Genomic DNA, 43913 nt, shown 5'->3' on the forward strand with positions numbered 1-43913 from the left:
TACAACCACCGTCGGCTGCACAGTGCCAACGGCCTTGTGCCACCTGCGCTCCACGAAGCGCAGGTGGCCTGAACGCCCCTTGAGAGTGTCCAGAAGTACTTGACCACCACAGGTTCACGGCGTCCCCTGCAACCGGACCCACCCCGCCATCCCACGGAATGCCCGCTGTTGCTTTGGCCGTTGCAGTTGCCGTTGCCCTGGCATCGGCAGGTGCAGGGCGCAGCCCTGCCGGCTCACCCACCCACCCTATACTTGCCGCCGTGACCGCCTTCCCGACCCTCGTTCCGCTGGATGCACCGCTGCTGGTCGGCTACAGCGGTGGGCTGGATTCGACCGTGCTGCTGCACTGGCTGTGGCAATCGGCGCAGGCCGCCGGCACGCCCTTGCGTGCCATCCATGTCCACCACGGTCTGCAACCCGCTGCCGATGATTGGGTGCGCCACTGCCAGCAGCAATGTGCTGCGCTGGGCATCGAACTGGCCGTGCACCGCGTGCAGGTCACGCGTGATGGCGGCCATGGCCTCGAAGGTGCCGCCCGGCTGGCACGCCGCGCTGCATTCGCCGCCGAGTTGCAGCCTGCGGAAACCCTCGCGCTGGCCCAGCACCAGGATGACCAGGCCGAGACCTTCCTGCTGCGCGCGTTGCGCGGCTCGGGCATTGATGGGCTGGCGGCGATGACCGCTGACAGCCGCCTTGATGGCCATCGCCTGTGGCGGCCGTTGCTCGCTGTGCCTCGCAGCAGCCTGCAGACCTACGCCACGACTCACGGCCTGCACTGGATCGAAGACCCCAGCAACGGCGAAGACGACGCTGACCGCAATTTCCTGCGTCTGCGGGTGTTGCCACTGCTGCGCCAGCGCTGGCCACATGCCACCGCCGCATTGGCTGGCAGCGCCGCGCATAGCGCGCAGACGCGGGCGCTGCTCGACGAAGAAGATGCCGAGCTGCTCGCTCACCTGGAAGTAGCACCCCGGGTGCTGTCGCTGGAGCTGCTGCGCCAGGTCGCACCGGAACGTGCTGCGCGCGTGCTGCGTGCGTGGGTACGCCAGCACAACGCAGCACCGCTGCCGGCGCACGTACTGCGGCAGGCGCAGAACGAACTGATGGTCGCCGGCGCCGATCGGCAATCGCAGGTGCGTTGGCAACAGCACGCCATCCGCCAGTGGCGCCAGCACGCCTACCTGCTGCCGGCAGAGCTGCCGTCACTGCCGAAGGACTGGCAGGCGGCGTGGGATGGCCGCAAGCCGCTGCAGCTGCCCGACGGCGGCCAGCTGCGCCTGCTCGGCACGGACGGCTTCGAACACCCGCTGCAACTGCGCGCCCGTCAGGGCGGCGAACGCATTGTGCTGCCCGGGCGTACGCATTCATCCGCGTTGAAGGACTGCCTGCAGCGCGAGCACCTGGCGCCCTGGCGACGCGCTCAGCTGCCCCTGTTGTTCGACCAAGAGCAGCTGCTGGCGGCCGCCGACGTGGTTGTTTCCGCACCGCTGCAGGCGTGGCTGCAGGCACGTAATGCACAGTTGCAGTGGCATCCGGGCGGCTGGTGAATTGACCCTCGCGCGCGCGCCGTCCACACTTGTCGCATGGCCAAGAAGTCCCCCGAAAACGCCTCCCCGGTCGCCCAGTTCGAGCAGTCGCTCGAATCGCTGGAACAACTGGTGGAACAGATGGAAACCGGCGAGCTGAGCCTGGAAGCGTCGCTCAGTGCTTACGAACGTGGCGTCGGTCTGTACCGCCAGTGCCAGCAGGCGCTGGAGCAGGCCGAGCTGCGCGTGCGCCTGCTCAGCGATCCGGCCCAGCCCGAAACCGCCGAACCCTTCGATCCGCCCAGCCATGACGGCTGAGGCGTTGTTCGCGCGCTGGCGCGACCGTATCGAAAGCCAGCTCGACGCCGCCCTGCCCTCGCCGGCCGAGGCCCCGCAACGCCTGCACCAGGCGATGCGCTATTCCGTGCTCGGTGGTGGCAAGCGCATGCGCCCCTTGCTGGTCTATGCCGCCGGCCAGGTGTTCGGCGCACCGCTGGACAAGCTTGATGCCGCAGCGATGGCGGTGGAGCTGATCCACGCCTATTCGCTGGTGCACGACGACCTGCCGGCCATGGACGACGACGCTCTGCGCCGTGGCAAGCCCACCACCCACATTGCCTTCGACGAAGCCACCGCGATCCTCGCCGGTGACGCATTGCAGACCCGTGCGTTCGGCCTGCTGGCCGATGCGCCCCTGCCGGCGGCATTGCGTGTGGCATGCCTGCAGACCCTGGCCCATGCCTCCGGCGCGGCCGGCATGTGCGGCGGCCAGGCGCTGGATATTGATGCCACCGGCCAGCAGCAGTCGCTGGCAGCCCTCACCCGCATGCATGCGCTGAAGACCGGTGCGCTGATCCGCGCTGCGGTACGCATGGGCGCGCTGTGCGGTGATGCGCCCGAACCCGTGCTGGCCCAGCTCGACGGTTTCGCCGATGCGCTCGGCCTGGCCTTCCAGGTCCGCGATGACATCCTCGATGTCGAAGCCAGTTCCGAGCAGCTGGGCAAGACCGCCGGCAAGGACCAGGCCCAGGACAAGAGCACCTTCCCTGCCCTGCTCGGCATGGACGGCGCCAAGGCGCAGCTGCGCGAACTGTCCGCGCACATGCAGCAGGCGCTGGCGGGCTATCACGAAGAAGCCGATGCGCTGCGCGCGCTGGCCACGCTGGCGGTGGAACGCGACCACTGAGGCAGCGTGCCGCCACCAACAAAAAACGCCCGGCAGTGCCGGGCGTTTTCGTATCCGCGTACAGCCTGTCTTACTTGATCAGGCGCAGCGCGAACGGGTAACGGTAGGTCTCGCCGTTGTTCGCCTTCACCGCAGCGATGATGCTGAAGACCAGGCTGAGCAGGCCGACGATCGGCGCCAGGAACGCACCGATGACCACGAAGGTCAGGATGATGCAGGCGAACATCGCGATGGCGACGGTGATCTGGAAGTTCAGCGCTTCCTTCGACTGGTCGGTGACGAAGGCCTTGCTGGCGTCATCCTTGTTGATCAGCCAGATGACCAGGGCGCCGATGAAACCGGTGAAGATGCCCAGCAGATGCGCCGCCAGGGCCATGGTGCGCTGGTCGGCCGGTACGCTGCTCGCCGCCGGGACGTTCTCGAATTCGCTCACGACAAAACTCCTTTTTATTGGGTGGTCTTGACCGACCGGCGGCAAGCCGGTCGCGTCAGGCGGGCCTAGCTTACGCCATCAATGGCATCAATCATTGCCGGCGATCGTCATCCGCCCCACCAGGATCGAGCCGGTGCGGATGTGCGAGCGCGGATCGACGTCGCTGCCGACCGCCTCGATGGCCATGAACATGTCCCGCAGGTTGCCGGCGATGGTGATGCCGTCCACCGGATACTGGATCTGGCCGTTCTCCACGCGGAAGCCGCCGGCGCCGCGAGAGTAGTCGCCGGTCACCCCGTTCACCCCCTGCCCCATCAGCTCGGTCACCAGCAGGCCGTCGCCCATCTGCGCGGCGATGTCCTGCAGCGAACCGGCATTGGCCGCCAGCTGCAGGTTGTGCACGCCGCCGGCATTGGCGGTGGTCTGCAGGCCCAGCTTGCGTGCCGAATAGCTGCCCAGCACGTAGCGCTGCAGCACGCCGTCGCGGACCAGGGCCGACGCGCGCGTGGCCACGCCGTCGCCGTCGAAGGCGGCCGAGCGCAGGCCGCGGCGCAGGTGCGGCAGCTCCTCGATCTGCATCCAGTCGGGGAACAGCTGCTGGTCGACACTGTCCAGCAGGAAGCTGGCCTGACGGTACAGTGCGCCGCCGGACACCGCCGACAGCAGATGGCCCACCAGGCTGCGCGCCACTTCCGGCGCGTACAGCACCGGCATGCTGCCGGTCGGCAGCGAACGTGGCTGCAGGCGGGCAACCGTGCGCTCGGCGGCGCGGCGACCGACGCTGGCCGGATCTTCCAGGTCCTCGCGGGCCAGTGCGCCGGTGTACCAGCCGTCGCGCTGCATGCCGTCGCCGGTGCCGGCGATCAGCGCACAGCCGATCGAATGGTGGGTACCGCGCTCGCGGCCGATGAAGCCGTGCGAATTGGCATAGACCGACACGCTCTGCATGCTCGACACCGAGGCGCCATCGGAATTGCGGATCTGCGCATCGGCTTCGCGGCCCGCTGCCTCGCAGGCCAGTGCCAGGTCCACAGCCTCGTCAGCCTGCAGCTCCCAGGGGTGCCAGCCGTCCAGATCGGGGAAGTCGCGGGCCATCAATCCGGCCTCGGCCAGGCCGGCGGCCGGGTCGTTCTCGGTATGGCGGGCGATCGCGCAGGCCTGCTCGACGGTGGCCAGCAGGCTGGCCTCATGCAGGTCGGCGGTGCTGGCACTGCCCTTGCGCTGGCCGAAGTAGACGGTCACGGCAATGCCGCGGTCACGGGTGGACTGCACGGTCTCGACCTCGCCGAGACGGACATTGACCTCCAGCCCGCGGTCTTCGCTGCAGCTGACTTCGGCCTGGCTGGCGCCCAGCGCGCGGGCACGCTGCAGCAGCTGCTGGGAGATGTCGGCCAGCCGTTCCAGCCGGGCCGGGCTGTCGTCGCCGACGGCAACTTCAGGGGCGATCACGTTCAATGCTTTATCCTGTGCGGGTTGGGCCCGGCATCACGCCGGGCGACTTTTTTTGAAATCAGGTATGGACGATGCGCGGACGAGACGAAGAAACCGGTGAATTCCACGACAAGAGCCGCAGCCAGAACCGGCGCGATGCGCTCGACGTCCTGGCCCTGGGCGAGAAGCTGGTGTCGCTGACCCCGGCCCAGCTGGCGCGCCTGCCGATCCCGGAAGACCTGCTGCCGCACATCGCCGAGTGCAAGCGGATCACCGCCCATATCGCGCACAAGCGGCAGCTGGCGTTCCTGGCCAAGCACATGCGCCGCGAGGACGATGCCGCGCTGGACGCGATCCGCGATGCGCTGGACGCCAACAGCGACACCGGTCGCCGCGAAGTGGCGATGATGCACCGTGCCGAAGACTGGCGCGAACGCCTGATGAACGAGGGCGACACCGCGCTGGCCGCACTGCTCAACGATTACCCGCAGGCCGACCGCCAGCAGCTGCGCACGCTGGTGCGCAACGCCCAGGCCGAAAAGGCCAAGAACAAGCCGCCGCGCGCCTACCGCGAAATCTTCCAGGTGCTGCGCGCGCTGATGTTGCCGGCCGCGCTGGGCCTGAAGGCATCCGGTGAGGATGTCGAGGCGGACGCGCCGGTCGACGACGCCGACGAGGACTGAGTCCCCGTCGGGCATGGCGGTGGCTGTGGCCATCGCCGTGCTCAGGCCTGGGTACCGCCGACGGTGATGCCCTCGATCAGCAGCGAAGGCTGGCCGACACCGACCGGCACGCTCTGCCCGTCCTTGCCGCAGATGCCCACGCCCTCGTCCAGGGCCAGGTCGTTGCCGACCATGCGCACCTTCTGCATGGTTTCCGGGCCGTTGCCGATCAGGGTCGCGCCCTTCACCGGCGCGGTGATCCGGCCATCCTCGATCAGGTAGGCCTCGGTGGCCGAGAACACGTACTTGCCGCTGGTGATGTCGACCTGGCCGCCGCCGAAATTGACTGCGTACAGGCCCTTCTTCACCGAACGGATCATTTCCTGCGGATCGTGCTGGCCGGCGCGCATGTAGGTGTTGGTCATGCGCGGCATGGTCATGTGCGCGAACGATTCACGACGCCCGTTGCCGGTCGGGGCCACGCCCATCAGCCGCGCGTTGAGGCTGTCCTGCATGTAGCCGACCAGGATGCCGTCCTCGATCAGCGTGGTGCACTGGGTCGGATGGCCTTCGTCATCGATGTTGAGTGAACCACGGCGCCCATCCAGGGTGCCGTCGTCGACGATGGTCACGCCCGGGGCGGCCACGCGCTCTCCGATCCTGCCGGCGTAGACACTGGTGCCCTTGCGGTTGAAGTCACCTTCCAGGCCATGGCCGACCGCCTCGTGCAGCAGCACGCCCGGCCAGCCCGGCCCCAGCACCACCGGCATCACCCCGGCCGGTGCCGGCACCGCCTCCAGGTTCACCAATGCCTGCCGCAGCGCCTCGCGGGCGAAGGCTTCCGGGCGGCCATCGGCAAACAGGGTTTCATAGCCGTAGCGCCCACCGCCGCCGGAGTAACCCGACTCACGGCGACCGTTCTGTTCAACGATAACCTGCACGTTCAAGCGCACCAACGGGCGCACGTCGGCGCCCAGCACACCATCGGTGCGGGCAACCAGCACGGTATCGACGCCACCTGACAGGCTGACCATCACCTGCTTCACGCGCGGGTCGGCCGCGCGCAGGTAGCCGTCCAGGCGCTTGAGCACCTCGACCTTGGCTTCGTTGCCGATGCCGTCGATCGGGTCCAGTGCCGGATACAGCACGCGCGCATCGCCGCGCAGCAGCGAGCGTCCGGTCTGTGCGCCACCTTCGCGCGAGATCGCACGTGCCGACTGCGCCGCCGCCAGCAGTGCACCGGCGTGGATGTCATCGGAATAGGCAAAGCCGGTCTTCTCGCCGGCAATCGCGCGCACACCTACGCCCTGCTCGATGGAATGGGCGCCGTCCTTGACGATGCCGTCTTCCACGCTCCAGCTTTCGCGCCGGGCGTGCTGGAAATACAGGTCGCCGAAGTCCACACCGGGGCCGAGCAGTTGGCCGAAGGTGCGCTCCAGGCCAGCGGTATCCAGGCCACCGGGGCGCAACAGGCGATCTTGGGCAAGCGTCAGGGCGTTGTCAGTCATGGTCTCGATCTGGGGGTGTGAAGGCGGCCAGGCAAGCCCGCCAGGGGAAACGGGGACGCCGGACTCAGCGCGGCGGCGGTTCGGTGACGGTCGGCGGCACGGTCGGCAATGGTTGTATGCGCGGCGGCGGTGCCGGCGCTGGCGCGCGTTCGCGGCTGCGCTCGATCACCTCCACCTTGGGCTCCTTCCACGGGCCGGTCACCTTGTAGGTGCGGGCGCCGATCTCGCCCAGTGGCTTGGACAATACCGCATTGGTGGCGGCGCCCAGCGCCGCGCCTACCGGGCCGCCGGCCACCGCACCGACCACGGTCAGCAGGTTGCCCGCGCGCGGGTTGACGTCGATGGTCTGGTCGAACTGCTGCTTGCGGAGGTCGGCCTCGCCACGGATCGTGATGTTCGCTGCCGGCCCTTCGATCAGCACCTTGTCGGTACGCGCCATGCCGTCGCCGAACTGCACGCTGCCCTCGACCTGGTTGAACGCGAAACCCTTGGAGAAGAAGTCGCGGAAGTCGAACATCAGCCGCCGCGGCAGCTGGGCGACGCTGAGCAGGCCCAGCACGCGGCCGGCACCCGGTTCCAGCTCCAGCAGCTGGCCATTGCGGGCGTTCACATCTAGCTGGCCCTGCAGGTTGCCCAGCTGGAAATCGGAAGGACCACCGGGCCACGACGCCTGCAGCTGGGCGTGGCCGGAGCCGCCGCGCAGCTGGCCGCCGTAGTCGAGGTTCTGCAGCAACCCGCCGAGGTCTTCACTGCGCACCTGCGCATCAAGCGCGGTGCGCGAGCCGCCGCCCTTGCCCAGCCAACGGCCACGGATGTCGATCTCCTGGCTGGGGGCACGGAAGCGTAGTTCTTCCACGCTCAGGCCATTGGCGATCGGCCGCGTGCGCAGCACTGCCTGGCCCAGCACCACCTTGCCGAACTTCAGGTCGGCGATGTCCAGTGCGAACGGCGGCAGCTTGGCCGGGTCCATGTCGTCGGCACCGGCCTGCACCCGTGCCGGTGCCGCGGTGGCTCCGGGAAGGGTCGGCAACGATTGCCAGTACACCCGCTCGAGCTGGCCGCTGATGGTGCCGCCATCGGCGTTGGGTACGGTCAACTTGCCAGCCAGCGAGGGGCCATCCAGGCGCACGTCCAGCGCCTGCGGGCCGGGGTGCAGCTGCAGGCGGGTCTGCTCGAACACGCCGCCGATCAGCATCAGCTGGCCGACCTGTACGTCCACTGCACGCAGCGGCATCGGATCGCCATCGCCACCGGCACCACGGGCCAGGCCGATCCATTCCAGTGCATCCAGCGTCGGGCTGCGGCCATTGATGGTCAGCCCGCTGGGCGGCGGTTCGCGGTCAACACGGTCGCTGCCCAGGGTGACCTGCACGCCGGTCTGGTTGTTGTGGCTGCGCGCGGCCAGCGCCAGACGCTGGCCGAATGCCACGTCGATGCGGCCAGCACCCATCGGCAACTGCGCGGCCACGGTGGTCGGCAGCGGCTCGCTGGCCGGTTTCTGCAGCGGTGCCGGCAGGTCCAGGCGGGTGCCCACCAGATCCGAGCGCAGGCGCAACTCGCTTGGTGGTGCGGGCGCACCCGGCGCGACCTTCGGCAGGTTCACCGCGATGGTCCACGGCGACGTGCCATTGATGTAGGGCTTCAGCCACGCCATTTCCGGTGCGCGGTCGATCAGCACGCCCGCATCGAGCGTGGCGGCCAGTTCCGATTCGAAGGCCAGCTTGGGGTCACGCACGAAACCACCGGCGCGCAGGCTCAGCCGGCCGTCCTGGCCGAGGTGGCGCACGGTCAGCTCCTCGGCGGCGAAGCCGGCGTTGCTGTAGCGGGCCTGCCCGCGCATGTTGTCGAATTCCAGCTGGAAGCGCTTGTCGACCAGCTTCAGCCCAGCCAGGTCCACCGTGCCCTGCAGGTGGCCACCACCCTGGTCATGATGCAGAGGCTGCAGCAGGTCGAAATGCACGTTGGCCGGGCCGCTTGCCGCGAGGTTGTCCAGGGTGTCGCCGTATTCCTTGTGCAGCGGACTCTGCCGCAGCATTGCCAGCAGCTTGCCGGCATCGCCCTGGCTGTCGGCGCGCACATACAGCGGCTGCTGGCCGAAATCCTGGATGCCGGCTTCGAACTTCTGTACCGCTACGCCGGCCAGATCGCCGCGGCCCTGCATGTGGAAGCCTGGGCCGATGAAGGCGACATCGGCGTCCACCTGGCTCATCAACGGCCAGTCGTGCTGGAAGCGGATGTCCCCGTTGGTGATGTGGCCGGTGGCCTCGAAGCGGCCGTCGTTGTTGTCGAACGGCCAATCGTCCAGGTCACCGCTGACCAGGCCGATGCCGTTGCGCACCTGGCCACCGGCCAAGGCCATGTCCAGCCAGTCGGTGGCGCCCTTGCTCATTTTGGAATGGATCCAGAAACGCTTGGCGGCGGTCATCGGCACGTCGTCCAGCTTGGCCGCCAGCTGCATCCACGGCCGGGTGCCATCGCCCTGGAACCAGAGCCCACCGCGCACGTCGGCGGCGTAGTCGGTGCCTTCCACGCGCATCGCCGGGGTGCCGATGCGCCAGCCACCACCCTCGTCGCGCCAACCGACGATCTGCCCGGCCAGATGCAGATCGTGGCGCACACCGAAACCGGTCGGCCAATCGAACTGCAGCTGGCGTTGCGGCTGCAGCTGCAGGCTGAAGCCATCGGCATCGCCCTCGAAGCGGCCGCCCAGGCCGCGCAGGCCCGGCGAGTTGCCAACGCTGGCAAAGCCCAGCGACTGCAGTTCGCCCTGTACCGACAACGGGCCATCCTGCTGACCGCGCACCTGCAGCTGCGCCACGTCCAGCTGCGGCTTGGCCAGGTACAGCCAATGGCGCAGGCCCGCATCCAGCCGGTCGCTGAGTGCCAGCGCGCGCAGAGCGATACCCGCCTGCGCCGCCCCGGCCTGCACCTGCATCTGCTTGCCCAGCCGCACGTGCAGGCCGTCCAGCTGCTGCTGGCTGCCATCGGCCTGCAGGCGCAGGCGAGGCACCTGCAGCGCCCAACCGTCTGCGGCCCGCTGCCAGCGCAGGCGCGCCTGCAGCCGTTGCAGCTGCATCTGCGGAGCCGCGATGCCGGGCATCGGCGCGCCTTCGATACGCAGATCACGCAGGTCCGAATCGGTGGTCAGCGCCACCGGCGCGAAATCCCGCAGGGTCAGCCACAGGTTGAGTTCGCCCTTGCCCTCGCGCAGGCGCATGCCACCGGCCGCCAGCAACGGCGACCAGGCGCGGAAATCAACCGGGTCGGCGCCCAGCCAGGCCTGGCCGTTGCCGCGCTGGCGATCCAGGTCCAGCACCGCCGTCAGCGGCAAGGCGTCGGTCTGTGCCCAGGCACGCACGCCCACCCGCAGGCGGTCGCCATCCACGCGCAGGCGCAGGTCGATGCGCGGCAGGGTGGTGTCCACGCCCAGCGCAGGTGCATGCACGCCCAGGCGGCCGCCAATCACCTGCAGTTCGCCCAGCCGGCGCAACGCATCCAGCGGATCGCCGCCAGCGCTGGACTGCGGCAGGCCACGCACCGACCAGCGGCCATCGGCGGCCTGCTGCAGGTCCAGCGCCAGGCCGCGCAGGCGCAGTTCGGTCAGCGAGCGGCCCGGCAACAGGCCGCTGTACATCGACACCAGCACCTCGGCTTCGCCGATGGCCAGGCCCTGGCCCGCGCCGATGCGCAGGCCCTTCAACTGCAACAGTGGACCGCGTCGGGTCCAGGTGGTGTCCAGGCGTTCGAAGCGCACCGGTTGTCCGGCGCGCGCACTCAGCCAGGCCGCGATCCTGTCCGGATGGCGCTCAGCCAGCGGCAGCAGCTGGCTGAGGGTGCCGACCAGCAGGGCAAGCCCGACCAGGCCGACCGCGCATGCGGCGATGAAATGACGGCGGATCCTTCGCAGTCGCAGGCGCGGCGGCGCGCTCATCGGCCACCGGAAGCAGACAGTCGGCCTGGATCAGAGCAGAACAACATCGAACTGCTCCTGCAGGTACTGCTCATCCGCCTGGAAGCGGATGCTCTTGCCGAGGAACTCCTCCAGCTCGGCCACGGCCGTGGATTCCTCATCGGTGATCCGCGCCACCACCTTGCTGGAGGCGATCACCAGCAGGCGCGCGGCATCGAACTGGCGCACCGCACGGGTGATCTCGCGGAAGATTTCGTAGGTCACCGTTTCGGTGGTCTTGATGGTGCCGCGGCCACTGCACTGCGGGCAGGTCTCCGACAGCTGGCGCTCCAGGCTTTCCACCGTGCGCTTGCGGGTCATCTCCACCAGACCCAGCGGCGAGAAGTCGTACACCGTGGTCTTGGCATGGTCGCGGGCCAGCGCCTTCTCCAGGGTACGCAGCACCTGGCGGCGATGCTCGGCATCATCCATGTCGATGAAGTCGATGATGATGATGCCGCCCAGGTTGCGCAGGCGCAGCTGCCTGGCCACCGCCTGCGCGGCCTCCAGGTTGGTGCGGAACACCGTCTCTTCCAGGTTGCGCTGGCCGAGGAACGAGCCGGTATTGACGTCGATCGTGGTCATCGCCTCGGTCTGGTCGATCACCAGATAGCCACCCGACTTCAGCGGTACCTGCTTGTCCAGCGCACGGCCGATCTCGTCCTCGACCCCGAACATGTCGAAGATCGGTCGATCACCGCTGTACAGCTCGATCTTCTCGGCCAGCACCGGCATGTACTTGGCCACGAAGGCCTGCAGCTGGGCGAAGGTCTCCTTGGAGTCCACCTTCACCTTGTCCACGTCCTTGCGGATCAGGTCGCGCACCGAGCGCAGCGGCAGGCTCAGGTCTTCATAGATGTTGCTGCACGACGCCGCCTCGCGGCCACGGCGCTCGACTACGTTCCACACCCGTGACAGGTAGGCGATGTCTTCAGCGATGGCCTCGGCCGGCTGGCCTTCGGCATTGGTGCGCACGATGTAGCCGTAGCCACCGTGCTGGGCCGACAGTTCGGTCACCAGCGCCTTCAGCCGCGCGCGCTCACCTTCGTCCTCGATGCGCGCCGACACGCCCACCACCTTCGATTGCGGCAGCAGCACCATGTAGCGCGAGGGGATGCTGATCTGGGTGGTCAGGCGTGCGCCCTTGGTCCCGATCGGATCCTTCACCACCTGCACCACGATGTCCTGGCCGTCGCGCAGCAGCTCCACGATCGGCACGCTGGACGGCGGCGGCAGCGTCGTGTTCTCGGTGTCGGCACTGGCCACCGGCGCCGGCCGCACCACGTCGTTGGCGTGCAGGAACGCAGCGCGCTCCAGCCCCACCTCGACGAATGCCGCCTGCATGCCCGGCATGACCCGCTGCACCTTGCCCTTGTAGATGTTGCCGACCACACCCCGGCGCCAACCGCGCTCGATGTGCAGTTCCTGCAGCATGCCGTTCTCGATCACCGCGACCCGGGTTTCGCGCGGGGTCACATTGACCAGGATTTCCTCAGACATCGGCAGCCTCCCTGGCGGCATCAGCAGTTGGGGCCAGCACGCCGCAGCGGGCCAGCAGACGATCGGTATGCAGCAACGGCAGCCCCATGACACCGGAGTAGCTGCCGGAAAGGTGTTCGATCCAGCGCTCGGCGCCGCCCTGGATGGCATAGGCGCCCGCCTTGTCCAGCGGCTCGCCGGTGGCGACGTAGGCGGCGATGTCGGCCGCATCGATCGCGGCGAAGGTGACCTCGGAAACGACCAGTTCGCTGTCCAGCCCCTGCGCGTCGACCACCACCACGGCGGTCATCACCTGATGGGTGCGCCCGGCCAGCCGCGCCAGCATCGCCCGCGCGTCGGCGGCGTCGGCCGGCTTGCCGAACACGTCGCCATCGAGCACCACTTCGGTATCCGAGCCCAGCACCCGTGCCTGCGGGTCATCGGCCAGCACCCGCGCCAGGCCGGCGCGCGCCTTGTCGGCGGCGACCCGGCAGACATAGTCCTGGGCACTTTCAGAGGCCGCGCGCTGCTCGACGACCTCCAGGTCCAAGGCCTGGAAAGGGCGTCCGAGTCGGGCCAGCAGCTGGTTGCGTCGGGGGGAGCGGGAAGCAAGATAGAGCATCGACACAGCATAACCTGACGCCGGTACCTGAATCGTCGGACAATCCTTCCCCGGCGCCTGCAACCCCGAACGGACTCACAGCGCGTTCATCGCTACGACACCACCCTCACCGCCACAACAAGGAGATCCCATGCGCCGCACCGCCACCCCGCTGCTGCTTGCCCTGTCCCTCGCTCTTGGAGCTTCGATGACCGCCCATGCCGACCCGTCGTCGCCGTCGATCGCCGCCGCGGCCGAAGGCACGCTGCTGAACATCTCGGCCAACGCCGAAGCCACCCGCGTGCCGGACGTGGCGACCCTGTCGGCCGGCGTGGTCACCCAGGCCGCCGACGGCAACAGCGCGATGCGCCAGAACGCCCAGCAGATGGACAAGGTACTGGCCGCGATCAAGGCCGCCGGCATCGCCGAGCGCGACGTGCAGACCAGCGGCGTCAGCCTCAATCCGCAGTACCGTTATGCCGACAACGAAGCACCGAAGATCACCGGCTACCAGGCCAGCAACACCGTCAGCCTGAAGGTCCGCGACATCGCCAAGCTCGGCAAGGTGCTGGATGCGCTGGCCGCGCAGGGCGCCAACCAGATCAACGGCCCGCAGTTCGAGATCGACCAGCCCGAACCGGTCTATGACGAAGCCCGCCTGGCGGCACTGAAGAAGGCCCAGGCCCGCGCCCAGACCTATGCGAAGTCGCTTGGGCTGCAGGTGCGCCGCATTGTCAGCATCTCCGAGAACGCCGGTGGCGGTTTCCGCCCGATGCCGATGATGCGTGCGCAGGCCGCCGGCATGGCAATGGACAAGGCCACCCCGGTCGCCCCGGGTGAGTCGACCGTCTCGGTGAACCTGGACGTGGTGTTCGAACTGGGCCGCTGAGGCCCCTGCCCGCTTCCTGCAACGGCGCCCTGCGGGGCGCCGTTTTCGTTTCCGCGGCTGCCGTGCGCGCCTCACTAGATGAAGGCCAGCTCAACGCTGCCGCCCCTGCCTCTAGGCAGTGGTGGAGGCGGCGCGCTAATGATTGACTGCCAGCCGCGTGCGGCAACCCCGATGGCGGCCCTGGTGCGTTGAGGACTTCAACACTGGCATGGAGGTGGAACATGGTTCGTACGTATCCCGTAGTACCCCTGCACTTCGATCCCGCCCGCGTTGCCGCCTGGAGTGCGGCCATCGCCCTGCATCTGCTTGCTTTCCTGATGTTGCTGATTCCGGCGACCTACCAGGCCGTCACCGCACTTCCACGCGACCAGACCACGATCCGGTTCATCCCGAAGGAAGAACCGAAGCCCGAGCCCGTCCCCTTGCCGCCCAAACCTGAAAAGGTGGAAGTGGTGCAGAAGCAGCAGGCCGTGCCGGTCCCGCCAACACTGCCAGCGCCCACCGCGACCGTCGAAGAGGCCCAGGGCATCATCCTGCCGGCCGCCGAGCCGACAGTGGTGCAGGCGGCGCCGACGATCGCCCCGTCCGCGCCGTTGGCCGGTGCCCAGCTGCAGTACCGCAGCAACCCGCCGCCCAGCTACCCGATCCAGGCGCTGCGCAACCACGAGCAGGGCACGGTGCTGCTGCGGGTGGAGGTGGACCCCAGCGGGCAGCCGGTGAATGTCAGCATCGAACGCAGCAGCGGCTCGCGCAGCCTGGACCAGGCCGCGCGCCAGCAGGTGCTGCGCCACTGGCGTTTCGTGCCGGCCGAGCGTGATGGCATGGCCGTTCCGGCCATCGGCATGGTGCCGGTGCAGTTCTCCCTGCCCGACTGAGCCAGAGGCCGGCCCGGCAGCGCGCCGGGCCGGCCACAACGGTGAATGGGCCGGAACAGAGCCAATCTGCCCGGTTATTTGAACTTCGTTGGAAAACCGTTACGAATTTAGTAAAACTTCACACCTCCGTCACCTGCCGGAAACCTAGATTGACGCGTCCCGGGACACACCGGAGACAGCCCTCAATGCTCGAGTTTTCCAGTCAGGAGAGAAGCTGTGAAACACCCGATCCAACGGCCCGCCAGCCGCCGCCGCAACCACCTGGCAACGTCCATCACCCATATCCTCACCGGCGGCGCCCTGCTGCTCGCCGGGGCCGTGGCTTCCTCTTCTGCATTCGCGCAGGAACAGGCCACCAACCTTGACCGGATCACCGTCACCGGTTCGAACATCCCGCGCACCAACACCGAAACACCGTCGCCGGTGCAGGTGGTGACCCGCCAGGAAATCGATCGCACCGGCAAGACCACGGTGGCCGAGTACCTGCAGACCCTGACCGCTGACGGTTCCGGTTCGATCCCGAAGACCTTCGGCAACGGCTTCGCCGGTGGTGGCGCAGGCATTTCGCTGCGCGGCCTCGGTGCCGGCTCCACGCTGGTGCTGTTGAACGGGCGCCGCATGGCGACCTATGGCCTGGCCGATGACGGCCAGAAGGTATTCACCGACCTCAGCACCATTCCCCTCGACGCCGTCGAGCGCGTGGAAGTGCTGAAGGATGGCGCCTCGGCGATCTATGGCTCCGATGCCATCGCCGGCGTGGTCAACATCATCCTGCGCAGCGACTTCCAGGGCGGCATCCTGCGTGCCTCCTACGGCACCTCCGGTGATGGCGACGGCAATGCCAAAAAGGCCACCCTGACCGCCGGTACCGGCGATCTGGCCACCGATGGCTGGAATGCGTTCTTCAGCCTGGATGTCGGCAAGACCGACGCGATCAAGATCAGCGACCGCAAGAACCGCAAGTGGATCGGCACCGGCGACATCCGTCCGTGGGGCTATGGCAACAATGCCCAGTTCCTGGGTGGCGCCTACCTCAATAACCGCACCAGCGGCGGTGTCGGTCCGAACGGCTCGGTGTTCGACGACCGCGTTCCGCCGGGCACCTCCGCGCAGCTGGTTCCGCTGCCGGGTTGCCAGGGCCTGACCACCATCGGTGGCCAGACCGACGCTTCAGTGGCTGCCCAGGGCTGCCTGTGGGATCCGAACCAGCAGTACCGCGACCTCACCCCTGAAGAGAAGTACGTCAACGTGTTCGGCCGTGCCAGTTTCGCCTTCGGCGAAGGCGGCGAGGTCTACACCGAGATCGGCTACTCGAAGAAGGAAACCACCTTCAGCAACACCCCGTCCGGCGTGTCCGGCAGCTGGGGCTACCCGGAAGGTCCGCGCAATGCCAGCAGCGGTCCGGGTGCTGTGGTGCTGTCGCCGACCCACCCGGACAACCCGATCCAGGGCCAGGCCTCGCGCCTGCGCTATTCGGCATGGGATGTCGGTCCGCGCGTGACCAACAACACCAACGAGTTCAACCGCTTGCTGGTGGGCGTGAAGGGCAACTGGGGTGACTGGAGCTACGACACCGCCTACCTGCACTCGGGCACCGACCTGACCAACAAGCGCACCGGCTTCCTGCGTTACAGCGCTGTGCAGTGTGCGTTGGGCAACCCGAACTGCGCCGGCGGCGTGTGGCGCATCGGCGACAACGCCAACCTCAACTCTCAGGCGCTGTACGACTACATCTCGCCGCAGATCAGCGCACGCGCCAAGTCCAGCCTGGACATGTTCGACTTCACCATCTCGCGCAGCCTGATGGACCTGAAGGGCGGCCCGCTGGGCCTGGCCTTCGGTACCGAGTGGCGCAAGACCAGCAACAGCCTGACCCCGCAGACCTACACCGACCAGGGTGACATCATCGGCCTGGGCTATTCGGCCTATGACGGCACCCAGAACGTGTATGCCGGCTACGTCGAGCTGTCCGCGCCAGTGCTGGAGCAGTTGGAACTGTCGGCCGCCATGCGCTACGACAAGTACGAAAGCGGTGAAGGCAAGGCCACGCCGAAGCTGGGCGTGAAGTGGACCCCGGCAGACTGGATCGCCCTGCGCGCCAGCTACGCCGAAGGCTTCCGCGCGCCGAACCCGGCCGAGAACGGTGACGGTGGCCTGGCTGCCTTCTCCAACGCCCGTGATCCGGTGCGTTGCGCCGCCAGTCCGGCCGCCGATGTCGGCACCAACTGCAGCTCGCGGCCGGTGGCGATCATCACCCGTCCGAACAAGGACCTGAAGCCGGAAGAGTCCAAGAGCTACTCGGTCGGCATCGTGCTGCAGCCGACCTCCAGCACCTCGCTGACCGTCGATGCGTGGCAGATCAAGCGCACCAACGAAATCGCCCAGGGCGCCACCGCTGATGCCATCGCCGCCGGCAACGTGCTGCGTGACATCGACCTGATCAACGGCATTGCTGGCACCGGCAGCATCCTGGCGGTCAACACCGCGTACATCAACGCGGCCTCCACCCGCGTGCGCGGTATCGACACTGATATCCGCCAGACCTTCGACATCGGTCCGGGCCAGCTGGAGATGGACCTGCAGTGGAGCCACGTGCTCAAGTTCGAGCGCACCGACGCTGACGTCACCGTCGACTACGCCGGTACCCACGGCAACTGCGACGTGACCAACTGCATCGGCACGCCGAAGGACCGCATCAACTTCGGCACCACCTGGAAGCAGGGCAACTGGAGCGTCAGCGGCGTTGCCAACTACATCTCGAAGATGGACAACAAGGACTTCCGTGGTCCGGACGGCTCGTACCAGTTCTCCTATGCCGACGGTACCGACGTCACCAAGATCTCCTCGTTCACCACCTTCGACCTGTCCGGCCGCTGGAACATCACCGAAGCCTTCGAGCTGAACGCCTCGGTGGCCAACGTGTTTGATCGCATCGCTCCGCTCGATCCGACCACCTACGGTGGCGTGAACTACAACCCGCTGCACTTCAGCGGTGCCATTGGTCGCTACTTCACCGTCGGCGCCAAGTACACCTTCAAGTAATCCTGCTGCAGCGTCACCCGCAAAGGCCCGGGCTCACGCCCGGGCCTTTGCTTTTCTATACACCCGTCAGCGTCCATCATGGGGGCACCTTCTCCTGCGACAGGCACGATGCCCTCCTCCACTCAACGCCTTGGCCTGGCCGCACTGACCGCGCTGGTGGTCGGTTCGATGGTGGGCGCCGGCATCTTCTCGCTGCCGCAGAACGTGGCGCGCAGCGCCGGCCCGGCCGCCGCGCTGATCGGCTGGGCGGTGAGCGGTGCCGGCATGTTGATGCTTGCCTTCGTGTTCCAGGCCCTGGCCAATCGTCGCCCCGACCTGGACACCGGCATCTATGCGTACGCGCGCGAAGGCTTCGGCAACTACATCGGTTTCTCCGCCGCGTGGGGCTACTGGGTCGCTTCGGTACTCGGCAACGCCAGTTTCTTCGTACTGATCTTCAGCGGTCTCGGCCACTTCGCACCGGTGTTCGGCGAAGGCAATACACCGGCCGCCATCGCCGCATCGTCGCTGCTGCTGTGGACCGTGCACCTGCTGGTACTGCGCGGCCTGCGCACTGCGGCGATCATCAATGGCCTGGTCACCGTGGCCAAGCTGGTGCCGATCGCGCTGTTCCTGATTCTGGCAGCCGGCGCATTCCGCATGGACGTGTTCCGCGCCGACTTCTTCGGCGCTCCCGCGCTGGGCGACATGGGCCAGCAGCTGCGCGGGATGATGCTGGTCACCGTGTGGGTGTTCATCGGCATCGAAGGTGCCAGCATCTATTCGCGGCGCGCGGCACGACGCGCCGATGTCGGCCGCGCCACCGTGATCGGCTTCATCGGCGTGTGGCTGCTGCTGGTGCTGGTCAGCCTGCTGTCGATGGGTGTGCTGTCGCAGGCCGAACTGGCCGGCCTGCCCAATCCCTCGATGGCCTATGTGCTGCGCGCGATCGTTGGCGAATGGGGAGCGACGGTGATCATCATCGGCTCGATCATCTCGGTACTGGGCGCGCTGCTGGCGTGGGTGCTGCTGTGCGCCGAAGTGCTGTTTGCCGCCGCTGGCGATGGCACGATGCCGGCCTTTCTCGGCCGCGAGAACGCGCGCGGCGTGCCCGCCAATGCGCTGTGGTTGAGCAACGGCCTGATCCAGCTGTTCCTGCTGCTGGTGCTGTTCAATTCGGGCAGCTACACCAGCCTGGTGCTGCTGGCGGCGTCGATGAGCCTGGTGCCGTACTTCCTGTCCAGCGCATTCGGCGTGAAGCTGGCCTGGCAGGGCGAGGCCTACGCCAGCGCGGCCGGCGCCCGCTGGCGCGACTTCATCGTCGCGCTGCTGGCCAGCGCCTATGCGTTGTGGCTGGTGTATGCCGGTGGCCTGGACAACCTGCTGCTGTCGGTACTGCTGTATGTGCCGGGCGTGGTGCTGTACGCGTTGACCCGGCGCCAGCGCGGCGAGCGGGTGTTCACACGCTGGGAGTGGGTGCTGTTCGGCGCGATCCTGGTGGTGGCGATCGCAACGCTGATGGCATTCTGGAAAGGCCAGCTGACGCTGTAGAACCAAGCCCGCGCTCGGCTTCGCGCAGGCAGCAGGGCATGGCTCGGCTCTACAACCGGCGTTTCGGCAGCATGCCGATGTCGTGCATCCAGCGTTCGGCCAGGCTGGGCCATGCCGACACCGGCGCATCTTTCAGGCGCAGGCCGAACGCGTGGCCGCCACGCGCGAACAGGTGCATTTCAACCGGCACGCCGGCGTCGATCAGTGCGCGCTGATAGGTCAATGCGTGACGGACATCGTCCGTCGGGTCATCGGCGGCCTGCACGATGAATGTCGGCGGCACATTGGCATCGACCACGATGTCTTTTTCCAGCGAATCGTCCTTGCGTACCCAGAGATGCCCTGGATACAGCAGCATCGCGAAATCCGGCCGGCTGGACTGCGCATCTGCCGCATCCAGCGGTGCATAGCTGCGCTGCGCATGCGTGCTCAACCCGGCCACCACATGGCCGCCGGCCGAGAAGCCGATCACGCCCAACCGTTGCGGATCGATGTTCCAGTGCGCGGCCTGCGCACGCAGCAGGCCCATTGCCCGTTGCGCATCCTGCAATGCCATCGGCACGGCGGGAATGTCGCGGCAGTTGCATTCGCGATTCCAGTTCGGTCCCGAGGCGGGTACGCGATACTTCAGCAACGCGCAGGTGATGCCCTGTGCGGTGAGCCAACCACAGATCTCGCTGCCTTCCAGGTCGATCGCCAGCACGTTGTAGCCACCGCCCGGTACCACCATCACTGCGGTGCCGCTGGGCGTGCCTTTCGCCGGGAACACGGTGAGCGTGGGCACGGCCACGTTCTGCAGCATCCTCCAGTGCTCGCCACTGGCCTTGGAGACGGTTTCGCTGACCTGCTCGGGGCCTTTCAGCTTCGGCGGTGCCATCACCTGGCCATCGGGCCAGAGAGGAAATTCAGTGGTACCGGCCGGCGGTTGCCAGGTGGTTGGCGCGCCAGCAGATGCGGTCAATGGCAGCAGGACCATCAGCAGGAAAAATGCAAAACGAAACGCGCGCATCGTCAACATCCACGTGATGGACCTGCAGTGTAGAGTCGAGTCCGCTCGAAAAACCGAGCGCAATGCATCCGCGCATGGCGCGGATCTACCGCCGCACGCGACTGCACGGCACGACGCAACAAAAAAGGCCTGCATCTTGCGATGCAGGCCTCTTGAAAGTGGCGCCCGAAGTTGGACTCGAACCAACGACCCCCTGATTAACAGTCAAGTGCTCTAACCGGCTGAGCTATTCGGGCAGACCGCCAGTATAACGACTCTTCACGCGCGATGGTAGGGGTGATTGGCCAACATCGCAGCGGCGCGATACAACTGCTCGGCCACTACCAGCCGCACCAGCATGTGCGGCAGCGTCAGCGGGCCGATCGACCACTTTTCATCGGCCAGTGCAGACACTTCGGGCGAATGGCCTTCCGGCCCGCCAATCAGGAACGCCAGGTCCCTGCCCTGCCCGCGCCAGTGTTCCAGGCGCTGTGCCAGCTGTTCGGAACTGAGCTGGCGGCCCGGTACGTCCAGTGCAACGACATAGGCATTCTTCGGCAACGCAGCGATCACCCGCTTGCCTTCGTCTTCAGTGGCGCGACGTGCGTCCCGCCCTTTTCCGCGCAGGCCGGGTTCGATCTCCACCAGCTCGAAGGGCAACCAGTGCGAGAGCCGCTTCTGGTACTCGGCAAACCCCTGCGCCACCCAGCTGGGCGCGCGTTCGCCGGTGGCGATCAGGCGGGCTTTCATCAGCATTCCTCCAAAACGTCGACGGCGCCATCGGCGCCGTCGAAAACCGCATCAACGAATGGCTCAGGCCACTTCGTCGTCGTCGTAGGACGGCGGCTGGTCGCCAACGGTCCACAGGCGCTCGAGCGCATAGAACTCGCGCACGCGCGGCAGCATCACGTGCACGATGACGTCACCGAGGTCGACCAGCACCCATTCGGCTTCACGCTCGCCTTCAACACCCAGCGGCATGACGTCGATCTTCTTGGCGAAGCGCACGACCTCGTCGGCGATGGACTTCACATGGCGGGTCGAAGTACCCGACACGACCACCATGTAGTCGGCGACGCTGGACTTGCCGCGTACGTCGATCTCGACCGGGTCCTTGGCCTTCAGGTCTTCGGTGGCTTGACGGACGCTGGCCAGCAGTTCCGGCACGGAGGGCGCGGGGCTGGGCAGATCGACCTTGATGGTCTGGGGCTGGGTCTGGTTGCTCAAAGCGGGTCGACTCGATAAACGTGGGGGCGATTATACGGCCACAGCGCGGCAACCGTATTCACGAGGTGGCAGAGCGGTACAGACCGTGGCCAGAAACATAGTCGGCCACCGCCGGCGCCAGCATGGCCCGCCAGGGGCCGCCCGCGGCGATCTGGGTGCGCACGGCACTGGCCGATTCCTCGCGCAGCGGGTGGTGCAGGCGCAGGATGCGGCCGGCCGGGCTGGCAAACAGGGCCTGCTCGTTGTCGGCCCAGCGCCCCTCGGTGGCCTGCCCCAGCGCGCCGTCGACACTGGCCCGCAGCGGACTGCCCGGACGCTCGGCGACGATGAAATGGGCCAGCCCGAACAGTGCCTGCCACTCGTGCCAGCTGGGCAGGCCCAGCAGGCTGTCGGCCCCCACCAGCCACGCCAGCGGGCGGCTGGGGCCGAGTTCGGCCCGTAGTTCGCGCAGGGTATCGACGGTATAGGACGGCCTGCCGGGAAAGCGCGCCGCCCGATCCAGCTCACGGCGGTCCAGCAGCAGGCCCGGTTCATCGCCGATGGCCAGGCCGAGCATGGTGCAGCGTTGTTCGGCGGTCGCGCCCGGTACCGCGCGGTGCGGCGGGTCGGCGGCAGGCAGCATGCGCACCGCCACCTGCAGTTCATCGCGCGCAGCGCGCGCGATCGCCAGATGGCCCAGATGCACCGGGTCGAAGGTGCCCCCGTAATAGATCCGCAGGCTCATGGATCAGGCCCGGGCGAGCAGCCGTACCGCGCGCGCCTCGGCCACCGCCACCAGCAGGCGCTCAAGCGCGAGCCAGGCATCGCCGTCGGCGCGCCCCTTGGCGATGCGGTCAACCAGCCCTGCTTCGGCCACGAAACGCTCCCAGCGCTTGCCTTCCGAATGCCGCTGCAGCGCACGCTTGTAGGGTGCCTGCCGCGATTCCCAGATACCGCGGGATTTCATCTCCGCAGCCAGATTGCCGCCGCGTGCCTGTACCCGTGCCAGGCCGGCACCGGCCAGCAGCTCGCGGATCACGATCGGCATCAGCGCGGCCACGGCCTCGCCTTCGCCGCGCAGACCGGCCAGCATCCTCAGCACCGCCTGTGGCTGGCCGGAGAACGTTGCCTCCACCAGCCGGAACACGTCGTAGCGGGCGGCATCAGCCACCAGCGATTCCATCCGTTCCACGTCCAGGGTCTGGCCATCGGCCAGCAACGCAAGCTTGTCGATCTCCTGCGCCGCGGCCAGCAGATTGCCTTCCACGCGCTCGGCCAAGCGCTGCACGGCGGCAGGCTCGGCGCGCAGGCTTCTGCTGCGCAGACGCCGTTCGATCCAGTCCGGCAGCTCATGTGGCTTGATCGCCCAGGCCACCGACAACACGCCGACACGGTTCACCGCCTCGGCCCATTTGCCCTGGTGGGCCTTGCTCCATTCATTGGCGGTGATCATCAGGATCACGTCCGGCGCCGGGTTGGCGCAGAACTGGCTGATCACCTCACCGCCTTCCTTGCCCGGCTTGCCACTGGGCAGGCGCACTTCCACCAGGCGGCGGGCACTGAACAGGCTGGGGGCGTGAAAACTGGCGTCGAGCTGGTTCCAGTCGAAATCGCGACCATCGGCATCGAATACTTCGCGCTCGTCGATGCCAGCCGCGCGTGCACGGGCCCGCACGGCGTCGGCCGCCTCCAGCACGCGCAGTGTTTCCGGACCGGCGATCAGATAGACCGGCGCCAGCGCCGTGTCAGCGCCCTGCCCGGCCAGCTGTTCCGGTCGCAGTTCCATCAGACGCCCGGCTCAGTGCTTGACGGCGGGTGCGGGCTCGACCGGATCGTGCTCGACCGGCTTCGGCGCCGACAGGCTGCCGCCCTTTTCCAGCTCGGCGCGGACCACGCTGTCGATGCGACGGATGATCGAGGCCGACATTTCCCGGCGCAGTTCATCGGCCAGGATCTCGCGTTCGGTGGTGGTACCGGTGGCGTCGGTCGGCGGCGACACGTAGTCGCGCGACAGTTCGATCACCTGCTGCGGCACCAGCTCGCTGCCGTCTTCGCGCCGGAAGATGAAGATCACCGCATAGCGCAGGCTGTATTCCTGCGCGCGGCCCTGCGAGTCGATCGCGATGGGCAGGTCGCCCCAGCGTTCGGACAGCACCTGCAGCTGGGCATTGGGGCCCTTGCTGTCCTCATCGGCCAGGCGTGCACCGGAGGCCAGCAGGCTGCGGTTCAACAGCTTGACCAGCTCGCTGTAGGGCGCGGTGGATACCACCTTCACCGGCGCCGTATCGGTCGGCAGCATCAGCTTGTTGCGCAGGTGGAAACCACAGCCGGCGAGGCCGAGGACGAGAACGAGGGCAAGCAGGATTCGGGTCATGGAGACAGTCTGGCGGAGCCGGGCGATCACGGCAACAGACAGGGTGCCCGAGGCCGCGTGAACGCAGGGCCATCGGCCGGGCACGCCCGGCGTGGCGACAACGCACCGGCCACCAGGATGGCGGCCGGTGCCAGGTACATCAGGCAGCGACGATGTTCACGATCTTGCCGGGGACGATGATGATCTTGCGCACCGTCAGGCCTTCCAGGAACTTGGCCGCGTTCGGCTCGGCCAGGGCCAGCGCTTCGATCTGCTCACGCGCGGCATCGGCGGCCACCTCGATGGTGCCACGCAGCTTGCCGTTGACCTGCACCGCCAGGGTCAGCGCATCGCGTACCAGCGCGCTGCTGTCGGCCTGCGGGAACGGCTGGTCTTCCAGCAGCGTTTCGCCATGGCCCAGCACCTGCCACAGGGCGTGGCTGGCGTGCGGGGTGATCGGGTTGAGCAGCAGCACGATGGCCTGCAGTGCTTCCTGGCGCACGGCGCGCCCCTGTTCACTGCCGTCCTCGAACTTGGCCAGCGCGTTCATCAGCTCCATCACTGCGGCAATGGCGGTGTTGAAGCTGTGGCGGCGGCCGTAGTCGTCACCGACCTTGCCGATGGTCTCGTGGGTCTTGCGGCGCAGGGCCTTCTGGCCGGCATCCAGCGCAGCCGCGTCGAGCGCCGGTGCGGCACCGTCGGCAGCGTGCTTCTGCACCTGTGCCCACAGGCGGCGCAGGAAGCGGGCCATGCCGTCCACGCCGGCTTCGTTCCATTCCAGCGACTGTTCCGGCGGTGCCGCGAACATCGAGAACAGGCGCACGGTGTCGGCGCCGTACTTGCCGACCATCGCCTGCGGGTCCACGCCGTTGTTCTTCGACTTGGACATCTTCTCGGTACCGCCGACCACCACCGGCTGGCCGTCGGCGATCAGGGTGGCGCCGGTGATGCGGCCGCGCTCGTCGCGCTGCACTTCCACATCGGCCGGGTTGATCCAGTCCTTCGAGCCGTCCGGGTTCGGGCGGTAGTAGGTCTCGGCGATCACCATGCCCTGGCACAGCAGGTTGCGCGCCGGCTCATTGCTGTCCACCATCCGCGCGTCGCGCAGCAGCTTGTGGTAGAAGCGGAAATACATCAGGTGCAGGATCGCGTGCTCGATGCCACCGATGTACTGATCGACCGGCAGCCAGTAGTTGCCGCGCTTGTCGACCGCATCACGGGCACCCGGCGAGGTGTAGCGGGCGTAATACCAGCTCGACTCCATGAAGGTGTCGAAGGTGTCGGTCTCACGCTCGGCCGCGCCACCGCATTCCGGGCAGGTGGTCTTGCGCCATTCCGGATCGGCCTTGATCGGCGAACCGGTGCCGACGAAGTTGACGTCTTCCGGCAGCACCACCGGCAGCTGGTCTTCCGGCACCGGCACCGCGCCACACTTGTCGCAGTAGATCACCGGAATGGGGCAACCCCAGTAGCGCTGGCGGCTCACGCCCCAGTCGCGCAGGCGGTAGTTCACCCGGCGCTGGCCCTGGGCCTTGCGCTCGAACCGTTCGGCCAGTGCCTCGAAGGCGCCCTGGAAATCCAGGCCGTCGAACTCCTCGGAGTTGACCAGTTCGGTCTCGCGGGTCTTGTCGCCGTACCAGTCCTGCCAGCGCGTCGCGTCGTAGGCGCCCTCGTCCTTGCGCAGCGACTTCAGCGCGATGACCTGGCGGATCGGCAGGTTGTACTTGTTGGCGAATTCATTGTCGCGCTGGTCGTGGCCCGGTACGGCCATCACCGCGCCGGTGCCATAGCCCATCAGCACGAAGTTGGCGACCCACACCGGCACCTGGGCACCAGTAACCGGATGCACGGCGCGCAGGCCGGTATCCATGCCGCGCTTTTCCTGGGTTTCCAGTTCGGCCTCGGACACGCCGCCCTGCTTCATTTCCGACAGCAGCGCAGCCAGTTCCGGGTTGTTCTTCGCGGCATGCAGCGCCAGCGGGTGTTCACCGGCGATCGACACGAAGGTCACGCCCATCACGGTGTCCGGGCGGGTGGTGAACACGCGCAGCGGATCCAGTGCGGCACCATCGACGTCACGCACGTCGAACTGGATTTCCAGCCCTTCGGAGCGGCCGATCCAGTTGCGCTGCATGGTCTTGACCGAGTCCGGCCAGCCGTCCAGCTCATCCAGGCCGTCCAGCAGTTCCTGGGCGTAATCGGTGATGCGCAGGAACCACTGCGGAATCTCGCGCTTTTCCACCAGCGCGCCGGAGCGCCAGCCGCGGCCGTCGATGACCTGCTCGTTGGCCAGCACGGTCTGGTCGACCGGGTCCCAGTTCACCACCGCGTTGCGGCGGTAGGCCAGGCCCTTGCGCATCAGGCGGGTGAACATGCGCTGCTCGTGGACGTAATAGTCCGGGCGGCAGGTGGCGAACTCGCGCGACCAGTCGATGGCATAGCCCAGCGACTGCAGCTGGCTGCGCATGTGGTCGATGTTCTTGTAGGTCCAGGCCGCCGGTGCGGTCTTGTTCTTGATCGCGGCATTTTCCGCCGGCAGGCCGAACGCATCCCAGCCCATCGGCTGCAGCACGTTGTGGCCGGTCATGCGCTTGTAGCGGCTGATCACGTCGCCGATCGTGTAGTTGCGCACGTGGCCCATGTGCAGCGCACCGGACGGATACGGAAGCATCGACAGGCAGTAGTACTTCGGCTTGTCCGAGGCTTCATCGACCTCGAAGGCACGGGTAGCGTCCCAGTACTGCTGGGCGGCGGATTCAACCTGCTGCGGATCGTAAACGTTGGGTTCGACGCTGGTCATGTAACACGCGGTTGCGGCGGCAAAGCGGTACAGCGTACCGCAGTGCGGCAAATGGCTCCAATCCTGCCTGCCGGGCCGGCGTGCGGCGCGGCAGCAGAAACCGTCTCAGCGCCTGCGCGACAGCGGCAGGGCCAGGGCCAGCCACAGCGCCCAGCAGGCAAAGGCCAGCCGCTGCGCCAGCGCCGCGGGCAGTACACCCGGCAGGCCGAACGCGAGCAGACCGGCGCCGATCCCGCAGGCCAGGGCCAGCAGGCCCAGCCTGCGCCCGCCGGAATGCCGCAGCCGTGCCGCCCCCAGCATCACGCTGCCGGCGACAAAGGCCAGTGCCCAGACCATCCACACGCTGGCGTGCAGCTTGCTGGCCGGGCCCTGCATGTCCATCTGGTCCTCGAAATCCAACGGCAGCAGGCCCATCGCGATGAAGGCAAGCGCGGCCAGCAGCAGCATCTGGTTGCCCACGCGTGCCGTCCAGGCGGCGTCCACCGGCAGTTGCCGGCGCAGGCGCTCGGCCACGACCACCGCCAGCGCACCCGGCAGCACCAGGCCCAGCAGGTTGAAACCCAGCGCATGGGGAATGCCGTGCGCGCCCAGCCAGGTCACCGGATGCAGTGCCTGCGAGTAGTCCGGCACCGCCGCACCGAAGCCGGCCACCGACAGCACGAACAGGGCTGCGGCGAGCACGCCCACCCAACGATCCAGCCGAACCACGGACATCGCAGCCACTCTTCAGAAGAACATCAGGACATTGTCGCGGCAGCTGGCACCTGCGCCAAGCGACCCGGGATTTCATGATGGGGATGACCACAGGGTTGAGACCGACATGGTTCGTCACCATAGAATCGGTCTCCAGATGCCGAACGATGCCCCATGACCGAGACGACCTACGTATTCGACGCCACCACCGCTACCTTCGAGGCGGAAGTGCTGCAGAAGTCGCTGCAGACGCCGGTCCTGGTGGATTTCTGGGCGACCTGGTGCGAACCGTGCAAGACCCTCGGCCCGATGCTGGAGAAGCTGGCCGGCGAATACAACGGCGCCTTCGAACTGGCCAAGGTCGATGTGGACAAGGAACAGCAGATCGCCGCGGCCTTCCAGATCCGTTCGGTGCCCACCGTGTTCCTGGTCAAGGGTGGGCAGCTGGTGGACGGCTTCCCCGGCGCCCTGCCGGAAGGTCAGCTGCGTGAATTCCTGGCCCAGCACGGCGTGGTGCCGGCCGATATCGGCGACACCATTGCCGAAGACGAGGCCCCGCTGGACCCGCAGGCACAGGTGGACGTACTGCGCGCGCAGATCGCCGCCGAGCCGGACAAGGATGAGCTGAAGCTCGACCTGGCCCTCGCGCTGCTGCAGGTCGGTGGCGTGGACGAGGCCGGCACCCTGATCGATGCCCTGCCCGCCAACCTGGCCACCGACGACCGCGCCGTACGTGGCCGCGCCAGGCTTGCTTTCGCCGCCGCGCTGAGGGATGCCCCGCCCGCCGAGGTGCTGGATGCGCGCATCGCCGCCGACGGCAAGGACCTGCAGGCGCGCCACCTGCGTGGCGTGCAGCTGCTGTTGGCCGGCGAGGACGAAGCCGCGCTGGAACAGTTCCTGGAGATGCTGCGGATCGACCGCGGTTTCCAGGAAGGACTGCCGCGCAAGGCCCTGATCGATGCCTTCAACGTCATCGCCGATGAAGACCTGGTAGGCCGTTCGCGGCGCCGGATGGCCTCCCTGCTGTTCTGAACGGCAACGACATCGTTCAGAATCCCTGCACTGAACGCGGGCAATAATGCCCGCGATGGTGGCCCCCAGGGTCGCCACGATCCGTTCGGGGGGATGAGGTCGGGGCCATGGGGTCTTGCAGCTGCGCCCCCGCTTTGCCGGGACTGCATTCCGTGACCGTTGGCCGCTCGTCGTCTTTCATCATCCTTTTCCTGCGCGCACTGTTGTGTGCCCTCTGCCTGTTGCCGACGCTCGCCGGCGCGCAGGACTGGAACTACCGGGTCCGCCCCGGCGATACCCTGTGGGACCTGGGCGCTGCCTACCTCAAGCCGAGCGTGGGCTGGCAGCAGCTGCAGCAGCACAACCGCATCGATAATCCGTACCGGCTGCCGCCGGGCGAACTGCTGCGCTTCCCGATCGGCTGGCTGCGCGTTGAACCCGCCCCGGCGCGGGTACTCGCCGTGCGTGGCCAGGTTGAACTGAGCGCGGCCGATGGCAGCAGCAGCCGCGCCGTGCGCGCCGGCGAGCAGCTGCACATCGGCGATGCGGTCCAGACCAAGGCCGACTCCAGCATCACCCTTGAATTTGCCGACGCGTCGCGGTTGCAGCTGCGCGAGTACTCACGCCTGCGCCTGGACCAGCTCAGCCGCTATGGCCGCACCGGCATGGTCGATACCCGCCTGCGCCTGCAGCAAGGGCGCGCCAGCAACCGGGTCACCCCAGCGCGCGGGCCGGCCTCTCGCTACATCATCGATGCACCGACGGCCACCAGCAGCGTGCGCGGCACCGTGTTCCGGGTCAGTGCCGGCGATGACGCCCAGGCCGGCGCCACCGAAGTACTGGAAGGCAAGGTGCAGGTCGGCAACCCGCATGGCCAGCGTCTGGTACAGCCCGGCCAGGCCAGCCGCAGCGCGGGCAGCGGAACGGCACCCGAAGCGGTTTCCGGTCTGCTGCCGGCACCGCACCTGCGCGCCGATTCGACCCGCCTGGGCGCCTTGCCGGCCCAACTCGCCTGGGAGCCGGTGACGGGTGCTGATCACTACCGGGTGGAAGTCGTGCAGGCCGCCACCCCGGAAATCCTGTTGTTTGCGGCCACCACCACCGACACCGGACTGGTGATCGGCGAGCTGCCGCCGGGAGCGCTGCGCCTGCTGCTGCGTGCAGTGGATGCGCAGGGAGTGGAAGGTCTCGATGCCAGCGAGGATTTTCTCCTCAGCGACCAGCCGCCACCGCCGCTGACCATTTCCCCGGTGCAGGGGCAGACGGTCAACAGCGACCGGCCGCGCTTCCAATGGAGCCAGGCGCCCGGTGCCAGCAGCAGTGTGCTGCAGGTGGCCGACGAGCCGCAGTTCCTGCAGCCGCTGCGCGAGCAGAGCACCGATGGCACCGACCTGCGCCTGGGTGAGCCACTGGCTCCCGGCCAGTACTACTGGCGGATCGCTTCGCGTGACGGCCACGGCCATCAGGGTCGCTATGGCCAGGCACTGACGCTGCAACTGACCGATGAACCGGTGGACCCGGCGCTACAACCGCCCGAAGCCACCGATGGCGAACTGACCGTGCGCTGGCAGGCGGGAAGCGATGGACAGCGCTACCGGGTGCAGGTCGATCGTCGCGGTGATTTCAGCGCGCCGCTGGTTGATGCCACCGTTGACGAACCGCAGGTCAGCTTCAAGCGCCCGTGGCGCGGCACGCTGCACATCCGTGTGCAGTACATCGACGACGATGGCCATGCTGGCCCGTTCTCGCCTGCCCAGCAGGTCAAGCTGCCGTGCCGCCTGTGCTATGGCGCGGGCGGCAGTGTCCTGCTCCTGTGGCTGTTGCTGTGAGACGCTCGCCGCTGCCGTGGTCGCGACGGATCCTGCTGGCCCTGCTGGCAGGTGCAGCGACTGCGGCGGTCAGCCACGGCCAGTGGCTGTGGCGGCAGGATGAGGTGGCGTACGACCTGATGGTCGGCAGCTGGGATTACCGCCCCGACCCCAGCGTGCTGATCGTCGCCATCGACGAGGGCAGCCTGCAGCGGCTGGGCCAGTGGCCGTGGCCGCGCTCGGTGCATGCGCGCCTGTTGGACCGCCTGACCGACGCCGGTGCCGAGCGCGTCGCGCTGGACCTCATGCTGTCCGAGCCCGACCGCCGCGATGCACGCCAGGACGCCGAGCTGGCCGCGGCGATCCGTCGCAACGGCCGCGTGGTGCTGCCGGTGCTGGCCGCGCCGGCGGCCGGCGACCGCATGGCCGAGGAGATGCTGCCGATCCCGTTGATTGCCGCCAGCGCTGCCGCCATGGGCCACAGCGACGTTGAAGTCGACGGCGATGGTGTCGCCCGCGGGGTCTACCTGCATGCCGGCATCGGCCAAGCGCACTGGCCGGCACTCGGCCTGGCGTTGACCGATCTGCCGCCGCAACGCGCACACGGCCTGCCCGACCCCGACCCGGCGCTGGACTCGCCCTATCAATGGCGCCGCAATGATTACGTGCGCGTACGTTATGCCGGGCCACCGGAACGCTTGCCACAGGTGTCCTACGCCGATGTGCTGGAAGGGCGCGTGGATGCCTCGATACTGCGTGGCAGGCGCATCGTGGTGGGCATGACGGCCAGTGGCATCGCCCTGCGGCTGTTGACACCCACCACCCGCGAATACTGGATGAGCGGCAGCGAGTATCAGGCCAACATCGCCTCGATGCTGCTGCAGGACAAGCAGATCGACGTGTTGCCCCGCGCCTGGCAGGACGCCCTGGCCGGCCTGCTGGTGGCGATGTGCGTACTCCTGCTCGGGCTGCGCCTGCCTTGGGTGGTTGCCCTGTGCTCGCTGCCGGCCGCGCCGCTGCTGAGCTGGCTGCTGCTGCGCACCAGCAGCCTCTGGTGGGCGCCGGCCAGCGCGCTGCTCGGCGTCGTGCTGGTATTGACTGCGTGGGCGACCTGGCGCATCGCCTCCTGGCACCGCCAGGCCAACCGCGATGCGCTGACCGGGCTGGGCAACCGCCTGCGCTTCGAGCAATCGCTGCAACAGGAATGCGACGCGGCACGCCGCAGTGGCAAGCCACTGACCCTGGCCCTGATCGATGTCGACCACTTCAAGCACCACAACGATCGCCATGGCCATCAGGTCGGCGATCGCGTGTTGTGCGAAGTGGCCCGCCTGATCCAGGCGCATGCCCGGCGCCCCCGTGACATGGCTGCCCGCTACGGCGGTGACGAGTTCGCCCTGGTGTTGCCCGACACCCCAGCTGAAGGCGCACGGCAGGTGATCGAAGACCTGATCTCCTGCATACGCGCCCTGCCGCCGCCCGGCGATGGCAGCGACACGGGTGTCACCCTGACCATCGGCGTCTACACCCGCGTGCCGGACAGCGACCTGCAACCGCATCATTTCGTCGAAGGCGCCGACAACGCGCTTTATCGGGCCAAGGACAATGGCCGCGACGGCTTTGTGATCGACGGCGGCACGCCCGGGCCGTAAGCGGCCGGCAGGCCTGACGTGGATGCCACGGGCTACAACATACGCATGCGAATGGTTAGACTGGGGCCCCGCCCCCTGCCCGGTTCCCGCATGAAAGCCAGCACGTTCCGCTTCGGCATCAATCTGTGGCCACCGTTCCTGTTCACCGGCATCCATGTCACCCGGATCACCCCGGACTACCGGCAGATCGACGTGGAACTGCGCCTGCGTCCCTGGAACCGCAACTACGTCGGCACCCACTTCGGCGGCAGCCTGTTCGCGATGACCGATCCGTTCTGGATGCTGGGCCTGATGCACACCCTGGGCCGTGACTATTACGTCTGGGATCGTGCTGGTGCGATCGATTTCCTCAAGCCCGGCCGCGGCACAGTACGCACGTCCTTCCGCATCGACGACGCCCTGTTGGATGAACTGCGCACGGCAGCGGCCGGTGGCGAAAAAGTGCTGCGCTGGTTCAGCAACGACGTGGTGGACGAAGCCGGCGAGGTCGTCGCGCAGGTACGCAAGCAGGTCTATGTGCGCTTGAAGCCACACGCACGGTAAAGCGGGCCGGCTGGCGCCCCGCTATCCTCTGCAGCCCTGCCATGGAGGCTGCAATGCGCCTTTTCGTCCTTGCTGCGGCGCTGACCGCGCTGCCCTTCGCCGTCGAAGCACTGGACGTGCCGCCGGTGCGCTACCCCACCCTGCCGGCGCACGCCGCTACGGCCGAGGCTTTCGTACCAGTCGGCTGGGCGCTGGAATACCGGATCGAAGGCGACCTCGACCAGGACGGGCGCGCCGACCTTGCGCTGGTGCTGCGCCAGCAGGACCCACGCAACATCATCGAGCACGATGGGTTCGGGCCGTCGCCGTATGACAGCAACCCGCGCATCCTCGCCATCGCTTTTGCACGACCGTCCGGTTATGTGCTCGCCGCGCAGAACCACACGCTCATTCCGCGGCCGGACTCGCCCGTGCTCAGCGACGCGCTGGCAGAAGGCACCGGCGTGTCGATCCAGCGCGGCGCACTGCGGGTAGGGCTGTACTCGTTCTCCAGCGCGGGCAGCTGGTCGACCAGCACCACCACGTTCACGTTCCGCTGGCAGGAAGGCGCCTTCGCGCTGATCGGCTACGACCGCGACTCGATGATGCGCAATTCCGGGCAGACCGAAGGCCTCAATGTGAACTTCTCCACCGGCAAGGTGAAGCTGACCGAAGGCAGCATGCAGGACGACAAGGAACAGGTGCGCTGGCAGACCCTGGGTGACCGCAAGCGCTGGACGCTGGACAGCGTTGGCGATGGCTGGGCATTCAATCCGCTCGGCGACGGCGACTGAGCCCGCGTCAGTCCGCCCGCAACGGCATCGACAGATACGGGCCCTCGCCTTCGCGCGCTGGTCCACGCCGCAATACCTGCAGGTGGCGACCGTCGGCAGACAGTTGTGGCATGCGGGCGTCCGAACGCCACTGTGCCGGCAACCGCGCCAGTACCTCGTCGGGTGGCCCGGGCTGTTGCCGCAGCCAGCGCTGCGCGCCAAGCAGGCGGATCATCGCCGCTGCGTCCTGGCTGCGCGTCGCGTACTGTGCGTGGGACGGCCCGGCGATGGCGCTCAATGTGCATCCCAGCGGATTGGCCACGCAGCCCACATCCCATCGGGGCGGTGGCGGGGCAAGGAGCGGGACATCGGCTGCCAGCGCCTTCACTGCAGCGGGGTGGCATGCCCAGCCGAAATTGCCGGCAATGCGGGCCAGGGTGTGGTCGCGATCCAGCAGCAGACGGCCACCTGCTGTCTGCGTGGACGCCTCGATGGCGGCCTTGTTCATCGCAAATTCGCCCTGCATCGCCTGACACAGGCTCTGCTCGTCGGCGTCCAGCGGCTGCAGCGCCGCCTCGCAGGAGGCGGGCAGCACGTAATCCGGTGATTGCTCGACCAGCATGTCACCCAGCAATGCAGCATGGGACCTCACCACGGCGGCACCCATCATGCTGTCCACCACCGTGCTGCCGGTGCGCATCATCCGCCGCCCGAACCGAACCGATCTGCAGCCTGCCTCGACGGCACCGGCAACATCGCCCTGCAGATAGGCCAGTGCCTGCGCACTGGCGCCATCCAACAGCGGCGTGTACGCCGGTAGTGGCAGCAGTTGGCTTTCGAAGGGCTGGAACGGGGAATCGAAACGATCGTAGTCCGCCAACCGGGCCAGTCGCTGGTGCAGGCCGGCATGCCCGGCGTGGGCGTCAGCGAAGCGCTGCGGATCAGCGCGCACCTGTGCCAGGCAGCCGACGGGCCCGACGGCACAACGACCTGCCCCATCCAGAGTCAACGGTGCGTGTTTGGCCGCCAGCAACGAGGCGTGCGACGCCTGCGATGGCGAGGCCTTCCAGCGCTGCAGATCGTCGGCCAACGCCGCCTCACGCTGGGCCTGGTCCAGCCCATCGAAGGGCAGCGTCCACAGCAGGGCGAAGCCGTTGCGACCTTCGTTGGGTTGCACGGCCTCAAGCAGGCGCCTGTCTTCCCGCTGGGCGGCCGACAACGGCCAGAACCTCGACAGCAGCCATGCCGCGACGGCCATCACCATCAGCCCCAGCATTGCCCAGCTCAACCACCGCAGCATCCTCAACACGGCATCCCTTCCCTGTATGGCCTGCACCGCCAACGGACAGCGTAAACGAGCGGCCGCGACCGCTACAATGGGCGCATGTCGCTCGAAGCCCCCGCCCTGGTTCCCCGCCCCTCCCTGCAGCGCCTGTTCCTGACCGGCCTGCTGACCCTGTTGCCGATCTGGCTGACCTGGGTGGTGGTCAAATTCGTGTTCGTGCTGCTGTCGGGCATTTCCAGCCCACTGGTAGTACCGCTGTCCGAACAGATCGCGACCAGCTTCCCGCATTACCTCGGCTGGGTCCGCGCCGAATGGATCCAGAACACCATCGCCCTGCTGGCCACCCTGCTGGTGATCCTGGCGGTGGGCGTGGCCAGCCGCCGCGTGGTCGGCCAGCGTCTGCTGCGCTGGGTCGGTGCGATCATCAAGCGCATTCCGCTGGCCAGCATCATCTATGACAGCGCCAAGAAGCTGCTGGACATGCTGCAGACCGAGCCGGGCAGCACCCAGCGCGTGGTGCTGATCGACTTCCCGCATCGCGACATGAAATCGGTCGGCCTGGTCACCCGGGTCATCAAGGAACAGGGCACCGACCGCGAACTGGCGGCCGTCTACGTGCCCACCACGCCGAACCCGACCTCGGGCTATCTGGAGATCGTGCCCGTCGAGCTGCTCACCCCGACCGACTGGACGGTGGACCAGGCGATGAGCTTCATCATTTCCGGCGGTGCAGTGGCGCCCTCCAGCGTTCCGTTCACCCGCGCTGGCGATCGTTCCGAATGAGCGAGGCGTCGCACGCGCGCCCGCTGCAGGACCGCGCGGTCCTGCTGTTCATCGTGCTGGCCGCGTTCTTCTGTGGCAACGCCGTACTGGCCGAACTGATCGGGGTGAAGATCTTCGCCCTGGAAGACACCCTCGGCATCGACCCGCTGAACTGGAACCTGTTCGGCCAGACCGGCTCGTTGAGCTTCACCGCCGGCACGCTGCTGTGGCCGGTGGTGTTCATCATGACCGACACCATCAACGAATTCTTCGGCAAGCGCGGGGTGCGTTTCATCTCGTGGCTGGCGGTGGTGCTGATCGCCTACGGTTTCCTGTTCGCCTTCGCTGCGATCTCGCTGGCACCGGCCAGCTGGTGGGTGACCTCGATGGATGGCCACGGCGTGCCCGATTACCAGGCCGCGTTCGCGGCGGTGTTCGGACAGGGCATGTGGACCATCGCGGGCTCGCTGGTGGCGTTCCTGTTCGGCCAGTTGATCGACGTGGCGGTGTTCCATCGCATCCGCCAGGCCACCGGCGAGCGCCATGTATGGCTGCGTGCAACGGGCTCCACCGCGGTCTCGCAGCTGGTGGACAGCTTCGTGGTGATCTGGATCGCCTTCGTGCTCGGCCCGCAGCACTGGCCGACATCGCTGTTCCTGGCGGTCAGCAGTGTCAACTATGTCTACAAGATGGGCTTTGCGATCGCCCTGATTCCGTTGCTGTACCTGATGCGCCGTGCAATCACCCGCTATCTGGGCGAACACCGCGCCGCCGACCTGCGCGCCGCAGCCGCGGCTGACTGAAGCCCCAGCGGCGCGCAAGCTGACTGCGCCCTCACGCTGGCCGTACGCGCACGGATCGTGCAAGCTCCACGGTCTGTGTTCCACGGAAGCTTCTTGATGCCGTATTCCCCCCGCGTCCTGGCCGCCGCCATCGCCGCGTTGTTCCTGTTCAGCGCCGTTCCGCCGGCCGAAGCAGCGAAGAAGAAGGGCAGCCGCCCCGCCGCCTCGCAGACCCGCCAGGCGGCCAAGCCGAAGGCCCGCGCCGGCACTCGTGCCACCCCGCCGGCCCGCGGCAGTTCGGCGCGCCGCGCCGCGCCGCGTCCGGTCGCCCCGGCCCGCGCAGTGCCCAAGCAGGTGCAGCTGGAGCGCTTGTACGACGAATACTGGGATGCCTCCATGCGGTTGAACCCGCTGCAGGCGACCTTCCAGGGCGAGCCGCGCTACAACGACCAGCTGCCCAATATTCTTTCCGCCGCCTGGCGCCAGCAATCGCACGACTTCACCACCGAATGGCTGGGCAAGGTCGAGAAGATCGGCAGCGACGGCCTGCAGGGGCAGGACCTGCTCAGCTACGAGATCTTCGTGCGTGACGCCCGCGCCTCGCTGGCCGCCGAACGCTATCCGAGCTGGATGATGCCGATCAGCCAGTACTACAACGTCGGCAGCATCATGGCCATCCTCGGCGCCGGTGCCGGCGCGCAGCCGTTCAACACGGCCAAGGACTACGACACCTGGTCGCGCCGCTCGCTGGGCATTCCCGATCTGTTCGACCAGGCCATCGCCAACATGCGCCAGGGCATGAAGGCCGGCGTGGTGCAGCCGCGCGACCTGATGGAAAAGGTCCTGCCGCAGCTGGATGCGGTGATCAAGCCGACCGCCGAAGAGAGCATCTTCTGGTCGCCGATCCGGACCATGCCCGAGTCCATCTCCGCCGAAGACAAGGCGCGCATCAGCGCCGAGTACAAGCGCATGATCGAACTGCGCATCATGCCGGCCTACCGCGCCCTGCGTGGCTTCATCGCCACCGAATACCTGCCTGCCACGCGCAGCAGCAGCGGCCTGGGCGCCCTTCCCGATGGCCAGGCCTGGTACGCCAACCTGATCGTGCAGACCACCGCCAGCCAGCAGACCGCCGCGCAGCTGCACGCGCTGGGCGAACAGCGCGTGCAGGAGCTGCAGGCGCAGATCACTACGGTGATGCGCGACGGCAAGCTGCGCAGTTCGCAGGCCAAGCTGCTGCGCAGCATGCGCAATGATCGCCAGTTCCAGTACAGCGATGCCAACGCGCTGCTCAACCGTTACCGGCAGGTGCAGCAGCAGGTCGATGCACGCCTGCCGCAGGTGCTGGACACCCTGCCGAAGGCGCCGCTGCAGATCCATGCAGTAGAGCCGGAGCGCGCCATGACCGCCGCCGCAGCCTCCTATCAGCCGTCGCCCCCGGGACAACCCGGCGTGCTGTTCGTCAACACCCGTGACCTGCCCAGCCGCAAGCGCTGGAACGTGCCGGTGCAGTATCTGCATGAGGCCATTCCCGGACACCACGTGCAGCTGGGCCTGCAGCAGGAACTGACCAAGCTGCCGCGCTTCCGCCGCCTTGGTGGTGACCTCGCCTTCGTCGAAGGCTGGGGCCTGTATGCGGAAACCCTCGGCGAAGACCTCGGCGCGTATACCGATCCGTACGACCGCATCGGCTATCTGTATTCGCGCCTGCTGCGCGCCGCGCGCGTGGTCGCCGACACCGGCGTGCATGCGCAGGGCTGGAGCAAGCAGCAGGCCGTGACCTATCTGCAGAAGACCGTGGACATGAGCAGCGACGACGCCAACGCCGAGGTCGAACGGATCATGGCGCAGCCCGGCCAGGCGCTGTCCAACGTGGCGGGCCTGACCACGATCATCGCCCTGCGCGACAAGGCCAAGGCACGCCAGGGTGCAGCGTTCGACCTGCGCCGCTTCCATGCCGAAGTGCTGAAGGACGGTTCGATGCCACTGGATGTACTGGACCACAAGATCGAACGCTGGCTGGCCCAGCCGGCCGCGGCCGCGGCAACACCAGCACCAGCACCCGCACCCTGACCGTCACGGAGCTGCCATGCGCGCTGCCGCCCTGCTGTGTATCGCCGTCCTCGCTGTGCTGCCGTCGATCACCCTGGCGGCGGCACCGCTGGCGCCGCCGGATGCAGGCATCGATGGCCTGATGCAGGCCTACGATGGGCAGGTGCCGGGTGCGGCGGTGCTGGTACTGCACGACGGGCAACCGGTATTCCGCCGCGGCTACGGGTTGGCCGTGGTCGAAGATGGCAGCGCCGTGACGCCGGCCAGCAACTTCCGCCTGGCCTCGGTCAGCAAGCAGTTCACTGCCGCCGCCGTGCTGTTGCTGGTCGAGGACGGTCGCCTCGCGCTGGACCAGCCGGCGCGGCGCTGGCTGCCGGAACTGCCGCCCGCCGCTGCCGCCATCACCCTGCGCCAGTTGTTGTCGCACACCAGCGGCCTGCTGGACTACGAAGACCTGATGGACCCTGCCGACACCCGGCAGGTGCACGACGCCGATGTGCTGGCCCTGCTCGCCAGCGAAGATCGGCTCGCCTTCGCGCCCGGTACGCAGTACCGCTACAGCAACAGCGGCTACGCATTGCTGGCGCTGATCGTCGGCCGCGCCGCCGGCAGCGACTTTGCCAGCTTCCTGCAGCAGCGCATTTTCCGGCCGCTGGGCATGGCACACACCGTCGCCCACCAGGACGGTGTCGACGTGGTGGCGCAGCGTGCCTATGGCTACAGCGAGATTGACGGCCACTGGCAACGCACCGACCAGAGCACCACCAGCGCCGTACTCGGCGACGGTGGCATCTACGCCTCGCTGGACGACCTCGCCCGCTGGGATGCAGCCCTCTATGACGACCGCCTGCTGTCAGCCGCATCACGCAAGGCGATGTTCAGCCCGGCCACCGCCACCACCGAAGCGGACGTACCGCACTACGGTTTCGGCTGGCGCTTGAACGGCCGCGCGCAGTGGCACAGCGGCGAAAGCATCGGCTTCCGCAACGTGATCCTGCGTTACCCGGACAAGCACCTGACCGTGATCGTGCTGAGCAACCGCAACGCCCCCGAACCCTATCCGCTGGCGCTGAAGATCGCCCAGCGCTGGCTGGACACACTGCAATGACCACCGAAACCCCCAGCCTGCTGGGCATCCACCATGCCGCACTGATCTGCAGCGACTACGCACGCTCGAAAGACTTCTACGTGCGCGTGCTGGGCCTGCGCATACTGGCCGAGAACCACCGCCCCGCACGCGACTCGTGGAAGCTGGACCTCGCCCTGCCCGATGGCGGCCAACTGGAACTGTTCTCCTTCCCCTCGCCACCGGCACGGCCCAGTCGCCCCGAAGCCCAGGGCCTGCGCCACCTCGCGTTCCGGGTGGCTGCGCTGGAACCGTTCATCGAACGCCTGGCCAGCCACGGCGTAGCCTGCGAACCGATCCGCGTGGACGAATACACCGACCGCCGCTTCACCTTCTTCGCCGACCCCGACGACCTGCCGCTGGAGCTGTACGAAGTCGGTTGAGCGTTTTTCAATCGAGGAAATTCATCCACGCATGGCGTGGATCTACGTGTCGACCAAGGTCGACACCTACCAAGAGCAGGCCGTGCCATTCCGACAGGTGTTCATCCATGCATGGCATGGATCCAAGTGTCGACCAAGGTCGACACCCACCTAGAGCAGGCCACGCCATTCCCACAGATCGCAGGACTCTGTCGAAGGCGGGGTGGGTCCGGTTGCGGGGGCGTGAGCGCCATGGATGGCGCGACCGAGCTTACAGGGGTGAGGGCGCTTTGCTTGCGAAGCACTGCTTCGCAAGCGCCCGAACGCACAGCCGCCAGCGGCTGGGCCGGGCCCCGGAGGGGGACTTGCAGCGTCCCCCGCAACCGGACCCACCCCGCCATCCCACGGAACGCCCGCTGTTGCCGTTGCTTTTGACGTTGACGTTGACGTTGCCGTTGCGGGTGCCGGGCGCAGCCCGGCCAAGCCCCCCTTCCCCATACCCCGCCGAATGGGTATACAGTCGACCCGTACCGGCATCGTGCCGGAATGAACCCTGGGAGGGGACCATGCGCAAGACCTTCAAGACCCTGCTGCTGGCGCTGCCGCTGTGCCTGGCCGCGCTCTCCGCGCAGGCCGCCGACAGTGCCGCCGGCCGCTGGAAGACCATCGACGACAAGACCGGCAAGGTGAAGTCGATCGTCGAGATCAGCCAGGCCGCCAACGGCACGCTGACCGGCCGCGTGGTCGAGATCCTGCATTCGGACAAGGGCCCGAACCCGGTCTGCGACGGTTGCGAAGGCGCCAACAAGAACAAGCCGGTGCGCGGCATGACCATCCTCTGGAACCTGGCCCAGGACAAGGGCAGCACCAGCAAGTGGTCCGGTGGCACCATCCTCGACCCGGGCAACGGCAAGACCTACAAGTCCAAGCTGGAACTCCAGTCCGGTGGCACCAAGCTGGATGTGGCCGGCTGCATCGCCTTCATCTGCCGCACGCAGACCTGGGTGCGCGAGTAAGCGCACCGGTCCTGCACTGCCCCCAGTGACCCGGCTCCGGCCGGGTCACCGCGTTGCGGGCATGCGATAATCCCCGGTTCCCCCTGGCTGCACCCCGTGACCATGACCCGTACCGCGCTCGTCACCACCGCCCTGCCCTACGCCAACGGCCCGCTGCACCTGGGCCACCTGGTCGGCTACATCCAGGCTGACATCTGGGTGCGTGCGCGTCGAATGAGCGGCGGCAAGGCCTGGTTCGTGTGCGCCGACGACACCCACGGCACGCCGATCATGCTGGCTGCGGAGAAGGCCGGGGTCACCCCGGAAGCCTTCATCGCCAACATCCAGGCCAGTCACGAACGCGATTTCGCCGCCTTTGGCGTCGCCTTCGACCATTACGACTCGACCAATTCGGCGGCCAACAAGGCGCTGACCGAGGCGTTCTACCTGAAGCTGGAAGCCGCTGGCCACATCAGCCGCCGTTCGGTGGCGCAGTTCTACGACCCGGCCAAGGGCATGTTCCTGCCCGACCGCTACGTTAAGGGCATCTGCCCGAACTGCGGCAGCGCCGACCAGTACGGCGACAACTGCGAAGTCTGCGGTGCCACCTATGCGCCGACCGACCTGAAGGAACCGCGCTCGGTGATCTCCGGGGCCACCCCGGAAATGCGCGATTCCGAGCACTTCTTCTTCGAGGTCGGCCACTTCGACGGCTTCCTGCGCGACTGGCTGGCCGGCGATGTCGCCCTGCCCGGCGTGAAGGCCAAGCTCGGTGAATGGCTCAACGCCGAAGGTGGCCTGCGTGCGTGGGACATCTCGCGCGATGCGCCGTACTTCGGTTTCGAGATCCCCGGCCAGCCGGGCAAGTACTTCTACGTCTGGCTGGACGCGCCCATCGGCTACCTGTCCAGCTTCCAGACGTTGTGCAGCAGGATCGGCGAGGATTTCGAAGCGCACCTGCGCGCCGGCACCAGCACCGAGCTGCATCATTTCCTCGGCAAGGACATCGTCAATTTCCACGGCCTGTTCTGGCCGGCGGTGCTGCACGGCACCGGCCACCGCGCGCCGACCCGCCTGCACGTCAACGGCTACCTGACCGTCGATGGCGCGAAGATGAGCAAGTCGCGCGGCACCTTCGTGATGGCGCGTACGTTCCTGGATGCCGGCCTGGAACCGGAGGCGCTGCGTTACTACTTCGCCGCCAAGTCCGGTGGCGGCGTCGACGACCTCGACCTGAACCTGGGCGACTTCATCGCCCGCGTCAACGCCGATCTGGTCGGCAAGTTCGTCAACCTCGCCAGCCGCTGCGCCGGTTTCGTCAGCAAGCGCTTCGATGGCCAGCTGGCCGCGCAGCTGCCCGACGCGGCGCAGTACCAGCGCTTCGTCGATGGTTTGGCGCCGATCCGTGAAGCCTACGAGCGCAACGACCCGGCCGCGGCGATCCGCCTGACCATGACCCTGGCCGATGAAGCCAACCGCTACATCGATGACGTCAAGCCGTGGGTGATCGCCAAGCAGGAAGGCGCCGACGCGCAGCTGCAGGCGGTGTGCAGCCAGGGCCTGAACCTGTTCCGCGTGCTGGTCACCGCCTTGAAGCCGGTGCTGCCGGCCACCGCCGCGCAGGCCGAGGCCTTCCTGGCCACGCCGGTGAATGACTGGACCGAGTTGGCACAGCCGCTGCTCGGCCACCGCATCACCGAGTACACCCCGCTGTTCACCCGTATCGACCCGAAGAAGATTGACGCCATGATCGACGCCTCCAAGGACACCCTGACCGCTGCCGTTGCAGCCCCCGCTGCCAAGGTTGAAGCAAGCCAGCCTGCCGCACCGGTGGTGGCCAAGGACGAAGCAAAGAGCGCTGACGCGCCGGCCTACATCGGCATCGACGACTTCGCCAAGCTCGACCTGCGCATCGGCAAGGTGCTGGTGTGCGAGTTCGTGGAAGGCTCGGACAAGCTGCTGCGTTTCGAACTGGATGCCGGCGAGCTCGGCAAGCGCCAGATCTTCTCCGGCATCCGCGCCAGCTACGGCGAGCCGGAAGCGCTGGTCGGCCGCAGCGTGGTGTTCATCGCCAACCTGGCCCCGCGCAAGATGCGCTTCGGCCTGAGCGAAGGCATGATCCTGTCGGCCGGTTTCGATGGCGGCGCGCTGGCGCTGCTGGACGCCGACAGCAGCGCGCAACCGGGCATGCCGGTGCGTTGATGCAACACGGGCGCGGCCCCGGCCGCGCCCGGTCATGAGCACCGCGAAGGGGGGTACCGTGATGGGAGATGCTGCGTTGGAACTGGCGCTGTTCGACTTCGACCACACCGTCACCACCTGCGACACCTACGGCCGCTTCCTGCGCCGGGTTGCCACCGCCGAACAGCTGGCACAGGCCTGGTGGAAAGTCGGCCCATGGCTGCTGGCCTACAAGCTGAAGCTGATCTCCGCCGAGCGCATCCGCGCACGGGTGACCCGATTGACCTTCAGCGAGCGCCATGCCGATGACATCGAGACGCTGGCGGCGGGCTTTTCCCGCGAGTTCCTGCCTGATGTCGTGCGTCCGGAAATGCTGGAGCAGATCCGCTGGCACAAAGAGCAGCAGCACACCGTGGTGGTGGTATCCGGTTCACTGGACCTGTACCTGCGGCCGTGGTGCGAACAACTGGGCCTGCAGCTGATCTGCAATCGACTGGAAAGCGAAAGCGGACGCCTGACCGGCCGCTACGCCGGTGGCGATTGTGGCCCGCGCAAGGTCGAGCACATCCGTCGCCAGTTCGATCTGTCACGCTACACACGCATCCATGCCTACGGTGACAGCGCCGAAGATCGGCCGATGCTGGCCCTGGCGCACGAGCGCTGGTACCGCGGCAAACCCCTGAAGTAACCACACGCGCAGCCTTCGCCACGCATGAGCCTGATTCCGCCCCTGACCGAACGCCTGGACCGCTTGCTGCCGCAGACCCAATGCGGGCAATGCGGCTACGACGGCTGTCGCCCGTATGCGCAGGCGATGGCCCGTGGTGAGGTGGGGGTGGATCGTTGTCCGCCGGGCGGCGATGCCGGGGCGCGGGCATTGGCGCAGGTGCTGGGTGTGCCGGCGCTGCCATTCGATCGATCGCGGGGCGAGCACAAGGCGCCGCAGGTGGCATTGATCGTGGAGGCTGACTGCATCGGCTGCACGAAGTGCATACAGGCGTGCCCGGTGGATGCGATCGTCGGTGGGGCGAAGTACATGCATACGGTGATTGCGGATCTGTGCACAGGGTGCGAGTTGTGTATTCCGCCGTGTCCGGTGGATTGCATCGAGCTGGTGTTGGTGTAGGTTTTTTTTGCGACGCGGCGGCGTCGCGTTGCGCTGGGAGCAACGGCAACGGCAACGGCAACGGCAAGAGCCGTCGGCTGGCTGGGTTTCATGGTCTGTGCGGGTGGGCGGGGGCAAGCGGGACACGCCGTGAACCCATCCATGGGGGCTCGATGGCGCCTTGCTCGTGTGCGCTGTCCTGCGCACACGGCAAGACCTGGGTTGGGCGTCCTGCCCAACCCGCCCGAGGCATGCCTCGGGCCCATGGCGCCAACGGTCCTGCAGCCCCACACCGCCCCACCCCCGACAGGTTCCGGCGGCTGTTGGCAGGTGTCGACCTTGGTCG

The 43913-nt window shown here is 67.5% G+C and carries 37 protein-coding genes and 1 tRNA gene; 22 read left to right on the forward strand and 16 right to left on the reverse strand.

Features of this window, described 5'->3' with window-relative positions; translation table 11 throughout:
- Nucleotides 1–260: 260 nt before the first annotated feature.
- Genes tilS through GIW57_RS17520 form a run of 3 tightly spaced genes read left to right on the forward strand, consistent with a single transcriptional unit; the run spans nt 261 to nt 2712 of the window.
- Complete coding sequence (gene tilS, locus GIW57_RS17510) at nt 261–1547, forward strand: tRNA lysidine(34) synthetase TilS (protein WP_236512148.1); 1287 nt, start codon at nt 261–263, stop codon at nt 1545–1547.
- 36 nt (nt 1548–1583) lie between these two features.
- Nucleotides 1584–1844: an exodeoxyribonuclease VII small subunit gene (locus GIW57_RS17515; protein ID WP_006381978.1), complete on the forward strand. Its 261-nt coding sequence runs from the start codon at nt 1584–1586 to the stop codon at nt 1842–1844.
- The gene (locus GIW57_RS17520) at nt 1834–2712 is read left to right on the forward strand and encodes a farnesyl diphosphate synthase (protein WP_165377762.1); all 879 of its coding nucleotides are present in this window, start codon (nt 1834–1836) and stop codon (nt 2710–2712) included. The genes GIW57_RS17515 and GIW57_RS17520 overlap by 11 nt, the downstream gene beginning before the upstream one ends.
- A gap of 70 nt (nt 2713–2782) precedes the next feature.
- Here the strand turns inward: GIW57_RS17520 and GIW57_RS17525 are convergent, their stop codons facing one another.
- Together GIW57_RS17525 and pmbA are read right to left on the reverse strand one after the other, a co-directional pair.
- Entirely contained in the window at nt 2783–3145 is a 363-nt protein-coding gene (locus tag GIW57_RS17525) for a DUF4870 domain-containing protein (protein ID WP_108265702.1), read from the reverse strand.
- Between the two features lie 87 nt (nt 3146–3232).
- Nucleotides 3233–4600: a metalloprotease PmbA gene (pmbA, locus tag GIW57_RS17530; RefSeq protein ID WP_236512150.1), complete on the reverse strand. Its 1368-nt coding sequence runs from the start codon at nt 4598–4600 to the stop codon at nt 3233–3235.
- Between the two features lie 68 nt (nt 4601–4668).
- On the opposite strand from pmbA, the gene yjgA reads away from it, so the two are divergent.
- Nucleotides 4669–5259 (forward strand): ribosome biogenesis factor YjgA, encoded by a 591-nt coding sequence (yjgA, locus tag GIW57_RS17535; protein ID WP_089236366.1) that lies wholly within the window; start codon nt 4669–4671, stop codon nt 5257–5259.
- Nucleotides 5260–5300: 41 nt separating this feature from the next.
- Here the strand turns inward: yjgA and tldD are convergent, their stop codons facing one another.
- The 4 genes from tldD to GIW57_RS17555 form a co-directional block, all read right to left on the reverse strand.
- Nucleotides 5301–6746, reverse strand: coding sequence for a metalloprotease TldD (tldD, locus tag GIW57_RS17540; RefSeq protein WP_100461169.1), 1446 nt, complete (start codon nt 6744–6746; stop codon nt 5301–5303).
- A 64-nt stretch (nt 6747–6810) separates the two neighbouring features.
- Complete coding sequence (locus tag GIW57_RS17545) at nt 6811–10677, reverse strand: YhdP family protein (protein ID WP_236512151.1); 3867 nt, start codon at nt 10675–10677, stop codon at nt 6811–6813.
- 30 nt (nt 10678–10707) lie between these two features.
- Nucleotides 10708–12195, reverse strand: a complete 1488-nt coding sequence (gene rng / locus GIW57_RS17550; protein WP_025879287.1) for a ribonuclease G — start codon at nt 12193–12195, stop codon at nt 10708–10710.
- Nucleotides 12188–12796, reverse strand: coding sequence for a Maf family nucleotide pyrophosphatase (locus GIW57_RS17555; RefSeq protein ID WP_089236369.1), 609 nt, complete (start codon nt 12794–12796; stop codon nt 12188–12190). The genes rng and GIW57_RS17555 overlap by 8 nt, the downstream gene beginning before the upstream one ends.
- A 130-nt stretch (nt 12797–12926) precedes the next feature.
- Between GIW57_RS17555 and GIW57_RS17560 the strand changes: the two genes are divergently transcribed.
- The 4 genes from GIW57_RS17560 (at nt 12927) to arcD (ending at nt 19111) form a co-directional block, all read left to right on the forward strand.
- The gene (locus GIW57_RS17560; protein ID WP_025879289.1) at nt 12927–13664 is read left to right on the forward strand and encodes an SIMPL domain-containing protein; all 738 of its coding nucleotides are present in this window, start codon (nt 12927–12929) and stop codon (nt 13662–13664) included.
- Between the two features lie 221 nt (nt 13665–13885).
- Nucleotides 13886–14539 (forward strand): energy transducer TonB, encoded by a 654-nt coding sequence (locus GIW57_RS17565; protein WP_236512152.1) that lies wholly within the window; start codon nt 13886–13888, stop codon nt 14537–14539.
- A 216-nt stretch (nt 14540–14755) separates the two neighbouring features.
- Nucleotides 14756–17581, forward strand: a complete 2826-nt coding sequence (locus GIW57_RS17570) for a TonB-dependent receptor (protein ID WP_025879291.1) — start codon at nt 14756–14758, stop codon at nt 17579–17581.
- 108 nt (nt 17582–17689) lie between these two features.
- The gene (gene arcD / locus GIW57_RS17575) at nt 17690–19111 is read left to right on the forward strand and encodes an arginine-ornithine antiporter (RefSeq protein ID WP_236512154.1); all 1422 of its coding nucleotides are present in this window, start codon (nt 17690–17692) and stop codon (nt 19109–19111) included.
- A 49-nt stretch (nt 19112–19160) separates the two neighbouring features.
- On the opposite strand, the gene GIW57_RS17580 is transcribed toward arcD, so the two are convergent.
- The 9 genes from GIW57_RS17580 to GIW57_RS17620 all read right to left on the reverse strand — a co-directional run bounded on the left by GIW57_RS17580 (nt 19161) and on the right by GIW57_RS17620 (nt 27172).
- Nucleotides 19161–20120: an alpha/beta hydrolase gene (locus GIW57_RS17580; RefSeq protein WP_236512156.1), complete on the reverse strand. Its 960-nt coding sequence runs from the start codon at nt 20118–20120 to the stop codon at nt 19161–19163.
- A gap of 159 nt (nt 20121–20279) precedes the next feature.
- Nucleotides 20280–20356 (reverse strand) — tRNA-Asn (locus GIW57_RS17585).
- A gap of 22 nt (nt 20357–20378) precedes the next feature.
- Nucleotides 20379–20849, reverse strand: coding sequence for a 23S rRNA (pseudouridine(1915)-N(3))-methyltransferase RlmH (rlmH, locus tag GIW57_RS17590; protein WP_025879294.1), 471 nt, complete (start codon nt 20847–20849; stop codon nt 20379–20381).
- Nucleotides 20850–20912: 63 nt separating this feature from the next.
- Nucleotides 20913–21326, reverse strand: coding sequence for a ribosome silencing factor (rsfS, locus tag GIW57_RS17595; protein WP_089236374.1), 414 nt, complete (start codon nt 21324–21326; stop codon nt 20913–20915).
- Between the two features lie 58 nt (nt 21327–21384).
- Nucleotides 21385–22050 (reverse strand): nicotinate-nucleotide adenylyltransferase, encoded by a 666-nt coding sequence (gene nadD, locus GIW57_RS17600; RefSeq protein WP_100461191.1) that lies wholly within the window; start codon nt 22048–22050, stop codon nt 21385–21387.
- 3 nt (nt 22051–22053) lie between these two features.
- Nucleotides 22054–23091: a DNA polymerase III subunit delta gene (gene holA, locus GIW57_RS17605; RefSeq protein ID WP_236512158.1), complete on the reverse strand. Its 1038-nt coding sequence runs from the start codon at nt 23089–23091 to the stop codon at nt 22054–22056.
- 12 nt (nt 23092–23103) lie between these two features.
- Nucleotides 23104–23679, reverse strand: a complete 576-nt coding sequence (gene lptE, locus GIW57_RS17610; protein WP_089236377.1) for an LPS assembly lipoprotein LptE — start codon at nt 23677–23679, stop codon at nt 23104–23106.
- Nucleotides 23680–23818: 139 nt separating this feature from the next.
- Nucleotides 23819–26458 (reverse strand): leucine--tRNA ligase, encoded by a 2640-nt coding sequence (gene leuS / locus GIW57_RS17615; protein ID WP_100461452.1) that lies wholly within the window; start codon nt 26456–26458, stop codon nt 23819–23821.
- 105 nt (nt 26459–26563) lie between these two features.
- A complete protein-coding gene (locus GIW57_RS17620; RefSeq protein ID WP_236512160.1) occupies nt 26564–27172 on the reverse strand; it encodes a DUF998 domain-containing protein in 609 nt (202 codons plus the stop codon).
- 153 nt (nt 27173–27325) lie between these two features.
- On the opposite strand from GIW57_RS17620, the gene trxA reads away from it, so the two are divergent.
- From trxA to GIW57_RS17645, 5 genes are all read left to right on the forward strand, one after another.
- Entirely contained in the window at nt 27326–28183 is an 858-nt protein-coding gene (gene trxA, locus GIW57_RS17625) for a thioredoxin (protein WP_100461197.1), read from the forward strand.
- Nucleotides 28184–28290: 107 nt separating this feature from the next.
- Nucleotides 28291–29991 carry a FecR domain-containing protein gene (locus tag GIW57_RS17630; protein WP_268927431.1) on the forward strand — a complete coding sequence of 567 codons (1701 nt, stop codon included), beginning with the start codon at nt 28291–28293 and terminating at the stop codon, nt 29989–29991.
- Nucleotides 29988–31622 carry a CHASE2 domain-containing protein gene (locus GIW57_RS17635; protein WP_100461201.1) on the forward strand — a complete coding sequence of 545 codons (1635 nt, stop codon included), beginning with the start codon at nt 29988–29990 and terminating at the stop codon, nt 31620–31622. The genes GIW57_RS17630 and GIW57_RS17635 overlap by 4 nt, the downstream gene beginning before the upstream one ends.
- 90 nt (nt 31623–31712) lie before the next feature.
- The gene (locus GIW57_RS17640; protein WP_032975063.1) at nt 31713–32165 is read left to right on the forward strand and encodes a DUF4442 domain-containing protein; all 453 of its coding nucleotides are present in this window, start codon (nt 31713–31715) and stop codon (nt 32163–32165) included.
- A 53-nt stretch (nt 32166–32218) separates the two neighbouring features.
- Nucleotides 32219–32938 carry a hypothetical protein gene (locus GIW57_RS17645; RefSeq protein WP_236512163.1) on the forward strand — a complete coding sequence of 240 codons (720 nt, stop codon included), beginning with the start codon at nt 32219–32221 and terminating at the stop codon, nt 32936–32938.
- A 7-nt stretch (nt 32939–32945) separates the two neighbouring features.
- Here GIW57_RS17645 and GIW57_RS17650 read toward each other — a convergent pair whose 3' ends face one another.
- On the reverse strand, nt 32946–34217 hold the full coding sequence (locus GIW57_RS17650) for a hypothetical protein (RefSeq protein WP_236512164.1): 1272 nt from the start codon (nt 34215–34217) through the stop codon (nt 32946–32948).
- Between the two features lie 84 nt (nt 34218–34301).
- On the opposite strand from GIW57_RS17650, the gene GIW57_RS17655 reads away from it, so the two are divergent.
- The 9 genes from GIW57_RS17655 to rnfB all read left to right on the forward strand — a co-directional run bounded on the left by GIW57_RS17655 (nt 34302) and on the right by rnfB (nt 43588).
- Nucleotides 34302–34985, forward strand: a complete 684-nt coding sequence (locus GIW57_RS17655; protein ID WP_236512165.1) for a DUF502 domain-containing protein — start codon at nt 34302–34304, stop codon at nt 34983–34985.
- Nucleotides 34982–35767: a queuosine precursor transporter gene (locus GIW57_RS17660; RefSeq protein ID WP_236512167.1), complete on the forward strand. Its 786-nt coding sequence runs from the start codon at nt 34982–34984 to the stop codon at nt 35765–35767. The genes GIW57_RS17655 and GIW57_RS17660 overlap by 4 nt, the downstream gene beginning before the upstream one ends.
- 96 nt (nt 35768–35863) lie before the next feature.
- Nucleotides 35864–37819: a DUF885 family protein gene (locus GIW57_RS17665; protein ID WP_236512169.1), complete on the forward strand. Its 1956-nt coding sequence runs from the start codon at nt 35864–35866 to the stop codon at nt 37817–37819.
- Between the two features lie 16 nt (nt 37820–37835).
- Complete coding sequence (locus GIW57_RS17670; protein WP_236512171.1) at nt 37836–38906, forward strand: serine hydrolase domain-containing protein; 1071 nt, start codon at nt 37836–37838, stop codon at nt 38904–38906.
- Entirely contained in the window at nt 38903–39307 is a 405-nt protein-coding gene (locus GIW57_RS17675) for a VOC family protein (protein WP_236512173.1), read from the forward strand. The genes GIW57_RS17670 and GIW57_RS17675 overlap by 4 nt, the downstream gene beginning before the upstream one ends.
- 545 nt (nt 39308–39852) lie before the next feature.
- Nucleotides 39853–40302 (forward strand): DUF2147 domain-containing protein, encoded by a 450-nt coding sequence (locus GIW57_RS17680; protein ID WP_100553177.1) that lies wholly within the window; start codon nt 39853–39855, stop codon nt 40300–40302.
- A 102-nt stretch (nt 40303–40404) separates the two neighbouring features.
- Nucleotides 40405–42483 (forward strand): methionine--tRNA ligase, encoded by a 2079-nt coding sequence (metG, locus tag GIW57_RS17685; RefSeq protein WP_236512174.1) that lies wholly within the window; start codon nt 40405–40407, stop codon nt 42481–42483.
- Between the two features lie 76 nt (nt 42484–42559).
- Nucleotides 42560–43150 (forward strand): HAD family hydrolase, encoded by a 591-nt coding sequence (locus GIW57_RS17690; RefSeq protein WP_025879084.1) that lies wholly within the window; start codon nt 42560–42562, stop codon nt 43148–43150.
- A gap of 24 nt (nt 43151–43174) precedes the next feature.
- Complete coding sequence (rnfB, locus tag GIW57_RS17695; protein ID WP_100461287.1) at nt 43175–43588, forward strand: Rnf electron transport complex subunit RnfB; 414 nt, start codon at nt 43175–43177, stop codon at nt 43586–43588.
- Nucleotides 43589–43913 lie beyond the last annotated feature (325 nt).

The organism is Stenotrophomonas sp. PA-6-5C (assembly GCF_021605635.1).
In the GTDB taxonomy this organism is placed as follows: Bacteria; Pseudomonadota; Gammaproteobacteria; order Xanthomonadales; family Xanthomonadaceae; genus Stenotrophomonas; species Stenotrophomonas lactitubi.

Bases quoted from the DNA above. Each gene is read 5' to 3' on its own strand.
- GIW57_RS17515 (WP_006381978.1), top strand. From the start codon at position 1,584: ATGGCCAAGAAGTCCCCCGAAAACGCCTCCCCGGTCGCCCAGTTCGAG.
- GIW57_RS17520 (WP_165377762.1), top strand. From the start codon at position 1,834: ATGACGGCTGAGGCGTTGTTCGCGCGCTGGCGCGACCGTATCGAAAGC.
- yjgA (WP_089236366.1), top strand. From the start codon at position 4,669: ATGCGCGGACGAGACGAAGAAACCGGTGAATTCCACGACAAGAGCCGC.
- tldD (WP_100461169.1), bottom strand. From the start codon at position 6,746: ATGACTGACAACGCCCTGACGCTTGCCCAAGATCGCCTGTTGCGCCCC.
- GIW57_RS17545 (WP_236512151.1), bottom strand. From the start codon at position 10,677: ATGAGCGCGCCGCCGCGCCTGCGACTGCGAAGGATCCGCCGTCATTTC.
- rng (WP_025879287.1), bottom strand. From the start codon at position 12,195: ATGTCTGAGGAAATCCTGGTCAATGTGACCCCGCGCGAAACCCGGGTC.
- GIW57_RS17555 (WP_089236369.1), bottom strand. From the start codon at position 12,796: ATGCTCTATCTTGCTTCCCGCTCCCCCCGACGCAACCAGCTGCTGGCC.
- GIW57_RS17560 (WP_025879289.1), top strand. From the start codon at position 12,927: ATGCGCCGCACCGCCACCCCGCTGCTGCTTGCCCTGTCCCTCGCTCTT.
- GIW57_RS17565 (WP_236512152.1), top strand. From the start codon at position 13,886: ATGGTTCGTACGTATCCCGTAGTACCCCTGCACTTCGATCCCGCCCGC.
- arcD (WP_236512154.1), top strand. From the start codon at position 17,690: ATGCCCTCCTCCACTCAACGCCTTGGCCTGGCCGCACTGACCGCGCTG.
- GIW57_RS17580 (WP_236512156.1), bottom strand. From the start codon at position 20,120: ATGCGCGCGTTTCGTTTTGCATTTTTCCTGCTGATGGTCCTGCTGCCA.
- rlmH (WP_025879294.1), bottom strand. From the start codon at position 20,849: ATGAAAGCCCGCCTGATCGCCACCGGCGAACGCGCGCCCAGCTGGGTG.
- nadD (WP_100461191.1), bottom strand. From the start codon at position 22,050: ATGAGCCTGCGGATCTATTACGGGGGCACCTTCGACCCGGTGCATCTG.
- holA (WP_236512158.1), bottom strand. From the start codon at position 23,091: ATGGAACTGCGACCGGAACAGCTGGCCGGGCAGGGCGCTGACACGGCG.
- lptE (WP_089236377.1), bottom strand. From the start codon at position 23,679: ATGACCCGAATCCTGCTTGCCCTCGTTCTCGTCCTCGGCCTCGCCGGC.
- leuS (WP_100461452.1), bottom strand. From the start codon at position 26,458: ATGACCAGCGTCGAACCCAACGTTTACGATCCGCAGCAGGTTGAATCC.
- GIW57_RS17620 (WP_236512160.1), bottom strand. From the start codon at position 27,172: ATGTCCGTGGTTCGGCTGGATCGTTGGGTGGGCGTGCTCGCCGCAGCC.
- trxA (WP_100461197.1), top strand. From the start codon at position 27,326: ATGACCGAGACGACCTACGTATTCGACGCCACCACCGCTACCTTCGAG.
- GIW57_RS17630 (WP_268927431.1), top strand. From the start codon at position 28,291: ATGGGGTCTTGCAGCTGCGCCCCCGCTTTGCCGGGACTGCATTCCGTG.
- GIW57_RS17640 (WP_032975063.1), top strand. From the start codon at position 31,713: ATGAAAGCCAGCACGTTCCGCTTCGGCATCAATCTGTGGCCACCGTTC.
- GIW57_RS17645 (WP_236512163.1), top strand. From the start codon at position 32,219: ATGCGCCTTTTCGTCCTTGCTGCGGCGCTGACCGCGCTGCCCTTCGCC.
- GIW57_RS17650 (WP_236512164.1), bottom strand. From the start codon at position 34,217: ATGCTGCGGTGGTTGAGCTGGGCAATGCTGGGGCTGATGGTGATGGCC.
- GIW57_RS17655 (WP_236512165.1), top strand. From the start codon at position 34,302: ATGTCGCTCGAAGCCCCCGCCCTGGTTCCCCGCCCCTCCCTGCAGCGC.
- GIW57_RS17660 (WP_236512167.1), top strand. From the start codon at position 34,982: ATGAGCGAGGCGTCGCACGCGCGCCCGCTGCAGGACCGCGCGGTCCTG.
- GIW57_RS17665 (WP_236512169.1), top strand. From the start codon at position 35,864: ATGCCGTATTCCCCCCGCGTCCTGGCCGCCGCCATCGCCGCGTTGTTC.
- GIW57_RS17670 (WP_236512171.1), top strand. From the start codon at position 37,836: ATGCGCGCTGCCGCCCTGCTGTGTATCGCCGTCCTCGCTGTGCTGCCG.
- GIW57_RS17675 (WP_236512173.1), top strand. From the start codon at position 38,903: ATGACCACCGAAACCCCCAGCCTGCTGGGCATCCACCATGCCGCACTG.
- GIW57_RS17680 (WP_100553177.1), top strand. From the start codon at position 39,853: ATGCGCAAGACCTTCAAGACCCTGCTGCTGGCGCTGCCGCTGTGCCTG.
- metG (WP_236512174.1), top strand. From the start codon at position 40,405: ATGACCCGTACCGCGCTCGTCACCACCGCCCTGCCCTACGCCAACGGC.
- rnfB (WP_100461287.1), top strand. From the start codon at position 43,175: ATGAGCCTGATTCCGCCCCTGACCGAACGCCTGGACCGCTTGCTGCCG.